Origin of the sequence: Williamsia muralis NBRC 105860 (assembly GCF_001598915.1) — a bacterium.
GTDB classification, from domain to species: domain Bacteria; phylum Actinomycetota; class Actinomycetes; order Mycobacteriales; family Mycobacteriaceae; genus Williamsia; species Williamsia muralis.
In genome coordinates this window covers 1-41,148 of sequence record NZ_BDAP01000014.1, presented here as the reverse complement: position 1 = coordinate 41,148, position 41,148 = coordinate 1, and the positions used below count along the sequence as shown (strand labels likewise).

Below are 41,148 nucleotides of genomic sequence, written 5' to 3'. Positions count from 1 at the left end.
TTACTGAAGCCCCCCGCTAACGCGGGGGGCTTCAGTGCTTTCTGGGTAGATCGACGTCGAGCAGGCTCCGTGGAGGCGGTCTTTGCTTAGATGAGTCCATGGCATCCCTGGTCACCGGTCCGTCGCTGGTCGAGTCTTATCTCCAGCACATCCACAGTTCGTGCTACGCCGGCGGGGGCGGCGAGCTGGCGGATTACATCCCAGAACTGGCCCAGGTGGACCCGAATCGGTTCGGGCTGTCCCTGGCGCTGCACGATGGCTACGTCTACTCGATCGCCGACGCGGATATCGGTTTCACCATCCAGTCGGTGTCGAAACCGCTCACGTACGCGCTTGCGTTGACCCACAAGGGTTTTGATGCAGTCGACGAACGAATCGGTGTCGAACCGTCCGGTGAAGCGTTCAACGAGATCAGCGTGGATTCTCGTCGACGGCCGAGGAATCCGATGATCAATGCCGGGGCCATCCTCTCCGCTTCTCTGCTTCTGGAGACTCAACCGGACGTGGACAAGGCGTTCACCGAACTACTCGAGTTCTACTCGGCGTGCGCAGGCAGGCAGCTCGCACTCGACGCCGACGTCTATGCGTCCGAGATGCGGACCGGCGCACGCAACAGGGCGATCGCCTACATGTTGCAGAGTTTCGGCATGCTCTGGGCCGCGCCCGAGGACGCAATCGATCTGTATTTCAGACAGTGCTCGTTGATCGTGACGACCGACGACCTCGCGACGATCGGGGGAACGCTTGCCAACGGCGGCGTCAATCCGCGTACGGGTCGGCGGGCAGTAGGGCAGGCGGTTGTCCAGCGGGTCCTGAGTGTGATGACCACCTGCGGAATGTACGACGGAGCCGGCGACTGGGTGACCACCGTCGGACTTCCTGCGAAAAGCGGTGTCGGGGGCGGAATCATGGCTGTCCTGCCCGGACAGTTGGGGATCGGTGTCTACTCGCCTCTGCTCGATGAGCACGGCAACAGCGTCAGGGGAGTGAGCGCGTGCAAGCGTTTGTCGTCCGACCTCGGTCTGCACATGTTCAACGTCGCTCGGGAGAGTCGGGTGACCATCCGGTCGTTCTATTCGGCACGCGAGATCGACATCGTGTCCGACAGGTCCGACCATGAACGGCGATATCTGAACGGGCAACGAGATCGCATCCGGATATACGAGCTCCAGGGTGACCTGACCTTCTCGGGCACGGAGAGCGTACTGAGGCGTCTGCGTGCTGCAGTCGCGGAGTTCGATGTCGCCATCCTGGACATGAGCCGCGTCGATCACGTGGACCAGGTATCCCGCTCGATGTTCTCCGGTGCCAGCGAGAACATCAACGGAGCCGCACGGACGGCAGTGATCGTCGATCCCGATGGAGTCGTGGTCCGGCGCAATGCGCACGTCGCCGAGCCGAGTCCTGGCGCGGAGTATGTGGTGACCACGATGAGAGAGGCAATCACGCGAGCGGAGGATTTCCTGCTGAAGGTCGCGGTCGACCGTACCTAGATGGTCGCATCCCCGGAATCGTGCAGAGACAGCAACGTGAGCGCCGCGAGAGTCTGCCCATCGCAGATCTGGCCGGCTCTCACCGCTGTCCGGACCTCGGCGACCGTCCACCATCGCGCGTCCATGTCCTGCTCTTCGTGCTCTCGTGCGGCTTCTCCCGTGTGTAAGCCCTCGGCGAGAAACACCACTTGCCGCTGACTGCTGAATCCTGGCGCCACGTCCAACACACCGATCTGGGTGAGACTGTCGGCCACCAGACCTGTCTCTTCCGCCAGCTCGCGAACAGCCAGATCCGGCGGCGGAACGTGTGCTCGATCGGGTGCGGTGCCCGCGGGGAACTCCCAACGTCGCGCCCCCACCGCGTACCGGAATTGTTCGACGAGAAAAAGCCGGTCGCCGTCCCGTGGGATCACCACAACGCCTGTCGGCTTGTCGACAACGCTGTAGATCCCGGGACTCCCGTCGGCTCGGAGTATCTGATCCTCTCTCAACGACATCCATGGGTTGGCATAGATCTCCGAGGAGGAGACTCGTTTGATCGACACAAGGACCACAATATGGCCGACCCCGGCACGGCGTGGAGGACGTGCGCTCGTGCGCGCCTAAGGTGGACGTCGTGCGTCTAGTTATCGCGACATGCCAGGTGGACTATGTGGGCCGGTTGACAGCCCATCTGCCGATGGCCCGTCGACTCCTGCTGATCAAATCCGACGGCTCGGTGAGCATCCATGCCGACGACCGTGCGTACAAGCCACTCAACTGGATGAGCCCACCGTGCTGGCTGGTGGAGGAAGATCCCGCCACCTCTGAAGGGCCGCGGCTGTGGGTGGTGACCAACAAAGCCGGTGAAGAGCTCCGGATCACCATCACCGACATCGAGCACGATTCCAGTCATGAACTGGGTGTCGACCCTGGTCTGGTGAAGGATGGCGTTGAGGCGCACCTGCAGGAGCTTCTGGCTGAGCATGTGGAGACGCTCGGCAGCGGGTACTCCCTGGTGCGGCGCGAGTACATGACCGCGATCGGGCCGGTCGATCTGCTGTGCCGGGACGCCGACGGTGTGTCGGTGGCAGTGGAGATCAAACGCCGCGGGGAAATCGATGGCGTCGAACAACTGACCCGCTATCTGGAGCTGATGAATCGCGACCCTCTACTGGCTCCCGTGCAAGGGGTGTTCGCTGCCCAGCAGATCAAGCCGCAAGCGCGGACGCTGGCAACCGATCGCGGAATACGCTGCGTCACACTCGATTACGACAAACTCCGGGGGACCGAGAGTACCGAGTTCCGGCTGTTCTAGGACGGGCGCAACGGTGCTGGAGCGGATCGAACCCGGGCCTGACGGCACCGACTATTACGTGCGGCCCATCTCCGGGCAACGTGCGGTCAAGGACTATCGCTGCCCACACTGCAGTCAGGTGATCTTCGTGGGAACACCCCATGTGGTCGCGTGGCCGGTCGACGACTATGGCGGGCCAGATCGCATCGATGACCGCCGCCATTGGCACACCGGATGCTGGCGCAGACGCATCCACAGGCGGCGTCCAACCAGGTGAAGAGGAGTGGTCGGGAAAGTCACCTTGGCCCGACCTCGTCAGCCGTCGCGGTGATCAGCGGTAGGAGGCGCTGACCGTGTCGTTGTCGGCGGCCGCGGCCTCGTCTGTGTCGCCATCGTGCTCGGCTGCGTCGGTGGTGTCCGCGGGCACTTCCGAATCCCGTTCGCCGGCAGCTTTATTCGGTTGATCGAGCCGCGCGTTCTCGGACAGGTCCTTGTTGAGCAGGCCCTTGGTGTCCGGGTCGAGTAGTTCGGGCTCGTTCTCGACCTCGGCGAGTAGCTGTGGCACATCGTCGAGCTGACTTCGCACCTCGGCGAGTTGCGCCAGCATGCGAGCGCGCAGTGTTCGGATCTGCTCGGTGACTTCCTGTGCCCGAGTGATCCTTTCGGTGGCCGCCGAGGCCGCGCGTTGTCGGGTGCTCTCCGCTTCTGCTCGCGCGGTGTCCAAACGCTCTTTCGCCTCGGCCTTGCTGGTGGCTTCGAGCTGCTTCGCCTGCTCCAGGGCTTCCTTGCGGCGGGCGGCCATCGTGGTGTCGAAATCTTCTTGGATGCGCTCGCGATTGCTCTGCGCCCGGGCATCGAGTTCCTCGGCCTTGGCTTTGGCGTCGGCGAGGATGCGCGCCGACTCCTCGTGCGCGGCATGCATGGTCGACTCGTGCTCGGCGTTCATCGCCTCGCGACGCTCGTTCATCTCCTGCGTCTGCCTGGCAATCTCCTGGCGGTGCTCTTCGGCTTCTTGCCTGGCTATCGAGAGAGTCTCTGCCGCTTCGGCTTCCGATCGTGCCCGGATCTCCGACGCCTCGTCGGACGCAAGTCGCAACATGCTTGAGACGCGCTCGCTCATGCCCTGCACCGTGGTCGGGGGTACCGAGAGCTTGTTCACCTCACGGCGGAGCTCTTCGATCTCCTCGCGCGCGAGTTCCAAGTTGTCGGCGAGTTCGCGCGCATTCGCGGTGGCAGCGTCACGATCTGCGGCTATGACTCGCATCTCGGCGTCGAAACGACGAAAGAAGTCGATGACCTGATCACGGTCGTAACCGCGCATGACCGTGGCAAAAGGCAGTCCGGACGCAGATGTGGCCTCGTGAGATGGCATGGCCGCAATTTTACGCTGCACGGGCGCCAAAGCGGTTCAAGCCGGTGGACAGCATGAACTGTGTTACCGCACTGCAACGCTGGGCTACTGCCGGCCAGGCGCACCAGCCGTGAAGGTGAAGAACGGGGCCGACTCAGTGAGCGGCTGCAGGCTCCACCAGTTCGAGGAGGACACCACCGGCGTCCTTGGGATGGATGAAGTTGATGCGGGAGTTCGCGGTGCCGCGACGGGGTGCGTCGTAGAGCACCCGCAACCCGTTGGCGACGAGCCGCCGGGTGACCTCTTCGACATCGGTGACGCGCACGGCCATCTGCTGCAAACCCGGGCCGTTACGGTCGATGAACTTGGCGATGGTGGACGTCTCGTCGATGGGGGAGAGCAGCTGGATCAGAGCGTGCGACTTCTCGGCGCCTGCAGGCCCGACCATCGCTTCGACGACGCCCTGGGCTTCGTTCGTCTCCTCGTGCAGGCACACCAGGCCCAGGTTGTCGAGATACCAGGCCTTGGCCGCCTCGAGGTCGGGGACGGCGATACCTACGTGGTCGATCGCGGTGACCAGTTCGCCGATGGATGTCAGTACCGCTGACTGGGGGTTCTGTTCCGGAGCACTCATGGTCTAAAGGTAGCGTTGTGAGTGGTTGCGCCACCATTCAGCCAGCTTTGACGAGAGGTCAGAAGTAGATGTCGACATCGGTAATAGTATCCGGAGCCCGCACCCCGATCGGACGATTGATGGGTTCGCTCAAGGATTTCAGCGCAGTGGACCTGGGCGCGATCGCCATCCGCGGCGCCCTGGAAAAGGCCAAGGTTCCTGCCTCCGAGGTCGAGTACGTGATCATGGGTCAGGTACTGGGTGCCGGAGCCGGGCAGATGCCCGCCAAGCAGACGGCCGTCAAAGCCGGTATCGGCTGGGACGTCCCGGCCCTCTCCATCAACAAGATGTGCCTGTCGGGCATCGACGCGATCGCACTGGCCGATCAACTGATCCGCGCCGGTGAGTTCGATTGCGTGGTGGCCGGTGGCCAGGAGTCGATGACCCAGGCGCCGCACATCCTCCCGGGTAGCCGTGGTGGGTTCAAGTACGGCAACACCGAGCTGGTCGACCACATGGCTTTCGACGGCCTCCACGATCCGTTCACCGATCAGCCGATGGGCGCGCTGACCGAGCAGCAGAACGACGTCGAGTCGTTCACCCGTGAACAGCAGGACGCTTACGCGGCAGAATCCCACCAGCGTGCGGCCGCGGCCTGGAAGAACGGCCTCTTCGCCGACGAGGTGGTCCCGGTGAGCATCCCGCAGCGCAAGGGCGATCCGATCGAGTTCGCCGAGGACGAGGGCATTCGCGCGGACACCACCGCAGATTCGCTCGCTCGGTTGCGTCCGGCGTTCCGTAAGGACGGCACGATCACCGCAGGCAACTCGTCGCAGATCTCGGACGGTGCCGCGGCGGTCGTGGTGATGAGCAAAGACAAGGCAACCGAGCTGGGACTGGAGTGGCTGGCCGAGATCGGGCCCCACGGCGTGGTCGCCGGACCGGATTCCACGCTGCAGCACCAGCCGTCGCGGGCCATCCTGAAAGCCTGTAAGCGTGCCGGCATCGAACCTGCCGACCTCGATCTCGTCGAGATCAACGAGGCGTTCGCCGCAGTGGGCCTGGCGGCCACCGCCGAGCTGGGGCTCAGTGACGACAAGGTCAACGTCAACGGCGGTGCGATCGCCTTCGGTCACCCGATCGGTGTGTCCGGCGCACGGATCACCCTGCACCTTGCCTTCGAACTGGCCCGCCGCGGCGGCGGCACCGGGGTCGCAGCGCTCTGCGGAGCCGGCGGCCAGGGCGACGCGCTGATCATCAAGGTGCCCGCGAAATGATCTCCACCGACCTCACCGCAAAGATTTTCCGTGTCGTCGCCATCGCAGAGGCCGTGACCTGGCTGGCCCTGCTGGTCGCGATGTTCTTCAAATGGGTCCTCGGCCACGAAGAGGCGGTCGCCATTCCGGGCATGACGCACGGGGCGGTCTTCGTGGCCTACATCGTGGTCGCCTTGTTCACCGCATGGCGCCTGCGGTGGAGCCTGGTCACGACCGGGCTGGCCCTCGTTGCGAGCATCCCGCCGTTCGGAACCCTGATCTTCGAGATCTGGGCGAAGCGGAACGGGCATCTCGACGGGACCGACGCCCCGACCCGGGCCGCCACCTCCTGACAACGCATACCGCCGCCACCGCGCACGCGTCACGTGCCGTGCGCGTGGCGGTGTCCGGCATCTTCGCCCTCAACGGTCTGTTGGCATCGATGTGGGTCGCCCACATCCCGGTGATCCAGGACCGGACGGGCGTCGACAACGCGACTCTCGGCGGGCTGTTGCTGGTGTTGGGCGCATCAGCGTTTGTCGGCATGCAGCTGCTCGGACCGCTGATCGACCGTTTCGGCTCGCGAGGACCCACTGTGATCAGCGCGATCGCGTTGGCTGTTGCGATCGTTCTGCCAGGGCTGGCCACCGGACCGATCACCCTCGCCGCGGCAATGGTGATGTTCGGATTCTGCAATGGTGCCCTCGATGTCTCCATGAACACGCAGGCCGTGCTCATCGAACGGATCTACGGCCGCCCGATCATGTCCTCGATCCACGGGTTCTTCTCGATCGGCGGACTGATCGGCTCAGGGGTGGTTGCCGCCACCCTGGCAGTGGACGTGCCCCTGCTGGCCACGTTGGGGACTTGCTGTGCACTCGCGATCTGTTGCGCTCTGCTGTTGTCGAACACCCTGATCACCGGCTACGCCGACGAAGAGCCAGGCGAACCCGGCGAGACAGGTGACGCCGCCGCCTCACGGCGGCCGTGGGGAAGGATCGCCCTGCTGGCCGCGGTTGCTTTCGGTCTGATGCTGGCCGAAGGAACCGCCTACGACTGGAGTGCGCTGTACCTGGTGGAACGATACGACCAGCCCGAGGCCATCGGAGCAATCGCGTTCGGCGCGTTCAGCGCCACGATGGTGGTCGGGCGGTTCTCGGCGGACACGGTGAGTGCGCGGCTGGGGCCGGTTGCGGTGGTGCGCCTGGGGTCTGCGATCGCCATGGTCGGTATGACGTTGGTGATCTGTTCGCCGACACCGGTGCTCAGTGTCATCGGATGGGCGATCTTCGGCCTCGGAGTGGCAGGCGGGGTGCCGCAGCTGTTCACCGCAGCCGGCAACATCTCCAGCCGTTCCAGCGGCCAGACCATCTCACTGGTTGTCGGGTGCGGGTACGTCGGAATGCTGGCCGGACCCGCGGTGATCGGTCCGGTGAGCAGTTGGTTCTCTCTCGGCACCGCACTCTGGATCGCTGCAGCCGGCATGGCGTTCGCGTTCGTGGCGGCGCCGGTGGTCCGACCGAGTGCCGGTGACGCCGGGTCTGCGCAGAAACCTGCGTCCGCTGCTGGCGAACGCGGGCGGACCGGGGCACCACACGGTCTCTGACCGTGCCAGACTGGACGGGTGAGCAGACCGCAACCACGTCAACAGGCTGCTGCCCGAGCTGCAGCGGCGATGTCCGGGGCAGTGGACCTGTCCGTTCTCAAAGAGCGGGCCGATGCCCAACGCGCACAACCCAACCGGCCGGCGACGCCGCCCGCGTCGGGCCCGCCCACCTCGGCGTCACCAGCTCCGGCAGGCGGCGCCTTTCCTGCCGTCTATGACGTCACCGAAGCCGACTTCGAGTCCGATGTCGTCGCACGTTCGGAACAGGTGCTGGTACTCGTCGATCTCTGGGCAACCTGGTGTGGGCCGTGCAAACAACTCTCACCGACGCTCGAAGCGCTTGCCCAGCAGTCAGGGGGCAAGTGGGTGCTGGCCAAGGTCGACGTGGACGCCAACCCCCGCATCGCGCAGCTGTTCGGGGTCCAGTCGATCCCGACCGTGGTGGCAATCGCCGGTGGCCAGCCCGTGTCGGCATTCGCCGGCGCACAGCCGGCCGCCCAGATCCAGGGTTGGGTCGACGACATCCTGGCCAAGTACGAACACACCTTTACCGGAGCTCCGGCTGACGACTCCGATGAGCCGCAGCCCGAACCGGTCGATCCACGGATGGCCGCGGCCGAAGACAAGCTGAACAGTGGCGACATCGACGGTGCGCTCGCCGACTACAAGGACATCGCGGCGTCCGAACCCGACAACGTCGAGGCCGCATCGCTTGTCCGCAACCTCGAGTTCGTAGCGAGGGCACAAAGCCACGATCCCGCGTCGCTCACGGACCTCGAGGCCGATGACGTCGATGGCCACCTGGCGGCCGCGGATGTCGAACTGTTGAATCAGCAGCCGGAGGCAGCCTTCGACCGCATCGTTGCGGTGATCGCGAAGACCGGTGGCGACGAACGGACCAGGGCAAGGACCCGACTATTGGAACTGTTCGAGCTGTTCGACCCGGCGGAACCGTTTGTGGTCGCGGCCCGGCGCAAGCTGGCAACCGCGCTGTACTGACCGACCCTGTACTGACCGACCCCGCACCGACCGACCCCTGACGGCCGATGCAGTAACGACCTGTCGAGACCTACGGGTCGTAGCGGGCGCAGCCCTTCTCGTCACCGAAGTAACCGGCCGAGAAGGCCGCGATCCGTGAGAACCCGCTCGGCAACGACCGACCGGCCACATCGCTGGCGACCGCGCCACTCACGAGCAGGCCCGACACCAATTCGTCGAGGTCACCTCCGCGCAGCGTGAACGTGCCGGAGTCCGCTGTCGATCGTGCCCACCGGCCGGTGAAACAGGCAGCCCGGGCGGCGGTCACCGGCTGGTCCAGCACTTGGCCTCGCGCGCGCTGTGTCGCAAGTGAATATCGGGAGGCGACAAGCGAATACGCACTGAAGTCCCCACCGATGAAGCTCGGCAGCGCAGACGGTCCGCTGGTTCCGTTGGTCGCGATCAGGGCTAGTTCATCGGGGTCCATCGAGACGGTGTTGGTGTCCGGGCAGAACGCGACAGGCAGCGCGGCCTGTTGGTCGGACGTTCCGCTGCACGGTTGCTCGATGCGGTCGGTGAGCACCGACGGCCGGGCGGTGTCCGGCAGGTCGAAGAACGCCTCGACCGACTGCACCACCGACTCCAGGCCGGCTTCGGTGAACGGGGAGGTGTCGATGGCCCCGGCATTGTCGAATCTCGGTGGCATCTGGTCACGCAGGTCGTCGATCGTCAGTTCGGTGATCGCTGCGCACGTCGCCGGTCCAGACCGAAAACCCTTTTCGAACGCGAGGGCCCGCTCGAAGGCGGTGCCGTGATCCGACCGGCCCCGGCGGCTGTCGCGTGCGGAGATCAGCGCGGCCACTGCGGTGTTGAGCCCGTCCCCGGTGTTGATCTGAAGGAACTCGCCGTTGCCTTCGGCGATCCATCGGATGAAGTTCCCGGAGAGACAGTCGGCCTGCTGCTCGCTGACGATGGGCGAGGTGTCCTTGTCGAAACCGCCGATCATCTGGATGTAGTGGCCGTATTCGTGCGCGATCACCGTGACAGGCGCCATCGGACCGAATGCGTCCGCCAAAGCAGGCATCAGAACTCCGCGGTCCCAACCGATCTCGTCGCGCGTGGGGCAGAAGGCCGCATTGACCTGACCGAAGGTCGGCTCGTTGCAGAACAGCACCGACCGGCTCTGGGGAGACTCGGCATCCCACGAGACGAAGGACAGGCCGGTTTTGAAACTCGTTTTGAAGGCGGGCTCGAATGCCTGCTTCCAATACGTCTCCAGGTCCGCCAGCGCTGCACCCATCAGGTCGTCGATCTCACCATCGTCGCCCCCACGGATGTCGAGCGCCGTGTCCGCCGCGTCATCACGGAGTCCGTTGGGCCCATCTGAGACGGGAAGCCCGGCGACGGTGAACGGGTCGGAGTACGCCGACACCGCTTCACCACTGACCACCTGACGCTCGTCGCGCGTCGCGCACGCCGACACGAGCATCAGACAGGCCCCCACCAGCGCACCGATCAGAACCGGCGTTCGCCGGGAGCTATGGGCCACGACCAAACTCTAGCCGCGCCGATCCGTGCTAGTCGGTGGTGGCTGCCGGAGTGAGCCAGATGGCACCGTTCGCCGGAAGCGTCAGGCGAGCACAGGCCGGCCGGCCATGCCACGATTCCTCCTCGGCGATGACCTGCCCGAGGTTGCCTTCCCCGCTGCCGGCGTAGGACGGCGCATCGGTGTTCAGCACTTCGTCCCACGATCCCGTCAGCGGTAGTCCCACCCGGTAGTCGGTGCGAGTGGTGCCGGAGAAGTTGAATACGCAGGCCATCACCGAACCGTCGGATCCCCACCGCAGGAAACTGATGATGTTGCCCGCGGTGTCGTTGGCGTCGATCCAGGAATAGCCGTTCGGCGTGATGTCCTGGCTGTAGAGAGCAGGGTGACGTTTGTAGACGCTGTTGAGGTCGGAGACCAGCGACTGGACTCCGCTGTGCAGCTCACCTTCCCAGCCCTCGAGTTGCTCCCAGGACAGGCTGCGCTCCTCCGACCACTCAGGGGTCTGTGCGAACTCCTGACCCATGAACAACAGTTGCTTGCCCGGGTGAGCCCACATGTACGCGAGCAGCGCGCGGACCCCCGCCGCCTTGGTCCTGGAATCTCCCGGCATCCGCGACCACAGCGTGCCTTTGCCGTGCACCACCTCATCGTGGCTGATCGGCAACACGAAGTTCTCGCTCCACGCGTACATCAGCGAGAAGGTGATCTCGTGGTGATGGAAGCTGCGATGGATCTGGTCACGCCCGAGGAACCCGAGCGTGTCGTGCATCCATCCCATGTTCCACTTCATCGAGAAGCCGAGGCCTCCGAGGTTGGTGGTGCGGGTGACGCCCGGCCACGAGGTGGACTCCTCGGCGACCGTGACCACCCCGGGGTGATGCTTGTGGACGGTCGCGTTCATCTCCTGGATGAACTGCACGGCCTCGAGGTTCTCGCGGCCGCCGTGGATGTTCGGCGTCCAGCCCCCTTCGGGCCTGGAGTAGTCGAGGTACAACATCGATGCGACGGCGTCCACCCGTAAGCCGTCGATGTGGAACTGGTCGAACCAGTAGAGCGCGTTCGCGACCAGGAAGTTACGGACCTCGTTGCGTCCGAAGTCGAACACGTACGTGCCCCAGTCGAGCTGTTCGCCTCGCTGAGGGTCGCCGTGCTCGTAGAGCGCGGTCCCGTCGAAGCGGGCCAGCGCCCAGGCATCCTTCGGGAAGTGGGCGGGCACCCAGTCCACGATCACGCCGATCCCGAGCGAATGCAGGTGGTCGACGAAGAACCGGAAATCGTCAGGACTTCCGAAACGTGACGTGGGGGCGTAGTAGGAGGTGACCTGGTAACCCCATGAACCGCCGAACGGGTGCTCCGACACGGGCAGCAACTCGACGTGTGTGAAGCCGAGTTCGACGACGTAGTCACCGAGTTGTTCGGCCAGCTCACGGTAGGTGAGACCTTGTCTCCACGAGCCCAGATGGACCTCGTAGACGCTCATCGGTTCGATGGTGGCGTCGGACTCTTCACGCTGGGCAACCCATGTGTCGTCCGACCATTCGAACGACGTCTCGGGGATGACAGATGCGGTCTTGGGCGGGATCTCGGTGGCGCGGGCCATGGGGTCGGCCTTTTCGCGCACCACCCCGTCATTGCCGGTGATCCGGTACTTGTAGGTGGTACCCGGTCCGATGTCGGGGATGAACACCTCCCATACCCCGCTGGAACCGAGGGACCGCATCGGCGCCGTGTGACCACGCCAGCCGTCGTAGCTCCCGATCACGGTGACGCCCTGGGCATTGGGTGCCCACACGGCGAAACTCGTCCCGGTCACCTCGCCGTCAGGTGTGGAGTACACACGTGATTGCGGTCCGAGGATCTCCCAGAGCCGCTCGTGGCGGCCTTCGGTGAAGAGATGAATGTCGAGTTCGCCGAGACTCGGCAGGAATCGGTACCCATCGGCGACCACGAACTCCCGGTCCGCCACACCCGATTCGTCCGCGGGATAGCTCACCCGGTATCGGTAGTCGATCAGGTCGGTCAGCGGCACGGCCGCGACGAACAATCCCGATTCCTGGTGTGTCAGTGGGTAATCGACTCCACCGATCACGGCGCTCACCGACACGGCATCGGGTTTGAGCGTGCGCAGGATGGTGTGGTCACCGGCCGGATGTGCGCCCAGTAGACCGTGCGGATTGTGATGTGTACCCGACAGCAATCGATGCAGATCACCCTCGGTCACAGCTGCGTCGGGGGCCTCGGAGGCGGCGGCGCTCATGACGGAGTCCGGAACGACAGGGCCGCGCGGGCCTCTTCGGGCATGGGGGGCAACGCGACCACGTGGGCCACCTGACGCCAGGGTTCGAGCCGAACATAGTTGGCCTGACCCCAGTGGAAGTTCTCGCCGGTCACCTCGTCGACTCCGCTGAAGCGGTCCTGCCAGTCATAGCCGAGTGAGGGCATGTCCAGCCACAGGGTGGATTCTTCTGCTCCATAAGGATTGATGTTCACCACGACAACCACCGTATCCCCGGTTTTCGGATCGAACTTCGAATATGCGATCAGTGCATCGTTGTCCACGTGGTGGAACTTGAGGTACCGCAGCTGTTGGAGCGCCGGGTGCCGCCGGCGGATCTCGTTGAGCGAGCGAAGCCAGTTCTCCAAAGATTCGCCCCGGCTCGCAGCACCTTTGTAATCCCGTGGCCGGAGCTGATACTTCTCCGAATCCAGGTATTCCTCGCTGCCCTCGCGTACCGCCTGGCCCTCATACAACTCGTAGCCGCTGTACACGCCCCACGTCGGCGACAGCGTTGCCGCCAGCGCGGCACGTAACGCGAACATCCCGGGGCCGCCGTGCTGCAGACTTTCGTGCAGGATGTCGGGCGTGTTGACAAAGAGGTTGGGGCGGGCGACGTCGGCGTTCTCGGCCAACTCGTTGCCGAACTCGGTCAACTCCCACTTGGCCGTCCGCCACGTGAAGTAGGTGTAGGACTGCGTGAACCCGAGTTTCGCCAGGCCGTAGAGGCGGGCGGGCCGGGTGAATGCCTCGGCCAGGAACAGCACGTCGGGGTCGCGCTTCTTCACCTCGATGATCAGCCACTCCCAGAAGTCTGGTGGCTTGGTGTGAGGGTTGTCGACCCGGAAGATCTTGACGCCCTGGGCAACCCAGTGCAACACCACCTTGAGGACGCCTCTGAATATCCCGTTGCGGTCGTCGTCGAAGTTCAGGGGGTAGATGTCCTGATACTTCTTGGGTGGGTTCTCGGCGTAGCGAATGCTGCCGTCGGGTTCGATCGTGAACCAGTCGGGGTGCTCGGTGGTCCACGGATGGTCCGGAGCGCATTGCAACGCCAGGTCGAGAGCCACCTCCATGCCGAGCTCCTCGGCGCGGTGGCGGAAGTAGTGGAAGTCGTCGAGAGACCCGAGGCGGGGATGGATGGCGTCGTGGCCACCGTCTGCAGACCCGATGGCCCACGGGGAACCGACATCCTCTGGTCCGGCGGTGACGGAGTTGTTCGGTCCCTTACGATTCACCTCTCCGATCGGGTGGATCGGGGGCAGGTAGACCACATCGAACCCCATGTCGGCGATGCGGGGAAGGTCCTCGGCCGCAGTCAGGAACGTGCCGTGAACCGGATGTCCCTCGTTGTCCCATCCGCCGGTGGAACGAGGGAACAACTCGTACCAGGACCCGAACAGTGCCCTGGTGCGGTCCACCCAGACCCGGTGGGTGCGGCTCTTGGTGATCAATTCCCGAACGGGGTGATCGGTGAGCAATTGAGCTACTTCGGCCGAGAGTGCCGGGCCGACACGATCGGGCAGAGCGGCATTGCCATCACGCAAGGATGCCGATGCGCCCGCGACGACGTCGCGATCACTCGGGGGGACGAGGTCGAGGGCTCGGTCCAGGAGGCGAGCCCCGCGCTCGATGTCGTTGGCAAGCTCCGCACTTCCCTGACCGGCGGCGAGCTTCTTGTCCATCGCGTCGCGCCAGGTGGTGAACGGATCACTCCATGCGTCGATGCGGTACGTCCAATATCCGATGCTGGTCGGACTGAAGACGGCGTTGAAGGTATCTGGTTCTGCTGCCGGGACCATCCGGACGTCGACGGTGCCGCCGCGGGCGGGACCTTCCACGTGCAGAGTGGCCGCCACCGCGTCATGGCCTTCGCGCCAGACTGTTGCGGTGACTGGAAAAGTCTCTCCGACAACCGCTTTCGCGGCAAACTGTCCGGAAGAGACTACCGGGGCAATGTCATCGATCCCGATGCGCCCTATCAATGAGTCCGCCACCTTTCGAGAGTGTTGTCGCCCAACGCTGTCATGTCGTCGCGTGCACCACCACCGTAGGCGACCCGGGCCCGATCGGCTCGGGCTCGGACACCCTCACCCGGCGCCGGCGCCCTGCAATCGGGTCAGTGCACCCCGTACCAGCTGGGCATCGGTGGTCCGCCAGAAAGGTGGTAACGACGCGAGTAGGTAGTTTCCATAGCGTGCCGTCGCCAAACGTGAGTCGAGCACGGCCACCACTCCTCGGTCGGACGTCGACCGGAGTAGACGGCCCGTACCCTGCGCCATCAGCAACGCCGCGTGGGTGGCAGCGATGGCCATGAAGCCGTTGCCTCCTCGGGCCGCGACCGCACGCTGGCGCGCCATCAGCAGGGGATCGTCCGGTCGTGGGAAGGGGATCCGGTCGATGAGGACGAGGTTGAGTGACGGGCCTGGCACGTCCACTCCCTGCCACAACGAGAGAGTGCCGAATAGACAGGTCTTCTCGTCGGCGGCGAACTCTTTCACCAGCGCCCCCGTCGCGCCGTCGCCTTGGCAGAGGACCGGGAGCTCGATCCGGGTGCGGACGGCCTCGGCCGCCTCTTTGGCGGCGCGCATCGAAGAGAACAGCCCGAGCGTGCGGCCGCCTGCGGCGGTGATCAACTCCACCATCTCGTCGAGCGTGCGGGCGGAGATGCCGTCGCGGCCCGGTGCGGGCAGATGTTTTGCGACATACAGAATTGCGGCCTTCTGATGGTCGAAGGGGGAGCCGACGTCGAGCCCGTTCCACCGCATCTTCTTCTCGTCGGACGGCGGCGGTTTGCCGATTGCGGTGATGCTTTGCGCAGATTTGGTTGCCTCGGAGTCGACGTCGGATCCGGCATCGCCGCTGCGGTGTGGCGGCAATCCCCAGCCGGCCGCCAAGCCGTCGAATGAACCGCCGACGGTCAGTGTGGCCGATGTCAGGATCACTGTCGCCTTGGCGAACAGTGAGGCACGCAGCAGCCCGCCGACCGACAGGGGGGCCACCCTGAGCACGCGTTTGCGTTCACCTCGCACCAGGTCGTCCCCGACCCAGACGACGTCCAGGCGGCGCGATTCGTCGGGATCGTCGAACGCGGCCAGAATCCGCACGGCGGTGTCGTGCATCTCTTCCAGAGAGGTGAGCGCGGCCGAGCGGGCGGCACTGGCGTCGGCGTCCACCTCGCCACTTCGTTTGGCGGGCCCGATGGCGGTGTGCGCCTTCCACAGACGGTCACGCAACGACGCGAGCGCCAGCGGCGCGCCGTCGGGGAGCCCGCTCCATCTGCCGGGCTCGAGCTGTTCGAGGAGGGACTCGATCAACTCGCCGCTACCCTCGATGTCGTCGGCGATCTCCTGGTCGATCAACTTCCCGCAGCGCCGGGCCACACCTGCGATGGAGGTGCCCGAGATCTCTGCGGTGGCCACAGCTGTTATCCGGTCGGCGAGTTCGTGGGCCTCGTCGACCACCACCACGTCGTGGTCGGGCAGGATCGTGGCCTGGCTCATCGCGTCGATGGCCAGCAGCGCGTGGTTGGTCACAACGAGATCGGCCGCGCCTGCCTTCGCCTTGGCCTTCTCGGCAAAGCAGTCGGCCCCGTACGAGCAATTGGTTGCTCCCAGGCACTCTCTCGCGCTGACGCTGACCTGTCGCCAGGCCCGGTCCGATACGCCGGGCTCGAGGTCGTCGCGGTCACCGGTATCGGTATCCGACGACCATTCGCGCACCCGGGTGACCTCGCGTCCCATCCGAGATGCGGTGAAAGCGTCGAAGAGTTCCCCGTCGGGTTCCTCGATGGTTCCGGCATGGATCTTGTTGAGGCACAGATAGTTTCCTCGGCCCTTGAGGATGGCGAACTCTGGTGCGCGGCCGAGGGGTTTGGTGAGCGCTTTTGCGGTGCGCGGGAGATCGCGGTCGACGAGCTGGCGTTGCAAGGCGATGGTCGCAGTCGACACCACCACCGTGTGCCCGGTGTCCACGGCATGGCGCAGCGACGGCACCAGGTAGGCGAGGGACTTACCGGTTCCGGTGCCGGCCTGGACGGCCAGATGTTCCCCGGTGTCGATCGAATGTGCCACGGCCGAAGCCATTTTGAGCTGACCATCGCGTTTGGCGCCGCCAAGCGCCTGCACCGCGGAGGCGAGCAGTTCGGGTACCTCGGGTATGGACGTCACCGTGATCGTCCACGGCGGCTCAGGTCTGTGTCATGCCACCAGATCATGCGGGACGGTCCGCCGCGGACACACCGGTGATCACGCCGATGCCGGCCTCGGTCATCCGGGCAACGGCTGTCTTGGTGGTGTCCGGGCTGACTCCGGCGGTATAGCGCAACAACACCCGTGTGGTGAATCCGGACGCCTGTGCGTCGAGCGCGGTCGCCACCACGCAGTGGTCGGTGGTCAGTCCCACGATGTCGACGGCGTTGATCTGCTTGTCTCTCAACCAGTCCGCCAATCCGGCACCGGAATCGTCGAATCCCTCGAACCCGGAGTACGCCGCGCTGTATTCACCCTTGCTGAACACGGCATCGAGTGTGTCGGTGGCAAGCGAGGGGTGGAAGTCCACTCCCGGTGTCCCCTTGACACAGTGCGGTGGCCAGCTGTCGACGAAGTCGGGGGTGTCGGAGAAGTGGTCGCCGGGGTCGATGTGATGGTCGCGGGTGGCCACGATCGCGTGGTATCCGTGGTCGCGGCTGATGTAAGCGGTCACGGCTGCGGCGACGGCACCGCCGCCTTTGACGGCAAGAGATCCGCCTTCACAGAAATCGTTCTGCACGTCGACGATGAGCAAGGCGGTGCGGATGGGTTCGCTCACATCATTCCCCTCACGGTGCGATGAATCGGGTCGGGATGGCGGGATCCCCATGCGAGAGTCCCAAACCTTCCCACGGAAGCGAGACCAGGCCTGCGGCGAGGTGGTCACGCGATTGGGTCAGTGACGGTAGGCCTTCCACCGGTTTGCCGCCCCTGACGAGTGGGATCTGAAGGGGGCGGGCGGGCAGGTCGAGAGTCGGTTCAGAGCCACCGCTCGGGTAGATGACCTCCTCGACGATGGTGCCGGACTGTTTGGCGGTACGGACAGCGGTCTTGGCCCCGCCACGAGATTCCTTGTGACTGGCGCGTTTTGCGACCGGGAGTCCGTCGACCTCCACGAGCTTGTAGACCATACCTGCTGTCGGTGCACCGGATCCGGTGACCAGTGACGTGCCCACCCCGTAGACGTCGACCGGTTCGGCGCGTAGCGAAGCGATCGCGTATTCGTCGAGGTCTCCCGATACCACGATGCGTGTGCCGGTGGCACCTAGGTCGTCGAGTTGCTTGCGGACCTGGCGGGCGAGCACCCCGAGGTCGCCGGAGTCGATACGGACGCCACCGAGCTGGGGCCCGGCGACCTCGATGGCGTTGGCGACACCCTGCGTGATGTCGTATGTGTCCACCAGCAAGGTGGTGCCGACACCGAGTTTGGCGATCTGGGCCGCGAAGGCGGTCTTCTCGTCGGGTCCGTCCGCGGTGGTGTGCACCAGGGTGAACGAGTGTGCGCTGGTGCCGGCGCTCGGTACACCGTGGCGGTGGGCGGCTTCGAGGTTCGACGTGGCCGAGAGCCCGGCCAGGTACGCGGCTCGCGACGCGGCGACGGCCGCCTCCTCGTGGGTGCGTCGTGACCCCATCTCGATGATGGGTCGTGACCCTGCCGCGGTGACCATCCGGGCCGCAGCCGACGCGATGGCGCTGTCGTGGTTGAGCACGGACAACGCCAACGTCTCGAGCATGACGGCTTCGGCGAACGTGCCGCGGACGGTGAGGATGGGCGAGCCGGGGAAGTAGAGCTCGCCCTCGGCGTATCCGTCGATGTCTCCGGAGAACCGATAGTCGGCGAGCCACGAGAGCGTCTCGTCGTCGAGGAACTTCTCGACCACCGCAAGCTGTTCGGGTCCGAAGGTGAAGTTGGTGAGCTGGTCGATCAGACGGCCGGTACCTGCGACGACGCCGTAACGACGCCCATCGGGCAGCCGCCGCGCGAAAACCTCGAAGGTGCACGTCCGATGGGCGCTCTGGTCGGCGAGTGCTGCGGCGACCATGGTGAGCTCATATTGATCGGTCAGCAGCGCTGTGTTCGAAGCGGTCACTATCGGTACCCTAGGGCCATGCGCGGACAGATGATGACCGCACCGCACCACTTCGGCCCTGTGTCGGCAGCGGGCGACGGTCAGCACGAGGCTACCCCGTCGAGTACCGCCGTCGCCGAACGTGACCAGGCAGTTGATCGGCCTTGGGTGACCATCGTGTGGGACGACCCGGTGAACCTGATGCGATACGTCACGTACGTGTTCCAGAAGCTGTTCGGATACAGCGAGACACGGGCGGCGGAGCTGATGATGCAGGTGCACACCGAGGGCAAGGCGGTCGTGTCGACCGGTGACCGCGACAAGGTCGAATTGGATGTCCAGAAGCTCCACGCGGCAGGTCTGTGGGCCACGATGCAGCGGGACAGCTGAGCCGCGTGCGCAATTGGAAGCGGCGTGGTTCCGGCGAACGGCTCCGGATCACCACTGAACTGGACTCTCACGAGTCGGATCTGATCGCGTCTCTGGTCACGTCGATGACCGAGTTGCTCGACGAACGGCAGTCCACGGCACCGTCCGACGAACTCACCGATCTCACCGGGATCGAGGCAGGACACTCCGAACCGCCGTCAGACGTGACGCTGGGGCGCCTGTTCCCAGATTTCCATCGACCCGACCAAGACGAGTCGACGTCGGTGGACGCGGTCACCGGCGATCTGAACGGCGCCCTGCGCAGTCTGCACGAGCCGCACATCATCTCGGCGAAACAACAAGCGGCACAAGCAGTCCTGGACTCGTTGCCCGACGGCGGCGGACCGGTGTCGCTCACCGAGGCCGAGGCCGATCAGTGGCTCGCGGCGATCAACGACGTACGGCTCGCGCTCGGTGCGATGATCGGGATCAGCGAGTCGACTCCCGATCAGTTGCCCGAGGGTGATCCGATGGCTGCTCACCTCGACGTCTACCACTGGCTGACGGTTGTCCAGGAACTTCTTGTCGTCGCCCTGATCGGGAAATGATCTCGATGCCGGCCCGAACGTGAGGAACAAGCCATGATTCCGGGGCCGACCGACTCGATCGCCGACGTGCGCGGCGTACGAGTCGGACATCACCATCGGGTCAACGACGAGGTCAGCGTGGCCACCGAGGATCAGGCAGGCGAGGGCTGGGCCACGGGCACCACCGTCGTGCTGCTGCCGGACGGTGCAGTCGCGGCCGTCGATGTACGCGGCGGGGGGCCCGGCACTCGCGAAACCGACCTCCTCGATCCCACCAACACGGTGCAGCAAGCCCATGCCGTGGTCCTCACGGGCGGGAGCGCCTACGGTCTCGCCGCTGCCGACGGGGTGATGACCTTCCTGGAGGAGCAGGGCACGGGTCTGGTCATGGACACCCGCGGTTCGGTGGTCCCGATCGTTCCCGCCGCGGTGATCTTCGACCTCGCGGTGGGTGACTGGTCGGCGCGGCCGGATCGCGAGTTCGGGGAGCGGGCGGCCGCAGCGGCGAGCACCGATGTGACATCCGGTTCGGTGGGCGCAGGAGCCGGGGCGCGGGCCGGCGAACTGAAAGGTGGCGTCGGATCGGCGAGTGTCAGGATCACCAACGGGCCGGCCACGGGCATCACGGTGGCGGCGCTGGTGGTTGCGAATCCGGTCGGTGCAGTGATCGATCCGTCCACCGGTGTGCCCTGGGGTGCGGGTCCCTCAGAACTCGACTACTACGGGCTGCGTCCTCCCGCAATCGAGGAGATTGCTCAACTACGTTCGCTCACAACCAAATCGACGGCACTGAACACCACGATCGGGGTGATCGCCACCGATGCCGCTCTGGACCCGGCATCGGCCACACGGGTTGCGATGACAGCGCACGACGGTCTGGCACGAGCCATTCGGCCGGCGCACTCGCCGCTTGACGGGGACACATTGTTCGCTGTTGCCACCGGCGCGGTGACACCCACCCCGGGGGAGGGCGAGGCACCGGCGATCCCGATGGGGATGAACCAGCAAGCTGCCCTTGTAGCGGTGATCGGGGAAGCGGCGGCCACTGCCGTTCAGCGGGCCATCGTCAAGGCTGTCCTGTCGGCTGATCCGGTTGCCGGAATACCGTCCTACCGCCAGACGTTGCCTTCAGCATTTGCACTTCGGTGACGGGTGCGTGACAACGGAGGTGGGTGTGCTCAACATCAGTCGATCGCTGGTGGACCAGATGGTGGCGCACGCCCGCGCCGACCATCCCGACGAGGCATGCGGGGTGATCGCCGGACCGGAGGGTTCGGACCGGCCCGAGCGGTTCATCGCGATGACAAACGCCGAGCGCAGCCCGACGTTCTACCGCTTCGACTCCGGGGAGCAGCTCAAGGTGTGGCGTGAGATGGATCGGGCCGACGAAGAGCCTGTGGTGATCTACCACTCGCACACCGCGACGGAGGCCTATCCGAGCCGAACCGACATCTCGTTCGCATCCGAACCGAACGCCCACTACGTGCTCATCTCCACCCGCGACGCCGACAGCGAGGAGATCCGCAGCTACCGGATCGTTGACGGCTCGGCCACCGAAGAACAGATCACGATCGACGACCACTAGTCGTGTGCCACGACGCACACCACAGCTCGGCCACACAGAAGGAGTTCGCCATGGCAGTAACCGTTTCCATCCCGACAATCCTGCGTACGTACACCGACGGCAACAAGCGGGTCGAGTCCAATGGGGCGACGCTCGGTGAGTTGATCGACAACCTCGATGCCAGCCACGAGGGGCTCAAGGACCGGCTGATCGCGTCCGGCAAACTCCACCGCTTTGTCAACGTCTACGTCAACGACGAGGACGTTCGTTTCTCCGGCGGCCTGGACACCTCCGTTGCGGACGGCGATGAGGTCACCATCCTGCCCGCGGTCGCCGGCGGCTGACCGTACCTCGATGACCCGTTACGAATCGCTGATCGACTCTGTCGGTGGTACCCCGCTCATCGGGCTGCAACGGCTGTCGCCGCGCTGGCACGCCGATGACAGCGGGCCGGCGATCCGGCTGTGGGCCAAGCTGGAGGACCGGAACCCGACCGGGTCGATCAAGGATCGACCGGCGCTGCGCATGATCGAGCAGGCCGAGACCGACGGCGCCCTCAAGCCGGGGGACACCATCCTGGAACCGACCAGCGGCAACACCGGCATCTCGCTCGCGATGGCCGCAAAACTCAAGGGCTACAAGCTCATCTGCGTGATGCCCGAGAACACGTCGATCGAACGACGTCAGCTGCTGACCATGTTCGGGGCGGAGATCATCTCCTCACCCGCGGCCGGCGGGTCGAACAAGGCCGTGGCGATGGCGAAGGAACTCGCGGTGGACAACCCCGATTGGGTGATGCTCTACCAATACGGCAATCCTGCGAATGCGCTCGCGCACTACGAGGGCACCGGTCCCGAGATCGTCGCCGACCTGCCGGAAATCACCCATTTTGTTGCCGGACTCGGCACCACCGGCACTCTGATGGGTGTCGGACGGTACCTGCGCGAGGCCCGTCCAGAAGTCCAGATCGTGGCCGCCGAACCGCGTTACGGCGACGAGGTCTACGGACTTCGCAACATCGATGAGGGTTTTGTGCCCGAGTTGTACGACGAGACGATCCTGTCGATGCGGTATTCGGTCGACAGCCACAACGCCGTTCGCCGCGTCCGGGAGCTCATCGAGAGCGAAGGAATCTTTGCCGGCATCTCGACCGGAGCTATTCTGCACGCTGCCCTCGGCGTTGCGCGCAAGGCCGACAAGGCCGGTGAACGCGCAGACATCGCCTTTGTCGTGTGCGATGCCGGATGGAAGTATCTGTCGACGGGGGTGTACGAAGGTAGCCTCGACGAAGCAGGTGAAGGGCTCGAAGGCCATCTCTGGGCCTGATCATCGGACATCGATCGGAGACACATGACCGGATCACTCGGCCCGTACGGCGGTGCCGGTGGCGGACTCACGCCATCCGGGTCCGCCGAGGCCAAGCGAACCTCCTGGCCGTTGTGGCTGCGGTCCACGGTAGTCATCGTCGCGTTGACCGCCCTGCTGTACGTCGTCGAGGCGATCGACGCGGTGAGCGATCATGACCTGGACAGCGCGGGTATCGAGTCGCGTGAGACGGACGGTCTCTCGGGCATCGTGTTCTCGCCGTTCCTGCACGATGGGTGGGAACACCTGCTGGCCAACACGATTCCCGGGATGGTGCTCGGCTTCCTGGTTCTGATGGCCAAGCGGTTCATCGTCACCACACTCATCGTGTGGGTCGTGTCCGGTCTGGGCGTCTGGCTCTTCTCGCCGGCGGATGTCGTCACGGTCGGTGCCTCGGGCATCATCTTCGGCTGGCTCACCTACATCCTGGTTCGCGGCTTGTTCAACCGCGACATCTGGCAGATCTTGCTGGGCGTGGTGGTGTTCTTCGTCTACGGCGGTGTGCTGTGGGGTGTGGTCCCCACCGACGGCCGCGTCTCCTGGCAGGGCCATCTCTTCGGGGCGATCGGCGGAGTGCTGGCCGCGTGGTATCTCTCCGGGAAGGACCGTAAACGCGATCACGCCACCGCGCCGACTCCGTACGGCGCCAACGGCGTGGGCGCCAATGGTTTCGGGAACAATCGGGGCACAGCCCTGTGAGCGCGGATGTGGACGCGCCGATCGGCATCTTCGATTCGGGGGTGGGCGGTCTCACCGTGGCGCGTGCGGTGATCGACCAGCTGCCGTCCGAGAACATCATCTACATCGGCGACACCGCCAACGGCCCCTACGGGCCGTTGACCATTCCCCAGATCCGCGCTCATGCACTCGCCATCGGTGACGAGTTGGTCGATCGCGGTGTCAAGGCTCTTGTCATCGCCTGCAACACCGCATCGGCCGCCTGCCTGCGTGATGCTCGCGAGCGCTACCCCGTGCCCGTCATCGAGGTTGTGCTGCCCGCCGTTCGCCGTGCGGTGGCGGCAACGCGATCGGGCCGCATCGGTGTCATCGGCACCGAGGCCACCATCGCGTCTCGTGCCTATGAGGACTCTTTCGCCGCTGCCCAGAACGCGGTGATCACCTCGGTGCCCTGCCCACGCTTCGTAGACTTCGTCGAACGGGGGATCACCAGCGGTCGGCAGGTTCTCGGCCTCGCCCAGGGATACCTCGAGCCGCTGGCCCAGGCGGGAGTCGACACGGTGGTGCTCGGCTGCACGCACTACCCGATGCTGTCGGGTGTCATTCAGCTGGCCGTGGGTGACGAGGTCACCCTGGTCTCGAGCGCGGAAGAAACCGCCAAAGATGTGTTGCGGGTGCTGACATCCACCGACCTCTTGCGGCCACCCTCCGACGTGCCCGCCGACCGCGTTTTTCAGGCCACCGGTGATCCCGAGATGTTCGCCCGGCTGGCCACACGTTTCCTCGGCCCGGCCATCGGCGCAGTTCAACACGCCTGATCGACCGTCCGCCGACGGCAAGGTGAGCCGGCGTGGCAGCATGGCTGCATGCGTTTGACCGTGCTGGGTTGTTCGGGCAGTTTGGCGGGCCCGGATTCGCCGGCGTCCGGATATTTGCTGACGGTTCCTGGCGGCCAACCGGTGGTGATGGACTTCGGCCCCGGCGTCCTGGGTTCGTTGCAGCAGCATGCCGACCCCAACGAGGTCGCGGTGATGTTGAGCCATCTGCACGCCGACCATTGCCTTGATCTGCCCGGTCTGCTGGTGTGGCGCCGCTACAACCCGATTCCCGCCATCGGCAGGGGAACACTCATCGGACCTCCCGGAACAGCGGCCCGGATCGGCGCTGCATCATCGGAGTACCCGGGGAAGATCGACGACATCAGCGACACCTTCGAAGTGTCCACATGGACCGACCAGGAGGAGATCGAACTGGGCGGGATGAGGATCCTGGCCCGGAAGGTGAACCATCCACCTTCGACGTTCGGACTTCGGATCACTGGCCCAGGTGGCGAGGTACTGGCCTACAGCGGCGACACCGGCGTGTGCGATGAGCTCATCGAACTGGCCCAGGGCGCCGATGTGTTCCTCTGTGAGGCGTCGTGGACCCACGATCCGCAGAACAGGCCGCCGAACCTGCATTTGTCCGGCAGGGAGGCAGGCGAGGCCGCGGCCAAGGCCGGCGTCAAGAGCCTTGCCCTGACCCATCTTCCACCGTGGACGTGGCCCGACGACATGCTTGCCGAGGCCCGCGAGGTGTACGACGGCCCGATCCGCGTTGTGCGTCGCGACGAGCAGATCGATATCGGCTGACGAACTGCCGGGATGCCCGGACGAGATATCGGGCACCCGCCCACGGTGCCAGGTGGTGTCGATAGGGTGTCGGTGTGAGTAGACGCGCTGATGGCCGAGTAGACGACGAACTGCGGAAGGTCACCATCACCCGCGGATTCACCAACCACCCCGCCGGATCTGTGTTGGTGGAATTCGGACAGACCCGGGTAATGTGTACGGCCAGCGTCACCGAGGGCGTCCCGCGGTGGCGGCGCGGCTCGGGACTGGGCTGGCTGACCGCGGAGTACGCGATGTTGCCCGCTGCCACCCACGATCGGTCCGACCGCGAGTCGGTCAAGGGCAAGGTCGGCGGACGCACCCAGGAGATCAGTCGCCTGATCGGCCGGTCGCTGCGTGCATGTATCGACCTGGCGGCGTTGGGGGAGAACACCATTGCCCTCGACTGTGATGTGCTCCAGGCCGACGGCGGCACCCGCACCGCAGCGATCACAGGCGCGTACGTCGCGCTCTGCGACGCGGTCACCTATCTCAACGCCGCGGGCAAGCTGGCCGACCCCCAACCGATCTCGTGCGCGATCGCCGCGGTGAGTGTCGGCGTGGTGGATGGCCGGGTGCGGATCGACCTTCCGTACGAAGAGGATTCGCGCGCCGAGGTGGACATGAACGTGGTCGCCACCGACACCGGCACCCTCGTCGAGATCCAGGGCACGGGCGAAGGTGCGACCTTCCCGCGATCGACCCTCGACCGCCTTCTCGACATGGCGATGCTCGGTACCGAGAAGATCTTCGAGGTCCAGCGCGAGGCTCTGGCCCTGCCGTACCCCGGCACGTTGCCCGAACCCGAGGTGTCCGGCAAGCGCAAGGCTTTCGGTAGCTGATGGCTCAGCGTCTCCTGGTCGCCAGCCGCAACAGCAAGAAGCTCGCCGAACTCAGACGAGTCCTCGAGCGTGCGGGCATCAGCGGTCTGGAGGTCGTCGGTCTGGACGAGGTGCCTGAGTACGACGAGGCACCCGAGACCGGCGCCACGTTCGAAGAGAATGCCCTCGCCAAGGCTCGGGACGGGTTTGCCGCCACCGGATTGGCCTGCATCGCAGACGATTCGGGCATCGAGGTGGATGCCCTGCGCGGTATGCCCGGCGTGTTGTCCGCCCGGTGGTCGGGGCGCCACGGCGACGACGAGGCGAACACGTCACTGCTGCTCGGCCAGATGCGCGACGTACCCGCCGAGCGCCGAGGGGGGGCCTTTGTCTCCGCGTGCGCACTGGTGACGGCTACCGGGGAGGTGGTGGTCCGCGGCGAATGGCGTGGCCGCATCATCGATGCGCCTCTGGGCGACAACGGTTTCGGCTATGACCCCGTTTTTGTACCCGATGACGAGGCGGCGGACGGACGGACAGCGGCCGAGCTGTCTGCATCCGAGAAGGACGCGCTCAGTCACCGCGGTCGTGCACTGACACAACTCGTGCCCGCTCTGCAGGAACTGGCACGGAGCTAGCCGCTCCTGGCCGGGGCCTCAGACCCCGAACTGTGCCTTGATCTCTTGGGTGCGCTTGTGTTCCACCCAGAACGACAGGAACGGGATGGTGCCGGCGATCAGGGTGTAGACGGCCTTGCCCAGAGGCCAGCGGACCTTGATACCGAGGTCGATGGCCATGATGAGGTACACGAAGTACACCCAACCGTGGACGATCGGCACGAAGTCGAGCGCATCGACGTCGAAGCCGTATTTGAGGACCAGTTCGGCCACGAGGAGCAGCAACCAGAGGCCGGTGACCCACGCCATCACCCGGTACCGAAGCAACGCGCCCTTTATCTTGCTCGGCGTCGCCGTGGTTGCAGGCGCGGTCTGTTCGGCCGGGGTCTCGGTCACTGATTGCTCCGTTGCGTGTTGTTCGTGTGCGGGTCGGTGTCGACCATCTCGAGGTCGGGGTCGGGGCCGGTTTGGCGCGGGTTGTTACCCGCGAGTTCGGCGAGTATCTGGTTGTATTCGGCCAGCTGATCGCTTTCAGGGCTGTCGTCCGCTGGGGGGCTGGCCGGTGCGGGCCGAGGCGGCAGGACTCCGTCTGGAATCTCCGTCATGCCCTTGTTCGATTGCAGCTTCAGGACTTCGACGGGGTCCGACTCGAGCACCACAAATCGGCGATACGCGTAGACCACGAATATGGCGAAGGCCGGCCACTGGAGTGCGTACCCCAGGTTCTGGCCGGTACCCGAGCTCGATTCGAAGCGATCCCACTGCCACCACGCCAGCGCGAGACATGCCAGCGCGGCGACGATCACCAGCACGATGAGTGCTGGTCGATGCCGGTGCTTGATGGGATCCATATCTTGACGGTACCTAAGTACTGCAACGCGCTGGTCAGCCGGTACGCTGTGCTCTGCACGCGCGAGTGGCGGAATTGGCAGACGCGCTGGATTTAGGTTCCAGTGTCTACGGACGTGGGGGTTCAAGTCCCCCCTCGCGCACCATTCGAACATCCAGATAGTGCCCGTTTCCGGTGTCTCACCTGCTGTTGATCGGTCTTCGTGCGCGAGTCGCTGTGACTGTGTTCGAGCCGCTTTCTGCGCCGTTAGTGGGCAGGATGTGGGCACGCGACCGGCTTTCAGTCTTCGTTGAGCTCATCATTCTCGTCGCGTTCTGGGTCGCTGCCGTCGAGGTGTGCGCGGTTATAGTTCTGACTTGCGACTTGGACGAACTTTGCCTCCTCGAACCAGGACGAGCTAGTGACGATTGACCAGTGATCGCTCTGAACCATCAGACATGCGTCGTGTGTGTGCGTGGCTTGAGGCTCAGATCCGGTACGTCGCCGTGAGCAGCGATCTCTACAGTGCCGTACACCACGGCGACACCCACATACAGGTCGTGAAACCCACGCGCAAGCCAGGGGATTGGATGGCGTCGTGATGGTTCCGGACTTCAAAAAGACCCACTGAGCTAGGCAGCGCCAGTCGCCAGGCCTGGCGCAGGAGTCAGCGTTATGGGCGGGTGCGTACAGCCCATTCTCGCTTGGTGAACTGGTGGCCACATCGGCTGCCCTGGCAATCGAGGCCACACACCGTCCGGTCTACAGAGGCGCTACCAGGCGAACCGTCGCGGTAGGCGACGTCGGCCAGCATCACCGCCCCACAGTCGGGGCAGCGTTGGTTGCTCTGTACGTAGCCATGGTCGCTCATCTGATGCCCTTCCGCGCCCCTGCCTCTAGCTAACAGCAATTTCGTCGCAGATAGTTGATTTCGGACTTCTCGGTGTTAAACGTCTACCCGCCGGTGCTGGCGCTGGCGCTGGGCTACACCGGCATCCGGCGGGGTGAGGCAACAGGCTTGCGCGTCCGCGGTGTCAACACACTCCGCAAGCGCCCCGTCGTCCGGGACAACGCGGTCGAGGTTGACGGCATGATCATCGTGGGCACGACGAAGAGTCACCGCGAGCGCACCGTTCCGGTGCCGTCCTTTCCGATGGGTCGGATCTCGGCGCTGTGTGAGGGAAGGGCCGCACGAGTTGCTGTGGTCGAAGGACGGAAGCACCTACCACTGCCGCCGTACACCCGCGGTTTGGTGGCAGCAGTCGATCGTTGCGGCCGGCCTTCCACGCTTCACGCCGCATCCACACTGCGGCATCGCTGGCCGTGGAGGCGGGAGCGAATGTGAAGGCGATCCAGAAAGATGTGGGGCACTCATCGGTGGCGATGACGCTCGACGTCTACGCGGAGCTTTTCGACGATGGCCTCGATGATGTTGCCAATAGGCTGGATTCAGCCGTGGGCATTATGTGGGCAAACGGGCCGAGTGACTGTTCGACCTGCATGGAAGCTGGGGTTCAAGTCCCCCTCGCGCACCACAAATCTCTGCGCCGGCTGTCCGGAGTTTCGTACGCCAACGTCGGCGACAGCCGCGTGACTGAACGCAGATCCGCGGCGAGTCGGCCCGCGGCGTATCCGTTGCCGATAGACAGGGCGGCTCCTCCATGTCCGAAATCCACGTCCACAGGTGACCGCCCCGCCGGGCTTGAGACTAGCACCGATTCGAACGTATGGTCGAACCATGAAGACGGCCGGAATCGGAGGAGACAGCGGGCAACCGCGCCGTCCGGCCTTTGTGGGGGTCGGGCATATGGCGGTGACGGTTGACCTGATCACGCTGTACGCCTACCAACCCCACCACTCGGGGTCCTATCACCCTGATGGACTCCAATTCCGGAAGAAGACGATGGGAGTGCTCACCGAGTGGGGCATGACCGAATGGGGCGAATGGTTCGGCAAGGTCACCTACACCATCCCGGCCAAGGGGAGAGAGGAGAAGGTGACCCATTGGGTTCCTGGATGGGCGCTTCGACCGGCGGAAGGGGTTGCCGGCGAACGTGATACGTGAGCACAGTCGTCGCGGGTGGCGAGCTTGGCCGAACCCGAGGACGCTGGAGTCCAGTATGTCTGCGCGTCCGTCGTCCCTGACCTCCACGCGGCCCGTTCGCATAGTCGTCGCGGTCGCGATGATCGCTGTGCAACTGGTTCTGACGGCATCTGTCGGTGCGTTTGTGTGTGGTGTGGGCAGTGCACGGGACGTGGACGACCATACGCCGGCTGGATCTGCTGACCGCCGCAGTGTGGTCGGCGGCTTCGTCGGCAGGGCGGTGGCGGCTGCCGAAACCGTTGCGATGGCCCGGCCGGGGCTCGACTTGGGAATGGCGGTACTGGACACCGGCACCGGGGAGTCGTCGGGTTCGGCCAGTGCCACGCCGATGTATGCGGCGTCGCTCACGAAGTTGGTTGTGGTGGTCGACATCGTCGAACGTCGCCGTGCTGAACAATTGCCTGTGGCCGACTCGGATGTCGCTCTGATCGAGCGCGCACTCGGTCTCAGCGATGACGTCGCGATGAACGAACTGTGGACACGGTTCGACGGGCAAGGCGCGGTGTCGCGGGTGAGTGAACGGCTCGGACTCACCGAAACCCAACCACCGCAGGATGCTTCGTACTGGGGCGAGATGGTCACGTCGGCTGCCGATGTCGTTCGGATCTACGCGCATGTATCGAAATTGCCGGAGCCGGACCGTCAGTTGATCCTGGGTGCGCTGGCATCGGCGCCGGGGGTGGCTGCCGACGGCTTCTCTCAAGACTTCGGTCTGCTCGCAATCGGCGCGGCGGATGCGCCTGTGGTCAAGCAGGGGTGGATGTGTTGCTTCGAGCAGACTGCCTACCTCCACAGCGCCGGGTTCGTCGGACCCGATCACAGATTCGTGGTCGCGCTGCTGAGCCGCCAACCCTACGAGGCGAGTTGGGCGACTTCGCGCGACGGCCTGACTGCCGTGGCGTCGGCGGTCGGGTCCGCGTTGTCTCTCGCAGACAACGACACGATGCAACTCGACCCACGCGGGCAGCTCCACTGATGTGTCCCACAGCGACAACATCTTTCGGCCAGGTCGTGACTGCCGCGGATTGAGCACCGGGCGCCGGCCAAGACTGTGGTGTGACGTCGATCGCCACCGGGAACGAAACCGCCGGCACGGATCGTTTGCCCCACAGACCAAAAAGTGCAGTCTTCGAAAGGTGTTTGTTGTGAGTCCGTTTCCGCCCCCGCCGCCATGGACGAGTGGATTCCGTGCACTCAACAGACCTGAGCCCGAACGGAAGAACAGTGGAGACAAGAACGGCGGCGACAAGTGGGAGTGGCTCATCCTCGCCGCGATCTTGGCGGTTGTCGTACTGGTGCTCATCCTGAAGTAGCCGTCGACACGTAACCCCGGCTGCCAGAGCAGTCCGCATAACTTCCGGAAAAACAAACGAGCGGTTGGCACCTGTAGGTGCCAACCGCTCGCGTGGTTGTTGCTGCCGCTACTTGGTGTAGAGGCCCTCGATCTCGTCGGCGTGGGAGTCATGGATGACGTTGCGCTTGAGCTTGAGGGTGGGCGTCAACTCGCCCGTCTCGATGGTGAAGTCGTTCTCGATGATCCGGAACTTCTTGATGGCCTCGGCCTTTGACACCTGATCGTTTGCGGTCTTGATGGCCACATCGATATCGGCGATCAACGTCTTGTTGTCGACGAGATCCGCGACCGCGGTGTCGGCGGGGAGGTTGTTGCGCTCGAGCCAACCGGGCAATGCTTCGGGGTCAAGGGTGACCAGAGCGGCGATGAAGGGCTTGTTGTCACCGACGACCAGCGCCTGACTGACCAGCGGATGCGCGCGGATCGCATCTTCCATCTGCGCGGGGGAGACGTTCTTGCCGCCGGCCGTGACGATGAGTTCCTTCTTGCGGCCGGTGATCGACAGGTAGCCGTCATCAAGCGTCCCGATATCACCGGTGTGGAACCAGCCATCCTTGATTGCCTCGGCCGTGGCCTGCTCGTTCTTCCAGTACCCACCGAAGACCACTGGGCCCTTGAGTAGCACCTCGCCGTCGTCGGCAATGGCGACCGATTGTCCGTACACCGGACGGCCGACTGTTCCGATGCGTTGTGCGCCTTCGGCATTGACCGTGACGGCGGCGGTGGTCTCACTCAGGCCGTAGCCCTCGTAGATGGGGATCCCGATGCCACGGAAGAAGTGGCCGAGTCGGGCGCCGAGTGCGGCGCCGCCGGACACCGCGCTTGTGCACTCGCCACCGAGCGCCGCGCGGAGCTTGGAATAGACGAGCACATCGAAGACCTTGTGCTTGGCCTTGAGGACCAGCCCGGCTCCGCCGTTCTCCAGTGCCTTCGAGTATTCGATGGCGGTGTCGGTGGCAGCCCCGAAGATCTTGCCCTTGCCGCCGTCCTCGGCCTTCTGCTTGGCGCTGTTGTACACCTTTTCGAATACGCGGGGGACCGACAGGAGGTAGCTGGGCTTGAAGGCCGCGAGATCATCGAGGAGCGTCGGCCCCACGGTGGTGTGGCCGAGCTGAACGAGGTGCACGATCGAGGCGACCGAGATGATCCGGGCGAACACGTGCGCGAGCGGCAGGAACAGCAGGGTCGAACTGCCTTCGGACATCAGGTCGCCGAGCGTGACACGCACGCCGTGGCATTCGTGCAGGAAGTTCGCGTGGGTGAGTGCGACGCCCTTGGGCTTGCCCGTGGTTCCGGATGTGTAGACCAGAGTGGCGATGTCGCTCGACAGGGTGTTGGCGAGACGCTGATCGAGTTCGGAATCGTCAACGGATTCGCCACGGCGAACGAGCTCGTCGATGGCGCCTTCGTCGATCACCAGGATCTCTTTGAGGTCGGCACTGTCGGCGAGTACGGAGCTGTGTTGCTGCTTCTGGGCAGGCGTCTCGACCAACAGCAAGGAGGTCTCGGAGTTCTCCACGATGTACTGCACCTGCGAGGGGGCGGAGGTCTCGTAGATGGCGACCGTGGTTCCCGCGGCGCGCCACACGGCGTAGTCGAGGACTGTCCACTCGTAGCGGGTGGCCGAGCAGATCGAGACCCGGTCGCCGTGCTTGATGCCGGACGCGATCAGACCCTTGGCGACCTTGTCCACCAGGTCCGCGAACTCCTTTGTGGTGATCGGAGTCCAGGAGCCGTCGTCACCGCGACGCTTGAACAGCCCCTTGGTCGGTGACTCGTCGCGGTGCCGCAACATCGAGTCAACGATGGACGCCTTTTCCGGAACGACGAAGTCGGACGGCACTGAAACTTCTTGCACAAGGGCCTCCTGCGGCAGGGGAGTGTCGGAGAGGCGGGTAACCGAGGCACTCGGAACCCGTCAACTGTGGGTTAGGTTACCTTTCGAACCTACTCGTCAGTAGGGCACCCTGACAGCGATTCCCCTGCGGCGGGGTTTTGTCCTGCGAATAACGGATTTGAGCTGTTCACGGCTACAGTAGGTAGTAATGACAGACAGTATTGATGGGCCCCCCGTGCGTGACGCGGCCCTTTTAAGCGAAGACACCGTTACGTTCGCCGACCTCGGGATGGATCCCCGAGTGTTGCAGGCACTCACGGACGTGGGCTACGAGACCCCCTCTCCGATCCAGGCGGCAACCATCCCGCCTCTGCTCGAAGGTCGCGACGTGGTCGGTCTGGCGCAGACCGGCACCGGCAAGACCGCCGCATTCGCCGTCCCGATCCTTTCGGGCATCGACTCATCGGCGCGTAAGCCGAAGGCACTCATCCTGGCTCCGACGCGTGAACTCGCGCTGCAGGTGGCCGAGGCGTTCGGCCGCTACTCGGCACATCTGCCCGGTGTGAAGGTGCTGCCGATCTATGGCGGTCAGAGCTACACCGTGCAGCTGTCGGGACTTCGCCGTGGCGCACAGATCATCGTCGGAACGCCTGGCCGTGTCATCGACCACCTCGACAAGGGCACCCTCGACATCTCCGAGTTGGACTACCTCGTCCTCGACGAGGCCGACGAGATGCTGAACATGGGTTTCGCCGAAGACGTCGAGCGCATCCTGCGCGATACGCCGGAGTCCAAGCAGGTGGCGTTGTTCTCGGCCACCATGCCGAAGACGATCGGCCGGCTGTCGCAGAAGTACCTCAAGAACCCGGTCGAGGTCACGATGAAGGCCAAGACCGGTACCGCGTCGAACATCACGCAGCGGTATCTCCAGGTCTCTCACCAGCGCAAATTGGACGCGCTGACCCGTGTCCTCGAGGTCGAGCAGTTCGACGCGATGATCGTGTTCGTACGCACCAAGCAAGCCACCGAAGACCTGGCCGAGCGGCTGCGGTCGCGTGGGTTCTCCGCAGCTGCCATCAACGGCGACATCGCCCAGGCGCAGCGTGAGCGCACCATCGCGCAGCTGAAGAACGGGCAGGTCGACATCCTCGTCGCCACCGACGTGGCTGCGCGCGGTCTCGACGTCGACCGGATCTCGCACGTCCTGAACTACGACATCCCGCACGACACCGAGGCGTACGTGCACCGGATCGGGCGCACCGGCCGGGCGGGTCGATCGGGCACTGCACTGTTGTTCGTCTCGCCCCGTGAGCGGCATCTGCTCCGGGCCATCGAGAAGGCCACCCGTCAGCCACTCGACGAGATCGGGTTGCCCAGCGTGGACGATGTCAACGCGCAGCGGGTCACCAAGTTCGCCGAATCGATCACCCAGAATCTGAGTTCGGACAACCTCGACCTCTTCCGCAAGCTGATCGAGGACTACGCCCGCGAGAACGACGTGACGATGGCCGACATCGCCGCCGCGTTGGCTCTCGAGACGCGGGACGGCGGGTTCCTGATGTCGCCGGATCCGCCCGCAGGCGAGCGCAAGGAACGCGACCGCAAGGAGCGTTCAGAGCGCTCCGGTCGCGGCGGTGACGTGGAGTTCGCGACGTATCGGCTCGCAGTCGGCCGCCAGAACAACGTGACCCCGGGAGCGATCGTGGGCGCCATCGCCAACGAGGGCGGCTTGTCCCGCGGCGACTTCGGTCACATCAGCATCCGCAACGACCACTCACTCGTCGAACTGCCCCGCAACCTGGATCGCGAGACGCTGACACGGCTTCGCGGCACGCGGATCAGCGGGGTGCCCATCGGCATCAAGAAGGACGACGGCGCACCGCGTCAGCAACGTTCTTCCTCGTCCTCCGCGCGTGGCGGCAGTGGAAAGTCGTTCAGCCGTGACCGTCGCGGATCGCAGAAGGTCGCCGGCCGCGCTCGGCCCTGATACTTGCTGATCACACGCCTGACCTGCTTGTCTCACTCGCCTACACCATGACCTGTGAGCTGCGCAAATCTCGACTGGAACATCACGTCGACGGCCAGTAATATCCGGCATCGGCATGACCTCTGCGGGAATCGTGTTCAATTCCCGGCCACGCTCTCGTAACGCCTGCGTTGCGGGCGGCGACGTACCAGAGGGACGAGAAGCAGAAAGCATTAGGAAACGGTGATGAGTCCAGTAGCGATGGCTGATCCGATCTCGGCACAAGAAGCGGCCGAGCATCGTGATCGCGGCGAAGCAGTTGTAGTCGACATGCGGCCTCAGGTGGTCCGGCACCAGGGCAGTCTGCCCGGAGCTGTGGTGGTGGAACCGAGCGAGCTCGCCACCGCATTCAGTCCCGACTCCGACAAGCGAATACCTGCCATCCGCGGGCTGGACACCGAAATCGATGTGGTCTCGGTCAATTCCCAAGCTGCCCGCATCGCGCAGCAGATCGCCGCGATGGGGTACACCAACGTCCACTACGTCGACGGTGGATTCAGGGCGCTGCAGTCAGCCCTCCCGCGCTGACCGTTCGCTTTACATGCCACCGAGATCTGTCCGGGGCAAACGACGCTCAAATTGTGAAGCTCGTGGCCGCAACGGGTAGCGTTCACGTGAACAAGAGTGTCAACCTGAGGCTGAACTCGAGGACGTGATGACCGAATCGGTGCCCGGCGACGACCGGCGTGCGCGAGTGCTGCGCCTGCTGCAGTTCCTGCACGAGCTGATTCGCGCCAAATCCACGGTCATCCGTGATGTGTCGGACCATGCTGCGACGGTCTGGCTCGGAGACGACCACAACATCCCGATCATCCGTGACGCCGCAGTCGGCCAGGTGATCGTGGAACTCGCTCGCGACAACACCCTGCAGAGCAGCGGATACGACGCGCTGGCCCAGGCCATCGACGAGCTCGCCGAACGCCCCGAGTCGCTCGAACTGGTCATCGCGTCCGGACTGCTCACCGTGCAGTCGCCGGTATCGATCCGGGAGCACCTTGTCACCCAGGCGGTCGTCGCCGAACACGATCACGCCGCGGGCATCATCCGTGTGACACTCGCAGGCGAATCGCAACCCGAGTTGCACGCGGGACATCTTCTCACCGGTGTCGACGGTTTTGACCTGGCTGGTTCGGCCGATCTGGCCGAGCAACTCGCAACCACGCGGTCCCCGGTCGCCGATTCCATCGACAAGTTCTTCACCAAGTGGCGTCGCGCGGTGGTCGACGACCCGGCGTCGGCGTCGGTCGACCTCGCGCCGGCCCTGGTGCTGCGCCGCCGTGGCTCAGCACGGCTGCTCGACTACTACGAGGCCATGATGGCCGCCGTTCGCGACGAAAAGAACGACATCCCGATCGGCCTGGCGCAACTGGTCGAGCCTGTCGAAGCCTCCGAGCGTGTGCTGCGATTGCACGAGAGCGGCGCGATGTCGGCTGAGGAACTGGTCGAGGACGCTCTGTACCCGTTGCCGTCGAACGTCGAGCAACGAGACATCCTGGCCCAGCTGGGACTCGACAGTGGTGTTGTGGTCGAGGGCCCACCCGGCACCGGCAAGACCCACACGATCGCCAACCTGATGTCTGCGCTGCTGGCCAAAGGGCAGCGCGTGTTGGTGGTCTCGGAAAAGGCTCAGGCGCTGCATGTCTTGCGGGACAAACTGCCCGCCGAATTGCAGGAACTCGCGGTGTCGATCACCGACGTGACCAAGGACGGTTCGCAGTCGCTCATCGACAGCGTGGAAGCAATCGCGAACCGCAAGGGCAGTTTCCAGTCCCGGGTCGCGACGAGCGAGATCAAGAACGTGCGGTCCAAACGGGATCAGGCGCGGGCCAAGCGGGAGCAGATCCTTCGCGAGATCTGGCAATTGCGCGAGTCGGAGACAGAGAAGCACGAGTGGGTTGCCGCTGGGTACAGCGGGACGGCGGCCGAGATCGTCCGTCAGTGCAATGACGTTGCCGCGGAATACGATTGGCTTCCCGGGCCATTGCACAGCGCCATCTCGCCACTGGAACCGAGCGAGTTCGAACGGCTGTTGGACCTCCTCCGCAAGCGTGGCAAGAATTGGTCTGACCGACTGGCCCAGCATCTGCCCGAGCTCGACGACGTGCTGCCCGACACCGTAGAGCTCGAACGGATCTGCACGCGCGTTCGTGACCGTCCGTCGGAGCAAATGGTCGGCAGCGGTTCGCTTCTGGCAATTCTCGCCGACGTCGACAGCGCCCGGCTGCTCCGGGTGAAGACTCGGTGTGACCGGCTCGGCGCCGCCGTCCGTGAGGTGCGCACCTTCCCGCCGCATCTGCAGCAGATGGCGCAACGGCTGCTCTCTGGCGAGGCGTCGTACCTGTGGAACAGGGTGACGGCGCTGTCCGAGGTGATCGACGACGCGACCGAGCGCGACAAGAGGATCGGCACCCACACGGTCGAGGCGACGGGCGCGAACACCGGTGACTCGTTGGTGTTCGAGAAAGCTGCCGACTACCTCGATGCGGGTGGTCAGTGGCGCGGTCGCTTCCGGAAGGCACCCGAGCAGAAAGCGGTCGAAGAGCTGCCGGGACAGTATCTGGTGGACGGCCGGCCTCCGACCGACGCCACGTCGATGCGCCTGGTCGCCGACCACCTCGGTGTACTGGACGCCGTCGCACGCGTCCAGGCGATCCTGGCCGAGGTGAACGTACCGATGGACACCACCGGCACCCGCTCGGTTCAGCTCGGCCGACTGGTACAGCTCGACGGTCAGCTCGCCTGGGTGTCCGAATTGCTCACCGGCCGCGACCAATTGGTCCGGGAACTCAACGCGATCAGTCCCGGGGGTCCGCGACCGAAGAGCATCGACGAAGTCGAGGAGGTCGCCCGGCAGGCCGGTGCCATCGCTGCCGCCAACGACGGCACGTTGGCCCGTCGCGAACTCGACGACATCGCCCGCGCGCTCTCCACCGAGATCGAGAAGGGCCCCTCGCCTGAAGGCGATGCGCTTCTGGCTGCGGTGCGTGCCGCCGACCCCGACGCCATCCTGGAAACCCGTCGCGCCTGGCACACCGCAAGTGCCGAGCGGGAAAGCCAGGGCGCGCTGGATCTGCTGGAGCTTCGGCTCAAGCAGAAGGCGCCCGCTCTGGTGAAGCTTCTCGAGGAAACAGCAGACGACCCGGTCTGGGACGAGCGACTGGCTGAGCTGGACGCCGCGTGGTCGTGGCGACGGGCCTATCAATGGGCGCAGGACCGCAGCGACCCCCAACGGGAGACGCGGCTCGAAGCCGACCTCGACGAGGTCGAGGCAGACATCACCCACTTCACCGCCCGGCTCGCCGCCGCCTGTGCCTGGCGCGAATGTCTCGAGCACATGACGGTGAGTCAGGTGCAGGCACTGCAGTCCTACCGCGACCACATCACCAACATCGGCAAGGGTTCGGGCAAGCACGCCGAGCGGTTCAGGCTCGCGGCCCGATCCGCCATGGCGCAGGCACAGACCGCAGTCCCGGCGTGGATCATGCCGATTTCTCAGGTGCTCAGTTCCGTTGCGCCGGCGCAGAATTCGTTCGACGTGGTGATCGTGGACGAAGCGAGCCAGGCGGACATTTCGAGTCTGTTCCTGCTGTGGCTGGCGCCACGGGTGATCGTGGTGGGCGACGACCGCCAATGTGCACCCGGAGGTTTCGGCGGATCCGGGATGGACGAGGTGTTCACCAAACTCGACACCTACCTGCCGGACATCCCGCAATACATGCGGGACAGCCTCACGCCGCGGTCGAGTCTGTTCTCGATGCTCCGGACGCGATTCGGACACGTGGTGCGGCTTCGCGAACACTTCCGGTCGATGCCCGAGATCATCGAGTTCTCCAGCCGGCAGTTCTACCCCGATTCGCCACTGATCCCGGTACGTCAATTCGGTGCGGACCGTCTGGCGCCGTTGCGTACCCACTTCGTCGAAGGCGCACGCAGTTCGGGATCGAACTCCTCGCTGGTCAATGCCGACGAGGCCGGTGCATTGGTAGGACTGCTGGCCGGATGCATCGAGGACCCGCGGTACGACGGGATGTCATTCGGGGTGGTGGTGCTGCAGGGCCAACGTCAGGTGGAGCTGATCTCGCAGGCCCTTCGTGAGGCGCTGGATCCGCAGGTCTGGCGTGACCGCAATCTGCGCGTCGGAACACCCCCGGACTTCCAGGGCGACGAACGGCACGTCATCTTCTTGTCGATGGTGGTCTGTCCCGACACCAACGTGAACGCGTTGACGCGCAGCGAATCCCAGCGACGCATCAACGTCGCGGCGTCACGGGCCATGGAGCAACTCTGGCTTGTGCATTCTGTGCAACCCGATGACCTCAAGAGCAACGATCTCCGGTACTCGCTGCTGACCTACATGCAGAAAACCGAAGGCGCGCTGGTGGATCCGGTCCCGGCCAACGTCAGCACCACCTCTCGTACCGAACCGTTCGATTCGCTGTTCGAGCAGCAGATCTTTGTCGAACTGGTGGATCGCGGGTACTACGTGAACCCCAAGGTGGTGGTGAACAACCGGACGATCGATCTGGTGGTCACCGGTAGCGACGCACGGCTGGCCGTGGAGTGCGACGGCGACGAGTTCACCAGCACCCCGGAGCAGGCCCGCGCAGACATGGAACGTGAACGCGAGCTCCGCCGGTGCGGATGGCGTTTCTGGAGGGTTCGCGAGTCGGAGTACCTGCTCGACCCGATACATGCCCTCGACGGTCTGTGGGACGAGCTCGAACGGCGAGGGGTGCAGCCGAACTCGGTCGGTCCGGACTTGGCGGGCCAGGAGTCTGCTGAGCCCTGGACTCCGGTGACCTTGTCCGGCGCGGACTAGGCGTCGTCTGCGATCACGTTCAGTAGCGCGGGCAGCCCGACCGCCGCGGTGGTCTGAAGGAAATGGGTGACGTTGCGGCTCAACGGCGTTGGCTCAGGGTTGATCTCGATCACCGGTATTCCCGCGGCCAGTGCGCGTTCCGGGAGTGATGCTGCCGGATACACCATGTTCGACGTGCCCACCACGATGAGGAGATCGCAACCGGCGCTCGCGTCTGCGGCACGCTCCCACGCGTCCTGGGGCAGCGACTCGCCGAACCAGACCACTCCCGGTCGGACAGGGGAGAGGCAATTGGGGCAGATGGGCGGTTCCACCCGAAGGGACTCGGTGGCGCTGTCAGGATCGGCGTCGGTTCCGGCGTAGGGCAGTCCACAATGCGAGCACCGGGGTTCGAAGAGGCTGCCATGCAGATGGGCGGTCACTTCGCTGCCGGCCCGTTCGTGTAGGTCGTCGACGTTCTGGGTGACCACCATCACCGTTCTGCGCCGCGCCCACTCGGCCACCGCATGATGCCCGGGGTTGGGAAACGCACGCCGCACGAGATGAGCGCGCCATTGGTACCAGGCCCACACGAGAGCTGGGTCGTCCGACCACGCTTCCGGGGTAGCCAGCGTAGTCGGGTCGAAACGCTCCCAGAGTCCCGTTTCGGCGTCGCGAAACGTCGGTACATCACTCTCTGCGGACATCCCCGCACCGGAGCACACGGTCACCCATTCGGCGCCTTGCACCAACGCCACCAGATCACTGTTCAGGTGGAGGTCACTCATCGGCGGCGTGGTCTTTCAGTTCTGCCCGCAGGATGGCCGCAGTCCCGGGCAGATCATTGTCCCGCCTGGTCAGGAGGCCTTTTGCCAAGGTCAACTTGTCGCCGTAATGCCTCGGGACGACATGCAGATGTGAGTGGAACACGGTCTGGAATGCGGCGCGACCATCGTTGACCAGCAAATTCACGCCGTCGGCGGCAATCGCGGATGCTCGCTGAGCGGCTGCCACGAGCTGACCGGCCCGGAACAGTCTGGCGCCCTGTTCGGGTTCGAGTTCTGAGAGGTCGGCGGCGTGGCGCTTGGGCACCAGCAGAGTGTGGCCGGGGCGGACCGGGCGGATGTCGAGGAACCCCAAGATCTCGGGGTCCTCGTAGACGACGTGGGCCGGGGACGTCCTGGCGACGATGGCGCAGAAGATGCACTCGTTCATGCGCCAAGCCTAGTGGGCGCGCAAGAGTCGGCCAATTCGATTGTAACAATTCAATAACGACTCGAATTGGCTGCTCAGCGCCCGGGTGAGCGCTCGTTCGGGGCGTCTGAGCAGGTGTTTGGCGGCAGGTCGGCACAAAGGGGCGGAAGCGGCGATGTGGCGGCCTCGGGGGTTACTCGCCGGTATACCCACGGGTCACATTGAAACATGAGGAAAACCTCATTTTCGTGTGCAAACATGGTCATCGTGCGCATCAGGAGACCGCGGCATCGACGCCGTGCGTCCAGGGATGAAAAGGAGTGCGTCGCAGCGTGATTCGAGAATCGGATCACCGCGACCGCCAACGGGTGGACTCCAGACGTCCACGCGCCGCCACAGACATCGAGTGGCCGACGAAGACCTACCGCGGTGTCACGCCCGCCGACCGACGAACACCACAGCTACATGAGGGAGCCTCGTGACGATTCACCAGTTCCGCACCGGATCCGAAGAAAACTCAGCGTGGGCCGCACGCCCCGACGGAATCCTGATCGACCGACTGCGAGAAGGTGAGCCGTACGCGGTCAGCTTCGGGGGACAAGGTGGACCCTGGCTGCCGATTCTTGCCGAACTGGTCATCGACGCAGACCTCGACCGCAGCATCGCGAACATCGTCGATGCCGCCGAGCGGCTCATCGAGCCGGTCGCCGACCGCCTCGCCGCGGTCCGGCCCGACGGCTTCCATCCACTCAGTTGGGTGCACGCACACAACGCCGAAGAATCGGTACCTGCCGACCATGCTCTCGCCGCGGCGCCGGTGTCGGTGCCGGGCATCCTGCTTGCTCAGCTGGCGGCCATC

The 41,148-nt window shown here is 64.9% G+C and carries 40 protein-coding genes and 1 tRNA gene; 27 read left to right on the top strand and 14 right to left on the bottom strand.

Annotated elements, in window-relative coordinates:
• The first annotated feature begins 98 nt into the window (after positions 1 to 98).
• A complete protein-coding gene (gene glsA, locus WIMU1_RS25510; protein WP_062801283.1) occupies positions 99 to 1,493 on the top strand; it encodes a glutaminase A in 1,395 nt (464 codons plus the stop codon).
• On the opposite strand, the gene WIMU1_RS25505 is transcribed toward glsA, so the two are convergent.
• On the bottom strand, positions 1,490 to 2,038 hold the full coding sequence (locus tag WIMU1_RS25505; RefSeq protein ID WP_503827257.1) for an NUDIX domain-containing protein: 549 nt from the start codon (positions 2,036 to 2,038) through the stop codon (positions 1,490 to 1,492). The two genes, glsA and WIMU1_RS25505, sit on opposite strands and share 4 nt — an antisense overlap.
• A 71-nt stretch (positions 2,039 to 2,109) precedes the next feature.
• Between WIMU1_RS25505 and nucS the strand changes: the two genes are divergently transcribed.
• Together nucS and WIMU1_RS26805 are read left to right on the top strand one after the other, a co-directional pair.
• Positions 2,110 to 2,790, top strand: coding sequence for an endonuclease NucS (gene nucS / locus WIMU1_RS25500; protein ID WP_062801296.1), 681 nt, complete (start codon positions 2,110 to 2,112; stop codon positions 2,788 to 2,790).
• A gap of 13 nt (positions 2,791 to 2,803) precedes the next feature.
• Complete coding sequence (locus tag WIMU1_RS26805) at positions 2,804 to 3,046, top strand: Rv1322 family protein (protein ID WP_189339403.1); 243 nt, start codon at positions 2,804 to 2,806, stop codon at positions 3,044 to 3,046.
• A 54-nt stretch (positions 3,047 to 3,100) separates the two neighbouring features.
• Here the strand turns inward: WIMU1_RS26805 and WIMU1_RS25495 are convergent, their stop codons facing one another.
• Both WIMU1_RS25495 and mce read right to left on the bottom strand, forming a co-directional pair.
• Complete coding sequence (locus WIMU1_RS25495) at positions 3,101 to 4,141, bottom strand: coiled-coil domain-containing protein (protein WP_062801281.1); 1,041 nt, start codon at positions 4,139 to 4,141, stop codon at positions 3,101 to 3,103.
• Positions 4,142 to 4,274: 133 nt separating this feature from the next.
• Positions 4,275 to 4,754, bottom strand: a complete 480-nt coding sequence (gene mce, locus WIMU1_RS25490; RefSeq protein ID WP_030163870.1) for a methylmalonyl-CoA epimerase — start codon at positions 4,752 to 4,754, stop codon at positions 4,275 to 4,277.
• 68 nt (positions 4,755 to 4,822) lie between these two features.
• Between mce and WIMU1_RS25485 the strand changes: the two genes are divergently transcribed.
• The 4 genes from WIMU1_RS25485 to trxA all read left to right on the top strand — a co-directional run bounded on the left by WIMU1_RS25485 (position 4,823) and on the right by trxA (position 8,594).
• Positions 4,823 to 6,010, top strand: coding sequence for an acetyl-CoA C-acetyltransferase (locus WIMU1_RS25485; RefSeq protein WP_030163868.1), 1,188 nt, complete (start codon positions 4,823 to 4,825; stop codon positions 6,008 to 6,010).
• Entirely contained in the window at positions 6,007 to 6,342 is a 336-nt protein-coding gene (locus WIMU1_RS25480; RefSeq protein ID WP_062801279.1) for a DUF3817 domain-containing protein, read from the top strand. The genes WIMU1_RS25485 and WIMU1_RS25480 overlap by 4 nt, the downstream gene beginning before the upstream one ends.
• An 89-nt stretch (positions 6,343 to 6,431) precedes the next feature.
• Positions 6,432 to 7,595 (top strand): MFS transporter, encoded by a 1,164-nt coding sequence (locus WIMU1_RS25475; protein WP_084248568.1) that lies wholly within the window; start codon positions 6,432 to 6,434, stop codon positions 7,593 to 7,595.
• Between the two features lie 69 nt (positions 7,596 to 7,664).
• On the top strand, positions 7,665 to 8,594 hold the full coding sequence (trxA, locus tag WIMU1_RS25470) for a thioredoxin (RefSeq protein ID WP_062801275.1): 930 nt from the start codon (positions 7,665 to 7,667) through the stop codon (positions 8,592 to 8,594).
• A gap of 70 nt (positions 8,595 to 8,664) precedes the next feature.
• Here the strand turns inward: trxA and WIMU1_RS25465 are convergent, their stop codons facing one another.
• From WIMU1_RS25465 to WIMU1_RS25440, 6 genes are all read right to left on the bottom strand, one after another.
• Positions 8,665 to 10,122, bottom strand: a complete 1,458-nt coding sequence (locus WIMU1_RS25465; protein WP_147431391.1) for a neutral zinc metallopeptidase — start codon at positions 10,120 to 10,122, stop codon at positions 8,665 to 8,667.
• A 28-nt stretch (positions 10,123 to 10,150) separates the two neighbouring features.
• Complete coding sequence (gene glgB / locus WIMU1_RS25460) at positions 10,151 to 12,379, bottom strand: 1,4-alpha-glucan branching protein GlgB (RefSeq protein WP_062801272.1); 2,229 nt, start codon at positions 12,377 to 12,379, stop codon at positions 10,151 to 10,153.
• Positions 12,376 to 14,382, bottom strand: a complete 2,007-nt coding sequence (locus WIMU1_RS25455) for a maltotransferase domain-containing protein (RefSeq protein ID WP_062801294.1) — start codon at positions 14,380 to 14,382, stop codon at positions 12,376 to 12,378. The genes glgB and WIMU1_RS25455 overlap by 4 nt, the downstream gene beginning before the upstream one ends.
• A 105-nt stretch (positions 14,383 to 14,487) precedes the next feature.
• Positions 14,488 to 16,566: an ATP-dependent DNA helicase gene (locus WIMU1_RS25450; protein ID WP_062801270.1), complete on the bottom strand. Its 2,079-nt coding sequence runs from the start codon at positions 16,564 to 16,566 to the stop codon at positions 14,488 to 14,490.
• Positions 16,567 to 16,609: 43 nt separating this feature from the next.
• Positions 16,610 to 17,206, bottom strand: coding sequence for an isochorismatase family protein (locus tag WIMU1_RS25445; RefSeq protein ID WP_245969053.1), 597 nt, complete (start codon positions 17,204 to 17,206; stop codon positions 16,610 to 16,612).
• 10 nt (positions 17,207 to 17,216) lie between these two features.
• Positions 17,217 to 18,518 (bottom strand): nicotinate phosphoribosyltransferase, encoded by a 1,302-nt coding sequence (locus tag WIMU1_RS25440; protein WP_062801268.1) that lies wholly within the window; start codon positions 18,516 to 18,518, stop codon positions 17,217 to 17,219.
• A 33-nt stretch (positions 18,519 to 18,551) separates the two neighbouring features.
• Here WIMU1_RS25440 and clpS point away from each other — a divergent pair, with 33 nt between their 5' ends.
• The 11 genes from clpS (at position 18,552) to WIMU1_RS25385 (ending at position 26,168) form a co-directional block, all read left to right on the top strand.
• A complete protein-coding gene (gene clpS, locus WIMU1_RS25435) occupies positions 18,552 to 18,887 on the top strand; it encodes an ATP-dependent Clp protease adapter ClpS (protein ID WP_099385040.1) in 336 nt (111 codons plus the stop codon).
• Positions 18,888 to 18,892: 5 nt separating this feature from the next.
• Positions 18,893 to 19,474 (top strand): oxidative stress transcriptional regulator AosR, encoded by a 582-nt coding sequence (gene aosR / locus WIMU1_RS25430; protein ID WP_062801291.1) that lies wholly within the window; start codon positions 18,893 to 18,895, stop codon positions 19,472 to 19,474.
• 33 nt (positions 19,475 to 19,507) lie between these two features.
• Entirely contained in the window at positions 19,508 to 20,602 is a 1,095-nt protein-coding gene (locus WIMU1_RS25425; protein ID WP_062801267.1) for a P1 family peptidase, read from the top strand.
• Between the two features lie 25 nt (positions 20,603 to 20,627).
• Positions 20,628 to 21,038, top strand: a complete 411-nt coding sequence (locus WIMU1_RS25420; RefSeq protein WP_062801289.1) for a M67 family metallopeptidase — start codon at positions 20,628 to 20,630, stop codon at positions 21,036 to 21,038.
• 50 nt (positions 21,039 to 21,088) lie between these two features.
• Positions 21,089 to 21,361, top strand: coding sequence for a MoaD/ThiS family protein (locus WIMU1_RS25415; RefSeq protein WP_062801287.1), 273 nt, complete (start codon positions 21,089 to 21,091; stop codon positions 21,359 to 21,361).
• A 10-nt stretch (positions 21,362 to 21,371) separates the two neighbouring features.
• On the top strand, positions 21,372 to 22,343 hold the full coding sequence (locus tag WIMU1_RS25410) for a PLP-dependent cysteine synthase family protein (RefSeq protein WP_062801265.1): 972 nt from the start codon (positions 21,372 to 21,374) through the stop codon (positions 22,341 to 22,343).
• 24 nt (positions 22,344 to 22,367) lie between these two features.
• A complete protein-coding gene (locus WIMU1_RS25405; RefSeq protein WP_084248566.1) occupies positions 22,368 to 23,081 on the top strand; it encodes a rhomboid family intramembrane serine protease in 714 nt (237 codons plus the stop codon).
• Entirely contained in the window at positions 23,078 to 23,878 is an 801-nt protein-coding gene (murI, locus tag WIMU1_RS25400; protein WP_062801263.1) for a glutamate racemase, read from the top strand. The genes WIMU1_RS25405 and murI overlap by 4 nt, the downstream gene beginning before the upstream one ends.
• A gap of 48 nt (positions 23,879 to 23,926) precedes the next feature.
• A complete protein-coding gene (locus WIMU1_RS25395) occupies positions 23,927 to 24,691 on the top strand; it encodes a cyclic nucleotide-degrading phosphodiesterase (protein ID WP_062801262.1) in 765 nt (254 codons plus the stop codon).
• A 74-nt stretch (positions 24,692 to 24,765) separates the two neighbouring features.
• The gene (gene rph / locus WIMU1_RS25390) at positions 24,766 to 25,551 is read left to right on the top strand and encodes a ribonuclease PH (RefSeq protein ID WP_030163832.1); all 786 of its coding nucleotides are present in this window, start codon (positions 24,766 to 24,768) and stop codon (positions 25,549 to 25,551) included.
• A complete protein-coding gene (locus tag WIMU1_RS25385; RefSeq protein ID WP_062801260.1) occupies positions 25,551 to 26,168 on the top strand; it encodes a non-canonical purine NTP pyrophosphatase in 618 nt (205 codons plus the stop codon). Before rph ends, WIMU1_RS25385 begins: the two co-directional genes overlap by 1 nt.
• 18 nt (positions 26,169 to 26,186) lie before the next feature.
• Here WIMU1_RS25385 and WIMU1_RS25380 read toward each other — a convergent pair whose 3' ends face one another.
• Both WIMU1_RS25380 and WIMU1_RS25375 read right to left on the bottom strand, forming a co-directional pair.
• A complete protein-coding gene (locus WIMU1_RS25380) occupies positions 26,187 to 26,543 on the bottom strand; it encodes a DUF3817 domain-containing protein (protein ID WP_023960620.1) in 357 nt (118 codons plus the stop codon).
• Positions 26,540 to 26,998 (bottom strand): hypothetical protein, encoded by a 459-nt coding sequence (locus WIMU1_RS25375; protein ID WP_062801259.1) that lies wholly within the window; start codon positions 26,996 to 26,998, stop codon positions 26,540 to 26,542. The genes WIMU1_RS25380 and WIMU1_RS25375 overlap by 4 nt, the downstream gene beginning before the upstream one ends.
• A gap of 59 nt (positions 26,999 to 27,057) precedes the next feature.
• On the opposite strand from WIMU1_RS25375, the gene WIMU1_RS25370 reads away from it, so the two are divergent.
• From WIMU1_RS25370 to WIMU1_RS26325, 5 genes are all read left to right on the top strand, one after another.
• Positions 27,058 to 27,142: transfer RNA gene (locus WIMU1_RS25370), tRNA-Leu, on the top strand.
• Between the two features lie 777 nt (positions 27,143 to 27,919).
• The gene (locus tag WIMU1_RS26485) at positions 27,920 to 28,321 is read left to right on the top strand and encodes a site-specific integrase (RefSeq protein ID WP_158599273.1); all 402 of its coding nucleotides are present in this window, start codon (positions 27,920 to 27,922) and stop codon (positions 28,319 to 28,321) included.
• A 393-nt stretch (positions 28,322 to 28,714) separates the two neighbouring features.
• On the top strand, positions 28,715 to 29,041 hold the full coding sequence (locus tag WIMU1_RS25355; RefSeq protein ID WP_062801253.1) for a hypothetical protein: 327 nt from the start codon (positions 28,715 to 28,717) through the stop codon (positions 29,039 to 29,041).
• Between the two features lie 55 nt (positions 29,042 to 29,096).
• Entirely contained in the window at positions 29,097 to 30,056 is a 960-nt protein-coding gene (locus WIMU1_RS25350; RefSeq protein ID WP_147431389.1) for a serine hydrolase family protein, read from the top strand.
• 169 nt (positions 30,057 to 30,225) lie between these two features.
• Complete coding sequence (locus tag WIMU1_RS26325; RefSeq protein WP_157366815.1) at positions 30,226 to 30,393, top strand: hypothetical protein; 168 nt, start codon at positions 30,226 to 30,228, stop codon at positions 30,391 to 30,393.
• A 108-nt stretch (positions 30,394 to 30,501) separates the two neighbouring features.
• Here WIMU1_RS26325 and WIMU1_RS25345 read toward each other — a convergent pair whose 3' ends face one another.
• Complete coding sequence (locus WIMU1_RS25345; RefSeq protein WP_062801250.1) at positions 30,502 to 32,292, bottom strand: AMP-dependent synthetase/ligase; 1,791 nt, start codon at positions 32,290 to 32,292, stop codon at positions 30,502 to 30,504.
• A gap of 187 nt (positions 32,293 to 32,479) precedes the next feature.
• Between WIMU1_RS25345 and WIMU1_RS25340 the strand changes: the two genes are divergently transcribed.
• The 3 genes from WIMU1_RS25340 to WIMU1_RS25330 all read left to right on the top strand — a co-directional run bounded on the left by WIMU1_RS25340 (position 32,480) and on the right by WIMU1_RS25330 (position 39,116).
• Entirely contained in the window at positions 32,480 to 34,258 is a 1,779-nt protein-coding gene (locus WIMU1_RS25340; protein WP_031332837.1) for a DEAD/DEAH box helicase, read from the top strand.
• A 225-nt stretch (positions 34,259 to 34,483) separates the two neighbouring features.
• Positions 34,484 to 34,825: a rhodanese-like domain-containing protein gene (locus tag WIMU1_RS25335; RefSeq protein WP_062801248.1), complete on the top strand. Its 342-nt coding sequence runs from the start codon at positions 34,484 to 34,486 to the stop codon at positions 34,823 to 34,825.
• A 127-nt stretch (positions 34,826 to 34,952) separates the two neighbouring features.
• Positions 34,953 to 39,116: a PDDEXK-like endonuclease domain-containing protein gene (locus WIMU1_RS25330; protein ID WP_062801246.1), complete on the top strand. Its 4,164-nt coding sequence runs from the start codon at positions 34,953 to 34,955 to the stop codon at positions 39,114 to 39,116.
• On the opposite strand, the gene WIMU1_RS25325 is transcribed toward WIMU1_RS25330, so the two are convergent.
• Complete coding sequence (locus WIMU1_RS25325) at positions 39,113 to 39,883, bottom strand: SIR2 family NAD-dependent protein deacylase (RefSeq protein ID WP_062801244.1); 771 nt, start codon at positions 39,881 to 39,883, stop codon at positions 39,113 to 39,115. The genes WIMU1_RS25330 and WIMU1_RS25325 overlap by 4 nt on opposite strands.
• Complete coding sequence (locus WIMU1_RS25320) at positions 39,876 to 40,310, bottom strand: HIT family protein (protein WP_062801243.1); 435 nt, start codon at positions 40,308 to 40,310, stop codon at positions 39,876 to 39,878. The genes WIMU1_RS25325 and WIMU1_RS25320 overlap by 8 nt, the downstream gene beginning before the upstream one ends.
• 457 nt (positions 40,311 to 40,767) lie before the next feature.
• Here WIMU1_RS25320 and WIMU1_RS25315 point away from each other — a divergent pair.
• Positions 40,768 to 41,148: hypothetical protein (locus WIMU1_RS25315; protein WP_157366814.1), on the top strand; the 381-nt coding region annotated here is incomplete at its 3' end.

Excerpts from the sequence above, each read along its gene's own strand:
- WIMU1_RS25410 (WP_062801265.1), top strand. The coding sequence starts at position 21,372 with ATGACCCGTTACGAATCGCTGATCGACTCTGTCGGTGGTACCCCGCTC.
- WIMU1_RS25350 (WP_147431389.1), top strand. The coding sequence starts at position 29,097 with ATGTCTGCGCGTCCGTCGTCCCTGACCTCCACGCGGCCCGTTCGCATA.
- glsA (WP_062801283.1), top strand. The coding sequence starts at position 99 with ATGGCATCCCTGGTCACCGGTCCGTCGCTGGTCGAGTCTTATCTCCAG.
- mce (WP_030163870.1), bottom strand. The coding sequence starts at position 4,754 with ATGAGTGCTCCGGAACAGAACCCCCAGTCAGCGGTACTGACATCCATC.
- WIMU1_RS25485 (WP_030163868.1), top strand. The coding sequence starts at position 4,823 with ATGTCGACATCGGTAATAGTATCCGGAGCCCGCACCCCGATCGGACGA.
- trxA (WP_062801275.1), top strand. The coding sequence starts at position 7,665 with ATGTCCGGGGCAGTGGACCTGTCCGTTCTCAAAGAGCGGGCCGATGCC.
- WIMU1_RS25495 (WP_062801281.1), bottom strand. The coding sequence starts at position 4,141 with ATGCCATCTCACGAGGCCACATCTGCGTCCGGACTGCCTTTTGCCACG.
- glgB (WP_062801272.1), bottom strand. The coding sequence starts at position 12,379 with ATGAGCGCCGCCGCCTCCGAGGCCCCCGACGCAGCTGTGACCGAGGGT.
- WIMU1_RS25340 (WP_031332837.1), top strand. The coding sequence starts at position 32,480 with ATGACAGACAGTATTGATGGGCCCCCCGTGCGTGACGCGGCCCTTTTA.
- WIMU1_RS25395 (WP_062801262.1), top strand. The coding sequence starts at position 23,927 with ATGCGTTTGACCGTGCTGGGTTGTTCGGGCAGTTTGGCGGGCCCGGAT.
- WIMU1_RS25375 (WP_062801259.1), bottom strand. The coding sequence starts at position 26,998 with ATGGATCCCATCAAGCACCGGCATCGACCAGCACTCATCGTGCTGGTG.
- WIMU1_RS25320 (WP_062801243.1), bottom strand. The coding sequence starts at position 40,310 with ATGAACGAGTGCATCTTCTGCGCCATCGTCGCCAGGACGTCCCCGGCC.
- WIMU1_RS25425 (WP_062801267.1), top strand. The coding sequence starts at position 19,508 with ATGATTCCGGGGCCGACCGACTCGATCGCCGACGTGCGCGGCGTACGA.
- WIMU1_RS25385 (WP_062801260.1), top strand. The coding sequence starts at position 25,551 with ATGGCTCAGCGTCTCCTGGTCGCCAGCCGCAACAGCAAGAAGCTCGCC.
- WIMU1_RS25405 (WP_084248566.1), top strand. The coding sequence starts at position 22,368 with ATGACCGGATCACTCGGCCCGTACGGCGGTGCCGGTGGCGGACTCACG.
- clpS (WP_099385040.1), top strand. The coding sequence starts at position 18,552 with ATGACCGCACCGCACCACTTCGGCCCTGTGTCGGCAGCGGGCGACGGT.
- WIMU1_RS25415 (WP_062801287.1), top strand. The coding sequence starts at position 21,089 with ATGGCAGTAACCGTTTCCATCCCGACAATCCTGCGTACGTACACCGAC.
- WIMU1_RS25330 (WP_062801246.1), top strand. The coding sequence starts at position 34,953 with ATGACCGAATCGGTGCCCGGCGACGACCGGCGTGCGCGAGTGCTGCGC.
- WIMU1_RS25480 (WP_062801279.1), top strand. The coding sequence starts at position 6,007 with ATGATCTCCACCGACCTCACCGCAAAGATTTTCCGTGTCGTCGCCATC.
- WIMU1_RS25335 (WP_062801248.1), top strand. The coding sequence starts at position 34,484 with ATGAGTCCAGTAGCGATGGCTGATCCGATCTCGGCACAAGAAGCGGCC.
- WIMU1_RS25355 (WP_062801253.1), top strand. The coding sequence starts at position 28,715 with ATGAAGACGGCCGGAATCGGAGGAGACAGCGGGCAACCGCGCCGTCCG.
- WIMU1_RS25325 (WP_062801244.1), bottom strand. The coding sequence starts at position 39,883 with ATGAGTGACCTCCACCTGAACAGTGATCTGGTGGCGTTGGTGCAAGGC.
- WIMU1_RS25475 (WP_084248568.1), top strand. The coding sequence starts at position 6,432 with ATGTGGGTCGCCCACATCCCGGTGATCCAGGACCGGACGGGCGTCGAC.